The organism is Knoellia sp. AC549 (genome assembly GCF_979258975.1).
In genome coordinates this window covers 1,709,298-1,766,153 of the sequence record NZ_OZ409890.1, presented here as the reverse complement: position 1 = coordinate 1,766,153, position 56,856 = coordinate 1,709,298, and the positions used below count along the sequence as shown (strand labels likewise).

The 56,856-nt window shown below is 70.3% G+C and carries 53 protein-coding genes, 2 tRNA genes and 1 pseudogene (1 of these 56 cut by a window edge); 33 read left to right on the top strand and 23 right to left on the bottom strand.

Features of this window, described 5'->3' with window-relative positions; all coding sequences use genetic code 11:
• Positions 1-76 precede the first annotated feature (76 nt).
• The 5 genes from rsmG to rpmH all read right to left on the bottom strand — a co-directional run bounded on the left by rsmG (position 77) and on the right by rpmH (position 3,398).
• Entirely contained in the window at positions 77-778 is a 702-nt protein-coding gene (gene rsmG / locus ACZZ98_RS08510) for a 16S rRNA (guanine(527)-N(7))-methyltransferase RsmG (protein ID WP_463515830.1), read from the bottom strand.
• A complete protein-coding gene (locus ACZZ98_RS08505) occupies positions 775-1,431 on the bottom strand; it encodes a Jag family protein (protein WP_463515829.1) in 657 nt (218 codons plus the stop codon). Before ACZZ98_RS08505 ends, rsmG begins: the two co-directional genes overlap by 4 nt.
• A gap of 92 nt (positions 1,432-1,523) precedes the next feature.
• Positions 1,524-2,531 carry a membrane protein insertase YidC gene (gene yidC, locus ACZZ98_RS08500; RefSeq protein ID WP_463515828.1) on the bottom strand — a complete coding sequence of 336 codons (1,008 nt, stop codon included), beginning with the start codon at positions 2,529-2,531 and terminating at the stop codon, positions 1,524-1,526.
• 65 nt (positions 2,532-2,596) lie between these two features.
• Positions 2,597-3,253, bottom strand: coding sequence for a membrane protein insertion efficiency factor YidD (gene yidD, locus ACZZ98_RS08495; protein ID WP_463515827.1), 657 nt, complete (start codon positions 3,251-3,253; stop codon positions 2,597-2,599).
• Between the two features lie 7 nt (positions 3,254-3,260).
• On the bottom strand, positions 3,261-3,398 hold the full coding sequence (rpmH, locus tag ACZZ98_RS08490; protein WP_040884819.1) for a 50S ribosomal protein L34: 138 nt from the start codon (positions 3,396-3,398) through the stop codon (positions 3,261-3,263).
• A 400-nt stretch (positions 3,399-3,798) separates the two neighbouring features.
• On the opposite strand from rpmH, the gene dnaA reads away from it, so the two are divergent.
• From dnaA to ACZZ98_RS08445, 9 genes are all read left to right on the top strand, one after another.
• Positions 3,799-5,340 (top strand): chromosomal replication initiator protein DnaA, encoded by a 1,542-nt coding sequence (dnaA, locus tag ACZZ98_RS08485; protein ID WP_463515826.1) that lies wholly within the window; start codon positions 3,799-3,801, stop codon positions 5,338-5,340.
• Between the two features lie 692 nt (positions 5,341-6,032).
• Positions 6,033-7,166: a DNA polymerase III subunit beta gene (dnaN, locus tag ACZZ98_RS08480; RefSeq protein ID WP_380086462.1), complete on the top strand. Its 1,134-nt coding sequence runs from the start codon at positions 6,033-6,035 to the stop codon at positions 7,164-7,166.
• 128 nt (positions 7,167-7,294) lie between these two features.
• Positions 7,295-8,455 carry a phosphogluconate dehydrogenase (NAD(+)-dependent, decarboxylating) gene (gene gnd / locus ACZZ98_RS08475; protein ID WP_463515825.1) on the top strand — a complete coding sequence of 387 codons (1,161 nt, stop codon included), beginning with the start codon at positions 7,295-7,297 and terminating at the stop codon, positions 8,453-8,455.
• Between the two features lie 10 nt (positions 8,456-8,465).
• The gene (recF, locus tag ACZZ98_RS08470; RefSeq protein WP_463515824.1) at positions 8,466-9,662 is read left to right on the top strand and encodes a DNA replication/repair protein RecF; all 1,197 of its coding nucleotides are present in this window, start codon (positions 8,466-8,468) and stop codon (positions 9,660-9,662) included.
• 88 nt (positions 9,663-9,750) lie between these two features.
• A complete protein-coding gene (locus ACZZ98_RS08465; RefSeq protein ID WP_463515823.1) occupies positions 9,751-10,236 on the top strand; it encodes a DciA family protein in 486 nt (161 codons plus the stop codon).
• A gap of 130 nt (positions 10,237-10,366) precedes the next feature.
• On the top strand, positions 10,367-11,830 hold the full coding sequence (locus ACZZ98_RS08460) for a protealysin inhibitor emfourin (protein WP_463515822.1): 1,464 nt from the start codon (positions 10,367-10,369) through the stop codon (positions 11,828-11,830).
• Between the two features lie 228 nt (positions 11,831-12,058).
• Entirely contained in the window at positions 12,059-12,988 is a 930-nt protein-coding gene (locus ACZZ98_RS08455) for an alpha/beta hydrolase (protein WP_463515821.1), read from the top strand.
• Positions 12,885-14,870, top strand: coding sequence for an ATP-binding cassette domain-containing protein (locus tag ACZZ98_RS08450; RefSeq protein ID WP_463515820.1), 1,986 nt, complete (start codon positions 12,885-12,887; stop codon positions 14,868-14,870). The genes ACZZ98_RS08455 and ACZZ98_RS08450 overlap by 104 nt, the downstream gene beginning before the upstream one ends.
• A gap of 39 nt (positions 14,871-14,909) precedes the next feature.
• Positions 14,910-15,734, top strand: coding sequence for an ABC transporter permease (locus ACZZ98_RS08445; RefSeq protein ID WP_463515819.1), 825 nt, complete (start codon positions 14,910-14,912; stop codon positions 15,732-15,734).
• Here ACZZ98_RS08445 and ACZZ98_RS08440 read toward each other — a convergent pair.
• Both ACZZ98_RS08440 and ACZZ98_RS08435 read right to left on the bottom strand, forming a co-directional pair.
• On the bottom strand, positions 15,727-16,086 hold the full coding sequence (locus tag ACZZ98_RS08440; RefSeq protein WP_463515818.1) for a hypothetical protein: 360 nt from the start codon (positions 16,084-16,086) through the stop codon (positions 15,727-15,729). The two genes, ACZZ98_RS08445 and ACZZ98_RS08440, sit on opposite strands and share 8 nt — an antisense overlap.
• Positions 16,007-18,325: a non-ribosomal peptide synthetase gene (locus tag ACZZ98_RS08435; protein ID WP_463515817.1), complete on the bottom strand. Its 2,319-nt coding sequence runs from the start codon at positions 18,323-18,325 to the stop codon at positions 16,007-16,009. The genes ACZZ98_RS08440 and ACZZ98_RS08435 overlap by 80 nt, the downstream gene beginning before the upstream one ends.
• Before the next feature lie 84 nt (positions 18,326-18,409).
• Between ACZZ98_RS08435 and ACZZ98_RS08430 the strand changes: the two genes are divergently transcribed.
• The 6 genes from ACZZ98_RS08430 to ACZZ98_RS08405 all read left to right on the top strand — a co-directional run bounded on the left by ACZZ98_RS08430 (position 18,410) and on the right by ACZZ98_RS08405 (position 25,261).
• Positions 18,410-19,453 (top strand): extracellular solute-binding protein, encoded by a 1,044-nt coding sequence (locus ACZZ98_RS08430; RefSeq protein WP_463515816.1) that lies wholly within the window; start codon positions 18,410-18,412, stop codon positions 19,451-19,453.
• Between the two features lie 40 nt (positions 19,454-19,493).
• Positions 19,494-21,200: an ABC transporter permease gene (locus tag ACZZ98_RS08425; RefSeq protein WP_463515815.1), complete on the top strand. Its 1,707-nt coding sequence runs from the start codon at positions 19,494-19,496 to the stop codon at positions 21,198-21,200.
• Positions 21,197-22,417, top strand: a complete 1,221-nt coding sequence (locus ACZZ98_RS08420) for an ABC transporter ATP-binding protein (RefSeq protein WP_463515814.1) — start codon at positions 21,197-21,199, stop codon at positions 22,415-22,417. The genes ACZZ98_RS08425 and ACZZ98_RS08420 overlap by 4 nt, the downstream gene beginning before the upstream one ends.
• A gap of 175 nt (positions 22,418-22,592) precedes the next feature.
• Positions 22,593-23,606: a methionine ABC transporter ATP-binding protein gene (locus ACZZ98_RS08415; protein WP_463515813.1), complete on the top strand. Its 1,014-nt coding sequence runs from the start codon at positions 22,593-22,595 to the stop codon at positions 23,604-23,606.
• Positions 23,603-24,286 (top strand): methionine ABC transporter permease, encoded by a 684-nt coding sequence (locus ACZZ98_RS08410; protein WP_463515812.1) that lies wholly within the window; start codon positions 23,603-23,605, stop codon positions 24,284-24,286. Before ACZZ98_RS08415 ends, ACZZ98_RS08410 begins: the two co-directional genes overlap by 4 nt.
• A 123-nt stretch (positions 24,287-24,409) precedes the next feature.
• Positions 24,410-25,261 (top strand): MetQ/NlpA family ABC transporter substrate-binding protein, encoded by an 852-nt coding sequence (locus tag ACZZ98_RS08405; protein WP_463515811.1) that lies wholly within the window; start codon positions 24,410-24,412, stop codon positions 25,259-25,261.
• A gap of 27 nt (positions 25,262-25,288) precedes the next feature.
• Here the strand turns inward: ACZZ98_RS08405 and ACZZ98_RS08400 are convergent, their stop codons facing one another.
• Complete coding sequence (locus ACZZ98_RS08400; RefSeq protein WP_463515810.1) at positions 25,289-26,074, bottom strand: metallophosphoesterase family protein; 786 nt, start codon at positions 26,072-26,074, stop codon at positions 25,289-25,291.
• 42 nt (positions 26,075-26,116) lie between these two features.
• On the opposite strand from ACZZ98_RS08400, the gene ACZZ98_RS08395 reads away from it, so the two are divergent.
• Positions 26,117-26,590: an acyl-CoA thioesterase gene (locus tag ACZZ98_RS08395; protein WP_463515809.1), complete on the top strand. Its 474-nt coding sequence runs from the start codon at positions 26,117-26,119 to the stop codon at positions 26,588-26,590.
• Here ACZZ98_RS08395 and ACZZ98_RS08390 read toward each other — a convergent pair whose 3' ends face one another.
• Entirely contained in the window at positions 26,591-27,037 is a 447-nt protein-coding gene (locus ACZZ98_RS08390; protein ID WP_463515808.1) for a hypothetical protein, read from the bottom strand.
• Between ACZZ98_RS08390 and ACZZ98_RS08385 the strand changes: the two genes are divergently transcribed.
• The 8 genes from ACZZ98_RS08385 to ACZZ98_RS08350 all read left to right on the top strand — a co-directional run bounded on the left by ACZZ98_RS08385 (position 27,036) and on the right by ACZZ98_RS08350 (position 34,250).
• A complete protein-coding gene (locus ACZZ98_RS08385; protein WP_463515807.1) occupies positions 27,036-27,434 on the top strand; it encodes a hypothetical protein in 399 nt (132 codons plus the stop codon). The two genes, ACZZ98_RS08390 and ACZZ98_RS08385, sit on opposite strands and share 2 nt — an antisense overlap.
• A 430-nt stretch (positions 27,435-27,864) precedes the next feature.
• Entirely contained in the window at positions 27,865-29,889 is a 2,025-nt protein-coding gene (gene gyrB, locus ACZZ98_RS08380; RefSeq protein ID WP_463517747.1) for a DNA topoisomerase (ATP-hydrolyzing) subunit B, read from the top strand.
• Between the two features lie 272 nt (positions 29,890-30,161).
• On the top strand, positions 30,162-32,918 hold the full coding sequence (gene gyrA, locus ACZZ98_RS08375; protein ID WP_463515806.1) for a DNA gyrase subunit A: 2,757 nt from the start codon (positions 30,162-30,164) through the stop codon (positions 32,916-32,918).
• Entirely contained in the window at positions 32,915-33,424 is a 510-nt protein-coding gene (locus tag ACZZ98_RS08370; RefSeq protein ID WP_463515805.1) for a DUF3566 domain-containing protein, read from the top strand. Before gyrA ends, ACZZ98_RS08370 begins: the two co-directional genes overlap by 4 nt.
• A gap of 130 nt (positions 33,425-33,554) precedes the next feature.
• Positions 33,555-33,631, top strand: a tRNA-Ile gene (locus tag ACZZ98_RS08365).
• A gap of 33 nt (positions 33,632-33,664) precedes the next feature.
• Entirely contained in the window at positions 33,665-33,808 is a 144-nt protein-coding gene (locus tag ACZZ98_RS08360; protein ID WP_380086437.1) for a DLW-39 family protein, read from the top strand.
• A gap of 14 nt (positions 33,809-33,822) precedes the next feature.
• Positions 33,823-33,898 (top strand) — tRNA-Ala (locus ACZZ98_RS08355).
• Positions 33,899-34,010: 112 nt separating this feature from the next.
• Complete coding sequence (locus ACZZ98_RS08350) at positions 34,011-34,250, top strand: hypothetical protein (RefSeq protein WP_463515804.1); 240 nt, start codon at positions 34,011-34,013, stop codon at positions 34,248-34,250.
• Here ACZZ98_RS08350 and ACZZ98_RS08345 read toward each other — a convergent pair.
• From ACZZ98_RS08345 to ACZZ98_RS08335, 3 genes are all read right to left on the bottom strand, one after another.
• Positions 34,247-35,569 (bottom strand): glycoside hydrolase domain-containing protein, encoded by a 1,323-nt coding sequence (locus ACZZ98_RS08345; protein ID WP_463515803.1) that lies wholly within the window; start codon positions 35,567-35,569, stop codon positions 34,247-34,249. The genes ACZZ98_RS08350 and ACZZ98_RS08345 overlap by 4 nt on opposite strands.
• 151 nt (positions 35,570-35,720) lie before the next feature.
• Positions 35,721-36,104: a PPOX class F420-dependent oxidoreductase gene (locus ACZZ98_RS08340; RefSeq protein ID WP_463517746.1), complete on the bottom strand. Its 384-nt coding sequence runs from the start codon at positions 36,102-36,104 to the stop codon at positions 35,721-35,723.
• Between the two features lie 42 nt (positions 36,105-36,146).
• Positions 36,147-36,761 (bottom strand): LysE/ArgO family amino acid transporter, encoded by a 615-nt coding sequence (locus ACZZ98_RS08335; protein ID WP_463515802.1) that lies wholly within the window; start codon positions 36,759-36,761, stop codon positions 36,147-36,149.
• An 87-nt stretch (positions 36,762-36,848) separates the two neighbouring features.
• Here ACZZ98_RS08335 and ACZZ98_RS08330 point away from each other — a divergent pair, with 87 nt between their 5' ends.
• Entirely contained in the window at positions 36,849-37,709 is an 861-nt protein-coding gene (locus ACZZ98_RS08330) for a LysR family transcriptional regulator ArgP (protein ID WP_463515801.1), read from the top strand.
• A 125-nt stretch (positions 37,710-37,834) separates the two neighbouring features.
• The gene (locus tag ACZZ98_RS08325) at positions 37,835-38,554 is read left to right on the top strand and encodes a VOC family protein (RefSeq protein ID WP_463515800.1); all 720 of its coding nucleotides are present in this window, start codon (positions 37,835-37,837) and stop codon (positions 38,552-38,554) included.
• Positions 38,555-38,560: 6 nt separating this feature from the next.
• Here ACZZ98_RS08325 and ACZZ98_RS08320 read toward each other — a convergent pair whose 3' ends face one another.
• The 3 genes from ACZZ98_RS08320 to ACZZ98_RS08310 form a co-directional block, all read right to left on the bottom strand.
• The gene (locus ACZZ98_RS08320) at positions 38,561-41,593 is read right to left on the bottom strand and encodes a carboxypeptidase regulatory-like domain-containing protein (RefSeq protein WP_463515799.1); all 3,033 of its coding nucleotides are present in this window, start codon (positions 41,591-41,593) and stop codon (positions 38,561-38,563) included.
• Positions 41,594-41,729: 136 nt separating this feature from the next.
• Positions 41,730-42,848: a PLP-dependent cysteine synthase family protein gene (locus tag ACZZ98_RS08315; RefSeq protein ID WP_463515798.1), complete on the bottom strand. Its 1,119-nt coding sequence runs from the start codon at positions 42,846-42,848 to the stop codon at positions 41,730-41,732.
• Between the two features lie 107 nt (positions 42,849-42,955).
• Positions 42,956-43,903: a hypothetical protein gene (locus ACZZ98_RS08310; RefSeq protein WP_463515797.1), complete on the bottom strand. Its 948-nt coding sequence runs from the start codon at positions 43,901-43,903 to the stop codon at positions 42,956-42,958.
• Between the two features lie 173 nt (positions 43,904-44,076).
• Here ACZZ98_RS08310 and ACZZ98_RS08305 point away from each other — a divergent pair, with 173 nt between their 5' ends.
• Together ACZZ98_RS08305 and ACZZ98_RS08300 are read left to right on the top strand one after the other, a co-directional pair.
• Positions 44,077-44,595, top strand: coding sequence for a peptidylprolyl isomerase (locus ACZZ98_RS08305; RefSeq protein ID WP_380086425.1), 519 nt, complete (start codon positions 44,077-44,079; stop codon positions 44,593-44,595).
• A 133-nt stretch (positions 44,596-44,728) separates the two neighbouring features.
• The gene (locus tag ACZZ98_RS08300) at positions 44,729-45,658 is read left to right on the top strand and encodes a rhomboid family intramembrane serine protease (RefSeq protein ID WP_463515796.1); all 930 of its coding nucleotides are present in this window, start codon (positions 44,729-44,731) and stop codon (positions 45,656-45,658) included.
• 257 nt (positions 45,659-45,915) lie between these two features.
• On the opposite strand, the gene ACZZ98_RS08295 is transcribed toward ACZZ98_RS08300, so the two are convergent.
• Complete coding sequence (locus tag ACZZ98_RS08295) at positions 45,916-46,170, bottom strand: cell division protein CrgA (RefSeq protein WP_463515795.1); 255 nt, start codon at positions 46,168-46,170, stop codon at positions 45,916-45,918.
• Positions 46,171-46,238: 68 nt separating this feature from the next.
• Here ACZZ98_RS08295 and ACZZ98_RS08290 point away from each other — a divergent pair, with 68 nt between their 5' ends.
• From ACZZ98_RS08290 to ACZZ98_RS08275, 4 genes are read left to right on the top strand one after another with little or no spacing between them, the layout of a single operon-like run.
• On the top strand, positions 46,239-46,988 hold the full coding sequence (locus tag ACZZ98_RS08290; RefSeq protein ID WP_463515794.1) for a DUF881 domain-containing protein: 750 nt from the start codon (positions 46,239-46,241) through the stop codon (positions 46,986-46,988).
• Positions 46,985-47,740, top strand: a complete 756-nt coding sequence (locus tag ACZZ98_RS08285) for a class E sortase (protein WP_463515793.1) — start codon at positions 46,985-46,987, stop codon at positions 47,738-47,740. The genes ACZZ98_RS08290 and ACZZ98_RS08285 overlap by 4 nt, the downstream gene beginning before the upstream one ends.
• The gene (locus tag ACZZ98_RS08280) at positions 47,740-47,946 is read left to right on the top strand and encodes a hypothetical protein (protein WP_463515792.1); all 207 of its coding nucleotides are present in this window, start codon (positions 47,740-47,742) and stop codon (positions 47,944-47,946) included. Before ACZZ98_RS08285 ends, ACZZ98_RS08280 begins: the two co-directional genes overlap by 1 nt.
• Complete coding sequence (locus ACZZ98_RS08275) at positions 47,943-48,608, top strand: aminodeoxychorismate/anthranilate synthase component II (protein ID WP_463515791.1); 666 nt, start codon at positions 47,943-47,945, stop codon at positions 48,606-48,608. The genes ACZZ98_RS08280 and ACZZ98_RS08275 overlap by 4 nt, the downstream gene beginning before the upstream one ends.
• Positions 48,609-48,756: 148 nt before the next feature.
• Here ACZZ98_RS08275 and ACZZ98_RS08270 read toward each other — a convergent pair whose 3' ends face one another.
• The 7 genes and pseudogenes from ACZZ98_RS08270 to ACZZ98_RS08240 form a co-directional block, all read right to left on the bottom strand.
• Entirely contained in the window at positions 48,757-49,923 is a 1,167-nt protein-coding gene (locus ACZZ98_RS08270) for a PASTA domain-containing protein (protein WP_463515790.1), read from the bottom strand.
• A 97-nt stretch (positions 49,924-50,020) separates the two neighbouring features.
• Positions 50,021-50,602, bottom strand: a pseudogene (locus ACZZ98_RS08265) (protein kinase domain-containing protein); the annotation flags it as partial.
• A 73-nt stretch (positions 50,603-50,675) separates the two neighbouring features.
• The gene (locus tag ACZZ98_RS08260) at positions 50,676-52,133 is read right to left on the bottom strand and encodes a peptidoglycan D,D-transpeptidase FtsI family protein (RefSeq protein ID WP_463515789.1); all 1,458 of its coding nucleotides are present in this window, start codon (positions 52,131-52,133) and stop codon (positions 50,676-50,678) included.
• Positions 52,130-53,512 (bottom strand): FtsW/RodA/SpoVE family cell cycle protein, encoded by a 1,383-nt coding sequence (locus tag ACZZ98_RS08255; protein WP_463515788.1) that lies wholly within the window; start codon positions 53,510-53,512, stop codon positions 52,130-52,132. The genes ACZZ98_RS08260 and ACZZ98_RS08255 overlap by 4 nt, the downstream gene beginning before the upstream one ends.
• Complete coding sequence (locus tag ACZZ98_RS08250; RefSeq protein WP_463515787.1) at positions 53,509-54,936, bottom strand: PP2C family protein-serine/threonine phosphatase; 1,428 nt, start codon at positions 54,934-54,936, stop codon at positions 53,509-53,511. Before ACZZ98_RS08250 ends, ACZZ98_RS08255 begins: the two co-directional genes overlap by 4 nt.
• 3 nt (positions 54,937-54,939) lie before the next feature.
• Positions 54,940-55,494, bottom strand: coding sequence for an FHA domain-containing protein FhaB/FipA (locus ACZZ98_RS08245; RefSeq protein ID WP_463515786.1), 555 nt, complete (start codon positions 55,492-55,494; stop codon positions 54,940-54,942).
• 20 nt (positions 55,495-55,514) lie between these two features.
• Complete coding sequence (locus tag ACZZ98_RS08240) at positions 55,515-56,441, bottom strand: FhaA domain-containing protein (RefSeq protein ID WP_463515785.1); 927 nt, start codon at positions 56,439-56,441, stop codon at positions 55,515-55,517.
• Between the two features lie 189 nt (positions 56,442-56,630).
• Here ACZZ98_RS08240 and ACZZ98_RS08235 point away from each other — a divergent pair, with 189 nt between their 5' ends.
• Positions 56,631-56,856: the beginning of an NYN domain-containing protein gene (locus ACZZ98_RS08235; protein WP_463515784.1), read on the top strand. The gene runs 1,010 nt beyond the window's last position; 226 of the gene's 1,236 nt are visible here — the first part of the coding sequence; its start codon is at positions 56,631-56,633; its stop codon lies off the right edge, out of view.

Genomic DNA, 56,856 nt, shown 5'->3' with positions numbered 1-56,856 from the left:
CCCCAAGGACGCAAAAGAAAGCGGCCCCGGTCAGAAGAGAACCGGAGCCGCAACAAAGAAGGGTCAGCGCTTCTTCTTACCCTCGGTGACGCGGGTTTTGGGCTGGAAGGTCAGATCCAGCGTCAGGGTGGGTTCGTCGAGGACGGCGGATCCGTGGGAGGTGATGGCGTCGGCCACGAGGCCGAGCTTGTTCGAGCTCGCGCCGGTCGGCGTCCAGCTCCTCCTGGGCGGAGCGGCCCTTCATGGCGACGACGGTCCCGCGACCGTCGAGGAGGGGCACGCACCACCTGGCCAGCTTGGCGATGCGGGCAACGGCCCGGGCGGTGACCCAAGGCGCAGCGAGGACGCCGGCGAACTCCTCGGCGCGGCCACGGTGCACCGTGACGTTGTCGAGTCCGAGCTCACTGATTGTGGAGGTGAGCCAGTCCGTGCGGCGCTGCATCGGCTCGACGAGGTGGATGTCGAGGTCAGGGCGGGCCAGGGCCAGGGCGACCCCGGGCAGGCCAGCGCCGGAGCCGACGTCGATGAGCTTGGCGCTGTGGGGGAAGGCGTCCTCGATGACGGCGCAGTTGAGGACGTGCCGCTCCCAGAGTCGGGGGACCTCACGCGGTCCGATGAGGCCGTGCGTCACGCCGGTGTCGGCGAGGATCTCGACGAATTGGGCGGCGGACGGCATACGGTCGGCAAAAACCGCAGCCGCACCTGAAGGTGCGGCTGTGGGGATGGCGCTGGTGGTGTCGCCGTGGGCGGTCACCGTTTCACGTGAAACATCGCTCACGCGGGCAGGACCACGACGTGACGTCGGGGCTCGACGCCCTCGGACTCGGAGGAGAGGCCGGCTGACAGGACCTCGTCGTGGACGACCTTGCGCTCGAACGCGGTCATCGGGTCAAGGGCGACCTGCTCGCCCGACTCCTTGACCGACGCGATGGCCACCTTGGCGACCTCCACGAGCTCGGCGCGGCGACCGGCGCGGTGGCCGGCGACGTCGAGCATGAGGCGGCTGCGGTGGCCGGTGGCCGACTGCACCGCCAAGCGGGTGAGCTCCTGCAACGCGTCGAGGACCTTGGCGTTGTCACCGACGAGGCGCCTGGGGACGCGGCCCTCCTCGGAGTCGACGATCGCCACGGCCGCACGGTCCCCGTCGATGTCGACGTCGAGGTCACCGTCGAGGTCGCAGATGTCGAGGAGGTTCTCGAGGAAGTCAGCAGCGACCTCCCCCTCCTTCTCGAGGTCGGCGGGCGCCTCCTTGGCCGCGGCGGTGTCGGTGGTGTCGTCCACAGCGTCCTCGCCGCCGAGGTCCGCATCCGGCGCGCTGTCAACCTCGCCGTCGCCGGTGGCGTCACCGATCGCCGGTGTGTCCGTGGCCGTGGTGGCGGCCTCGTCCACAGCGGTGGCTTCGGCAGTCTCCTGGTCGGTCAGTTCACTCATCTGGTCGTTCCTCTCGTGGCGGCAGACGTCTGGGTCCGCTGATCCGGCGCCGCATCGTCGCAGGTCAGAGCCCTGATACGGCAGTTGTGGTCTCAAGCGTTGGTCTGGGGCTTCTTCTCGGCAACCGGGCCGGCGCCACTCTTCTTCTTGGCGCGCTTCTTGCCCTTGGGCTGGACCCGCTGGCGGGTCCGTTCGGCTGCCGCCTCGGCCTCGGCAGCCTCTGCGGCCTTCCGCTCGGCCTCACCGGGGATCGGCTTCCCGCGCTTGGCGAGCCGTTCGTGCAGGGCCTTCTCGGCGGCGGAGCCCGGCGCCGGCATCTTCCGGATGACGTAGAACTGCTGGACCATCGACCAGACGTTGGTGGTGAACCAGTAGAGGAGGACACCGATCGGGAAGTTGATGCCGGAGACCGCGAAGACGATCGGCATGACGTACATGATCAGCTTCTGCTGCTTCGCGAACGGGTTGTCGAGCGCGGATGCCGGCATGTTCTTGGTCATCAGCTGACGCTGCGTCAGGAACGTCGTGGCTGACATGAGGATGATGAGGATGACCGTGACGACGTAGGTCGCCGTGTTGTTGGCGCCGAGGAAGGTGTCGGAGAGCTGGGCACCGAAGATCGTCGCCCGCTCGGCCTGACCAGCGACCTCCTGGGTGATCGGCCCGATCTTCTCCTGATCACCGGCGCCGATCTCGTCGAGACCGTTGAGCACGCGGAAGAGGCCGAAGAAGAAGGGCGACTGCACGAGGATCGGGAGGCACGAGGAGAACGGGTTGGTGCCCTCCTTGCGATAGAGCCCCATCGTCTCCTGAGTCATCGCTTGACGGGACTCAGGGTCGTTCTTGCCCTTGTACTTCTTCTGGATCTTCTGCAGCTCGGGCTGGATCAGCTGCATCTTGCGGGAGGCGTTGATCTGCTTGACGAACAGCGGGATCATCGCGGCGCGCATGACCAGGACCAGACCGACGATGGACAGGCCCCACGCCAGGCCGGACGCCGGGTCGAGGCCGATCGTCGTGAGCGCTTGGTGGAAGCCGTACATGATCCATGCGACGAGAAGCTCGATCGGGTGGATCAGGCTGTTGAAGAAGTCTCCCATGCTGTCCTTTGGTCAGTCCGGCGTCTCTGCCGGGATCGGCCCACACGGTGGTGCGGATGTGTGGGTCAGGTGGTGGTCTCGTGGGGGATGTGGCGCGCGATGAGCTCGCCGTCATCCGGTTCTCCGGGCAGTGCTGGCACGTGGTCGACCCCGCCAGCAGACCAAGGGTGACATCTGCCCAACCGCCGGAGCGTGAGCCAGGTTCCCCGGAACAGGCCGTGGCGGCCCAGGGCGGTCACGGCATACGCCGAGCAGGAGGGGTAGTAGCGGCAGGTGGCCGGCAGCATGGGTGAGATGACGAGCTGGTAGGCGCGCACGAGCCAGACGAGCGGCTTGGCAGCGACCTGACCCAGTGTCACTGGGTGACCTCGAGTCGACGAATTGCCTTGTGCAGCAACGATTTCAGCGCTTCCGAGAAGCTCAGCGAACGTGGCCTGCGCGGAGGCCGGCTGAGCCCGGACGACGATGTCGACACCCGCCGGTATGCCGGCCAGCTCGCTGGCCATCGCGGCGCGGAGTCGACGCTTGGTCCGGTTGCGCACGACCGCGTTGCCCACGGCCTTCGACACGACGAAACCGACCCGCGGCGGAAGTCCCGCACGAGAGCCGGTCACGTTGGCGTGCACCACGAGGATCCTCGATCCCGCTCGCATCGCACCAGGGGCACGGATGGCCGACGCGAAGTCCGACCGCTGACGCAGTCGGTGCGGCGCCGGCAGCACCGAAGCCTCAGGCGGAGAGTTCGGAGCGGCCCTTGCGGCGACGGGCACCGAGGATGGCGCGACCCGCACGGGTGCGCATGCGCAGACGGAAGCCGTGGGTCTTGGACCGACGACGGGTGTTGGGCTGGAACGTACGCTTGCTCACGGGAAATCTTCTCTCACGGGACGGACCCATACGGACAAAAACCGCATGGTTTGGGGCTGTCTGGGTCGTGCTGGCTCAGAGGCTGTGGGCAGGCGTCAACGGCCGCCACAACAGGCCTGTCAAAGGTACGTGAGGGCGGCATACCGGGTCAAACTCGCCGAGGGGAAGCGCTCCGGGCAGAGAACCGCCTATGCTCTCACCTCACGGTGTTCCCGTTGACACGACACGCGGGGCGTTCCGCGCACCCGATGGTTCGGGACCACGTTTCGGCTTGCCGCAGGGCCACCCCCTTGTTAGCGTCACCCGGCATACCCACAGTCTGTGGAAAACTCTGTGGACATCCTCGTTCCACGCACAAGTGACACTGAAAGGTCTGGGTGATCAGGTGCCGGATGTCGGGATGGACCAGATCTGGCGCACCACCCTCGACGCGCTCGACTCTGACGGAATCCCTGTCCAGCAGCGCGCCTTCCTCTCGCTCGCCAAGCTCGTGGGCCTGCTCGACGAGACCGCCCTCATCGCCGTCCCCAACGACTTCACCAAGGACATCGTCGAGACCCGGCTGCGCGAGCGGGTCACCGAGACCTTGAGCAGCCAGCTCGGCCACGACGTGCGCCTCGCCGTGACGGTCGACCAGTCGCTCGCGGACGTGCCGACCCAGCTCCCGCCCCACGACGCCGGGGCGGAGAGCGACGACCAGGTCCCGCGCACCACGACGAGCGGGACCGAGCCCGGGCCGAGCGACGGCGACGGGCGCCGGGCCAAGCGACGGGCCGAGCTCGACGGCATCGCCCTGGTGGAGGACGACGAGGACGACGACGACGGCCGCCACGACGGCTCGGTCGCGAGGAGGCGATCACCCGGTGCACTGCGCCCCCGCCCGGGAGCCGCCGTCCCCGAGCAGGTCGAGCTGACCCGGCTCAACCCGAAGTACACCTTCGACACCTTCGTCATCGGGGCCTCCAACCGCTTCGCCAACGCGGCCGCCCTCGCCGTCGCGGAGACGCCGGCCAAGGCCTACAACCCGCTCTTCATCTATGGCGAGTCCGGCCTGGGCAAGACGCACCTGCTCCACGCGATCGGCCACTACGCCCGCAACCTCTTCCCGCACGTCAAGGTGCGCTACGTGAACTCCGAGGAGTTCACCAACGACTTCATCAACAGCATCCGCGACGACAAGGCCGCGAACTTCCAGCGCCGATACCGCGACGTCGACGTGCTCCTCATCGACGACATCCAGTTCCTCCAGGGCAAGGTGCAGACGCAGGAGGAGTTCTTCCACACGTTCAACACCCTCCACAACGCCAACAAGCAGGTCGTCATCACGAGCGACCTGCCGCCCAAGCTGCTCAGCGGCTTCGAGGAGCGGATGCGCAGTCGGTTCGAGTGGGGCCTCATGACCGACGTGCAGCCTCCCGACCTCGAGACCCGGATCGCCATCCTGCGCAAGAAGGCCGCCCAGGAGAGGCTGAGCGTCCCCGACGACGTGCTCGAGTTCATCGCCTCGCGCATCACCACGAACATCCGTGAGCTCGAGGGAGCCCTCATCCGGGTCACGGCCTTCGCCAGCCTCAACCGTCAGCCGGTCGACATCTCCCTGGCCGAGATCGTGCTCAAGGACCTCATCCCGCACGACTCCGCCAACCAGATCACGAGCGCGACGATCATGGCGCAGACGGCCGCCTACTTCGGTCTCACGCTCGAGGACCTGCAGGGGCAGTCACGCTCCCGGGTGCTCGTCACGGCCCGCCAGATCGCGATGTACCTGTGTCGTGAGCTCACCGACCTCTCGCTGCCCAAGATCGGGCAGCAGTTCGGCGGCCGTGACCACACGACCGTCATGCACGCGGACAAGAAGATCCGCCAGCTCATGGCCGAGCGGCGCGCGATCTACAACCAGGTCACCGAGCTGACGAACCGGATCAAGCAACAGACCCGCTGACGGTTCCGTCCGGTTGTCCACAGATCTTCTCTGTGGACTCCTCCGGTTTCCGGGCCTTGTCGAGACCTCCTCGTGTCCTCAACCTTTCGTCGTCCACAGGTCTATGCACAGCTGTGGGCACCTCGTCACCCGTTCGACACCTTGGCCCGCCCGTTGAGGTCCCACCAGTGACCATCCACGGGCTGTGGAGAACTCTGTGGAGAAGGCCCCTGTGGACAACCTGGGGACTCCCCGACACGGCGCGTCATCCCCAGGTCCTGTGGACAACTGTGGACAACCGCCTGATCGGGGTGGACGAGAGGTGTCGGCCCCGTGGACGGGACCGGACGCCGCCGTGGCCGTCAACAGGCATGACGCGTGGCTCCACACCCCGTCCACCGGTCATCCACCGGACCGGCGAGTCCCTGACCTGCAGTGACACCGTGTTGTCCACAGGATCCACACCTCCTACAACTCTGACGAGATCCCCCTATCAATTGTCCTGCCCCGAGCACCTGCCTGTGGAACCCCCATCCAAGAGGCCGCTCACAACGGGACGAAGGGTCGGCTGATGACAACTTCCGGCTCGGGTGTCCCCGCCCTCCTCTGTGCACTAATGTCATCTTTCCCGCATGCCCGCACCCTCCGGGGTGCCCGCGGTCCAAGACGTTGTCGTGCCTGCTCCACCCCACACACAGTTAGGTCGGTATGCCGTGAAGTTCCGCGTCGAGCGTGAAGTCCTGGCCGAGGCAGTCACCTGGGTCGCCCGCGGACTCCCTGCCCGCCCTCCGGTGCCCGTCCTGGCCGGCATCCTCATCGAGGCGAACGACGAGGGCACCGTGACGCTCTCCGCCTTCGACTACGAGGTGTCCGCCCGCCTGACCGTCGCGGCCGAGGTCAGCGAGTCCGGGACCGTGCTCGTGCTGGGGCGCCTGCTCGCCGACATCTCACGCAACCTCCCCAACAAGCCGGTCGATGTCGAGGTCCAGGGCTCCAAGGTCCAGGTCGTCTGCGGCTCGAGCCGCTTCAGCCTGCTCCAGATGCCCTCGGACGACTACCCGACGCTGCCCACGTCGCCCGAACCCAGTGGCTCGATCGACGGCCAGCTCTTCACCCAGGCGGTCAGCCAGGTGTCCGTGGCCGCCGACCGCGGCGACACGCTCCCGATCCTCACCGGTGTCCGCGTCGAGATCGAGGGCGACAAGATGACGCTCCTCGCCACCGACCGCTACCGCCTGGCGATGCGCGAGCTCACCTGGAACCCGACGGACAGCGCCGCGAGCCACATCGTGCTCGTGCCCGCGCGCACCCTCGCCGACACGGCCCGGTCGCTGGGCGCCTCCGGCTCGATCGACGTCGCCCTCGGCTCGGCCGCCGGTGGCGACGGGCTCGTCGGCTTCGAGGCCGGCTCCCGGCGCACGACCACGCGCCTGCTCGACGGCGAGTACCCCAAGGTCAGCTCGATCTTCCCGACGAGCTCCGACACCGAGTCGGTCATCAACACGGCCGAGCTCGTCGAAGCGGTCAAGCGGGTCGCGCTCGTCGCCGAGCGCAACACCCCCGTGCGGCTGCGCTTCACCGAGGGCCAGGTCGCGATCGAGGCCGGCACCGGCGAGGACGCCCAGGCGAGCGAGGCCGTCGAGGCCACGCTCACCGGCCCTGACGTCGAGGTCGCGTTCAACCCCGGCTTCCTCCTGGACGGCCTCGGCGCCGTCGGCACCGAGTTCAGCCGGCTCTCGTTCACGCAGCCGTCGCGCCCCGCGGTCCTCAGCGGTCAGGCCGAGGCCGACGGCGAGGCCGACACCAGCTATCGCTACGTCATCATGCCGGTGCGCTTCGCGAGCTGACCGGCGTAGCCTGACGCACAGCCGTCACCACAGGCCTGGGTATGCCGCTCACTGAGGTGAGCACCCGGCATACCTTTGATTTCAAAGATTTTCAGGACCAGGACGTCGCTCATCTGAAGGGGTAGTCAATGCAACTGGGACTCATCGGGCTCGGCAAGATGGGCGGCAACATGCGCGAGCGCATCCGCCGCGCCGGCCACGAGGTCGTGGGCTTCGACCACAACCCCGAGGTGTCGGACGTCCGGACGCTTGCCGCGCTGGTCAAGAAGCTCGACGCTCCCCGCGTCGTCTGGGTGATGGTGCCGCACGGCGACCCGACCCGCGAGACCGTCGCCAAGCTCGGCGACCTGCTCGACAAGGGCGACCTCGTGATCGACGGCGGCAACAGCCGCTTCACCGATGACATCGAGAACGAGAAGCTGCTCAAGACCAAGGGCATCGGCTACCTCGACTGCGGTGTCTCGGGTGGCATCTGGGGCCTGGAGAACGGCTACGGGCTCATGGTCGGTGGCACGAAGGCCAACGTCGCCAAGGCGATGCCGATCTTCGACGCGCTGCGGCCCGAGGGTCCGCGTGACGAGGGCTTCGTCCACGCCGGCGACATCGGCGCGGGCCACTACGTCAAGATGGTGCACAACGGCATCGAGTACGGCCTCATGCACGCCTACGCCGAGGGCTACGAGCTCCTTGCCAAGAAGGACATCGTCAAGGACGTCCCCGGCTCGTTCAAGGCCTGGAGCCGTGGGACGGTCGTCCGCTCCTGGCTGCTCGACCTCATGGTCAAGGCGCTCGAGGAGAACCCCGGCCTCGACGACGTCTCCGACTACACCGCGGACTCCGGTGAGGGTCGCTGGACCGTCGAGGAGGGCATCGCCAATGCCGTGCCGATGCCGGTCATCTCGGCCTCGCTCTTCGCGCGCTTCGCCTCGCGCCAGGACCACTCGCCGACGATGCAGGCCGTCGCGGCACTGCGCGGCGAGTTCGGTGGCCACCAGGTGATGACGATCGCCGAGGGCGAGAAGCTGCGCTCCGAGGCCGCTGCGGGTCCGAAGTCGGCGACCGCCGCCCAGGCCAAGGCCGCCCGCAAGGAGAAGCCGACCAAGAGCGCCGCCAAGGCCGCCGCTCAGGGGCGCAAGGCCGCGGCCGCCGGCCCCTCGTCCGGTTCGGGCTCGACCGGTGGCTCCGCTCCGACGTCCGGCACCGGCTCCACCCGGACGGGCGCGGCGAAGACGGGCGCGTCGAAGACGGGCTCGACGCGGAAGAGCGCCAAGAGCGCCACGAAGTCCTGAGCGACCAGGGGTGTATGTCCGGCACCTGACCGTCGGCGACTTCCGGAGCTATCCGAGCGCCGAGGTCCCGCTCGAGCCGGGCATCACCACGTTCGTCGGGCTCAACGGGCAGGGCAAGACCAACCTCGTCGAGGCGATCGGCTACCTCGCGTCACTGTCGTCGCACCGGGTCGCGAACGACGCGCCGCTCGTCAGGTTCGGTGCGGCCCAGGCGATCATCCGGGGCGCCGTCGTCCGGGACGGCCGCGAGGCGATGGTCGAGCTCGAGATCACCCCCGGCCGGGCCAACCGGGCGCGGCTCAACAAGTCGCCCCTGACCCGTCCGCGGGACGTGCTGGGTCAGGTGCGGACGGTGCTCTTCGCCCCCGAGGACCTGTCCCTGGTCAAGGGCGACCCTTCCGAGCGGCGACGTTTCCTCGACGACCTGCTCGTCGCGCGCCAGCCGCGGTGGGCCGGCGCTCGGGGCGACTACGACCGGATCCTCAAGCAGCGCAACGCCCTGCTGAAGTCGGCGGCGCCCGTCCTGCGGGGTCGGAGCAAGCAGCGACGGCCGGTCGAGGGGGTGGACGCACTCTCCGAGCGAGAGGCGGCCCTGCACACCCTCGACGTGTGGAACGCCCAGCTCGCCCAGGTGGCTGCCCCCCTGCTCTATGCCCGGCTGCGGCTGCTGCGCGACCTGGCGCCGCTGCTCGGCAAGGCCTACGACGAGGTGAGCGCCGGGCAGTCGGACGCCAAGGTGAGCTACAAGGCGTCGCTGCGTGAGGAGTTCGCGGCGCGGATCGCTGCTGGTGAGGTGCCCGAGCTCGAGGAGCTGCACGCCGAGCTGCTCGCGTCGTTCGCCGAGGTCCGCAGCCAGGAGATCGAGCGTGGCGTGACCTTGGTCGGTCCTCATCGCGACGACGTCGTGCTCACCCTCGGTGAGCTGCCGGCCAAGGGCTATGCCAGCCACGGCGAGAGCTGGAGCTTCGCGCTGGGACTCAAGCTGGCGGCATACCACCTGCTTCGTCATGACCTCGGGGACGACCCGGTCCTCATCCTCGACGACGTCTTCGCCGAGCTCGACTCGGGCCGGCGCGAGCGGCTGGCGGCGATGGTCGCCGACTGCGAGCAGGTGCTCATCACTGCCGCTGTCGAGGCGGACGTCCCGTCCGAACTACGAGGACGCACGTATGCCGTGTCGCTCGGTGAGGTGACCGCCCGTGAGTGACGACGCGAATCCGACTGCGGGACAGAGCGATTCGGACCTGCCTGCGGGCGACGACGCAGACGTTTCACGTGAAACCCCGGAGGACTTCATGAGTGCGCCGGCGGATGCGCTCTCGCGGGCACGGGCGGCGGCACGGTCCCGGGGACTGCGTCCGGGGGTCAAGCCGAAGCGGCGGTTCAAGGACGTGCCCGACGGGATGGGTGGTCGCAAGGGCGGGCGGGACCCGATGCTGCTCGGGGACGAGCTCGATGCGTTCGTGACCGAGCGCGGGTGGAAGGTCGACGTCGCGGTCGGCGCCGTCATCGGGCGGTGGTCCACGATCGTCGGCGAAGAGGTGGCGCAGCACTGTCAACCGGTCGAGTTCGTCGACTCGGTGCTGACCGTCCGCTGCGAGTCGACGGCGTGGGCGACGAACCTGCGCCTCATGTCGAGCACGCTCATGGGCAGCCTGGCGCGTGAGGTCGGCGAGGGCACGGTGACCGAGATCAAGGTCGTCGGGCCGAGCGCACCGTCGTGGTCGAAGGGGATGCGTCGGGTCCAGGACGGCCGCGGCCCCCGCGACACCTACGGCTGAACGACGCGTGATGGTTCGGTCCTGCTGAAGGCGTGACCCGTCACGCCTTCCCCAGGACCAGGATGGCCCTGCGGCGATCGGGCGGCTTCGCGGGGGTGCGGGTGTCGGAGGCGGGGGTGAGGATGGGGGCATGACGACGAACCCGGCCCCGCACTCCTGCTCGATCGTGCCGCCCTACCTGCTCGAGGCGCTCGCGACGTCGGGCGAGCCGCACCTCGCTGAGCGGGCCCGCGAGACGCTGCGCATCGACCAGCTCCGTTATGAGCGGCACGCCCGAGAGCACGCCCTGCGTGACACCGGTCGGCGGGTCAGCCGCACGGCCACCAGGGCGACGACCGATGCACCCAACCGACTGATCCACGACGCCGAGAACGGCACCACCCTGCCCGGCACCCAGGTGCGCGCCGAGGGTGAGCCGGCGACCGACGACGTCGCGGTCACCGAGGCCTATGACGGGCTGGGCGCGACCTGGGAGCTGTGGCACGCGGCATACGGCCGCAACTCGCTGGACGACAAGGGCCTCGGGCTCGTCGCCACGGTGCACTACAGCACCAACTACGACAACGCGTTCTGGGACGGGTCGCAGATGGTCTTCGGCGACGGGGACGGCGAGATCTTCCTCGGTTTCACCCGCAGCCTCGACGTCATCGGCCACGAGCTCGCGCACGGCGTCACCCAGTACACCTCCGGCCTCGTCTACCAGGACCAGGCCGGTGCCCTCAACGAGCACGTCTCCGACGTCTTCGGCATCCTGGTCAAGCAGCGCCTCCTCGGACAGAGCGCCGAGGAGTCCGACTGGGTCATCGGCGCCGAGCTGCTCGCGCCGGGGGTCAACGGTGTCGGGCTGAGGTCGATGAAGGCGCCCGGCACGGCCTACGACGACCCGCGCCTGGGCAAGGACCCGCAGCCCGGTCACATGGACGACTTCGTCGTCACCGACGAGGACAGCGGCGGCGTGCACATCAACTCCGGCATCCCCAACCGGGCGTTCCACCTCGTCGCGACGGCCCTCGGTGGCAACGCCTGGGAGGCTCCCGGCGCGATCTGGTATGCCGTGATCACCGGTGACATCAAGGCCGACTGTGACTTCGCGACCTTCGCCGCGCTCACCGAGGCGGCCGCCGTCGACGCGCACGGCGCGGACTCCCCGGAGGCTGACGCGGTGCGCAACGCCTGGCGTGAGGTGGGCGTCACCGGCGGGGCCGGGACGGACCCTGCCCCGGCCCCCGCACCCACCCCGGAGCCGGAGCCCACCCCGGAGCTGGAGCCGACTCCAGAGCCGGGGCCGACACCCGCGCCCGCGCCCGGGACCGAGCCGCAGGAGGTGCAGGTCCGCCGCACGGGCGGCTTCGCCGGGCTCGTGCGTGAGCGGACGGTGGTCCTCGACGAGCTCCCCGCGCCGGATGCCTCCGCTTGGCGCACCCTGCTCGCCGGGCCCAATCCCGAGCTGCAGTCCTTCGCCGGCGGACCGGCGCAACCCGACCGCTTCTGCTACGGCGTGACGTGTGAGGTGCCGCCGCTCGACGTGACGATCCAGGAGCCGTCTCTGCCCGATCCCGTGCGCGAGCTCTTCGACAGGACGCTTGATCTCTGAAGAGCACAGACCTCTGAACCGCCCAGATCTTTGAGCGGCACAGATCTCTGAGCCGCACAGATCTCTGAGCCGCACCGTCCTCTGAGCTGCACCGTCCTCTGAGCTGCACGGTCCCTGAGCCGAGCCACCAGCCGGGCGCGGGCGGAACCACAGCGGGGACCGAACCGTTCCTCCGGTGTGCGGCAGGCGCTGAACGACTCAGTGGGCTCCGTCGGGAGAGGATGAGCCATGCAGCGGTCCGCTCGTCCACGTCCTCGTCGAGTCGTCGTGGCCGCAGCCGTGCTCGCCCTCACCGGGATCGTCGTGCTCGCCGGCACCGCGCAGGCCGCGCCCCCGACCAACCAGCGCGCTGCCGAGAACAGTCCTTCGGTGACGACGAGCGACCAGTTCGTCGACGTCGGGGCCGAGAGCGACGGCAGTCCGGTCCGGCTCGACACCCGGCTCTACCTCCCGGCCGGTGACGGCCCCCATCCGGCGGTCCTGCTCGCTCACGGCTTCGGCGGCAGCAAGGACAGCGTCGATGGTGAGGCGAAGCGCTACGCCGCCGACGGTCACGTCGTCCTCACCTTCACGGCCCGTGGCTTCGGCCGGTCGGGTGGCCGCATCCACCTGAACTCACCGGACCACGAGATCGCCGACGGCACCGCCCTCCTCGACCTCCTCGCTGCACGACCCGAAGTGGTGAGCGATGGCGCCAAGGACCCGCGAGTCGCCGTCGCGGGAGGGTCCTACGGCGGGGCCTTCGCCCTCATGCTCGCCGGGGCGGACCGGCGCGTCGACGCCACCGTCGCCGCGATCACCTGGCACGACCTCGGCGCCGCTCTCTTCCCCCAGGCCGCGTCGGGCAGCACCACCCCCGGCCCCTACAAGCAGCTTCTGGGGCACCCGCTTCTTCACCGCGAGCCTCGGCCCCGTCGGCGGCAGCCCCGCGGGCGCAGGGCCGACCTTGCCGACCGCGCCATCCGCACCGCCCAGTGGGTCGACCGGCACCCCCGCCGACGCACTCTGCGGCCGCTTCGACCTCAGGCTCTGCGCCGAGCTCCAGGCAGCGGCGGTGAACGGCCGGCCGAGTCCCGGGCTCGCTGCGACCCTGCGCCGCAACAGCCCTCGCGGCACGATCGAGCGGGTCACCGCGCCCACGCTCCTCGTGCAGGGTGAGGAAGACACCCTCTTCGGGCTCGACCAGGCCGACGCCAACGCCGCCGGTCTCGCCAGGGCCGGCACCCGCCACGCCGTGCGCTGGACCGACGGCGGGCACGACGGCGCCGCCTCGAACCCCGGCCTCGACGAGGACGCCGCTGCGACCTGGCTGCGCACCTATCTCGAGGGCAGCCGGACCGACCCGCTCCCCGTGCCCGCCTTCACCTACTCGCTGCCGGTCCCCCGGCGCAGTGACGCCGCGCCCGTCGCGACCCTCGACCGCTACCCCGGCCTGAGCGGTGGCACCCAGCAGCTCGCGATGCGCGCCCCGGCCAGCCCGGCCGTCCTCCTCACCCCGCCGGGCGGCCAGCCGAACTCGATGACGTCCATCCCGGGACTCGGCTCACTGGAGCTGCCGACCTACCGGCTCGCGGCCCTGCCGGGCATGTCGGTCGCGTTCGACAGTCCCACCCTGTCGCGCTCGCTCACCGTGGTTGGCTCGCCGACCGTGCGGCTCCAGGTGTCGTCCACGGGCCCCGAGGCCACGATGTTCGTCTCGCTCTGGCGGGTCGAGGGCTCCGACGCGGTCCAGCAGCGGGCGCTCACGGCGCCGGTCCGGGTGGCTCTCACCCCCGGCCGGCCGACGGACGTGACCGTCAACCTGCCCGCGTCGGTCTGGTCCATGGCGGCCGGCAGCCAGTGGCGCGTGCTCGTCACCTCGACGGACAGCGCGTTCACCGTCCCCCGAGAGGCTCGCGCCGACCGCGTCACCCTGGCCGCCGCCACCCTCACCGTCCCGACGGCGTCGGGCGCGATCCTCGCCGCCACCACGGAGCGCGACACCGAGTCCCTCGCGCTCGCCGGCGGCATCGTCGCGCTCCTCGCAGCGATCACGACGTCGGCGCTGCTGCGCCGGCGCCGTCGGCAGCGTGAGGTCGTCCGCGAGGACTACGCCGACGTCCCCCTCGTCGTCGACAGCCTGGTCAAGACGTATGCCGACGGGCACCGTGCCGTCGACGACGTGTCCTGGCGGGCCGAACGCGGCCAGGTCGTCGGGCTGCTCGGCCCCAACGGAGCGGGCAAGACGACGACGATGCGGATGATGCTCGGCCTCATCAGCCCCGACTCAGGGTCGGTCCACGTCCTGGGTCGGCCGGTCCACCCGGGCTCAGAGGTGCTCGGCCGGGTCGGTGCCCTCGTCGAGGGTCCGGGCTTCCTTCCGCACCTCACCGGTCGCGAGAACCTCACGGCCTACTGGGCGGCGACCGGCCGCCCCGCTGAGGAGGCCGGCATCGACGAAGCCCTCGACGTCGCGGCGCTCGGCGGCGCCCTGGACCGACCGGTCCGCACCTATAGCCACGGCATGAAGCAGCGGCTGGGCATCGCTCAGGCCATGCTCGGCAAACCGGAGCTGCTCTTCCTCGACGAGCCGACCAACGGGCTCGACCCGCCCCAGATCGCGGCGATGCGCCCGATCCTGCAGTCGTATGCCGCCACCGGACGCACGGTCGTCGTCTCGAGCCACCTGCTCGCCGAGGTCGAGCTGACCTGCAGCCACGTCGTCGTCATGCACGCCGGCCGGGTCGTCACCGCGGGGCCGGTCGCCGACCTGCTCGCCAGCGACGACACGACCGTCTTCGAGCTCGGGTCGGTCGAGTCCCTGGAACCGGCACGCGCGGCGCTTGCGGGAGCGGACGGCATACGCTCGCTCGACACGGTCGACGACCCCTCAAGGCCCACGCTCACCGTGGTCGCCGACCGGCCCCGAGAAGCTCGTCGTCCGCGACGTCGTCGCCTCGGGAGCCGATGTCGTCGGGGTCGGCAGCCGGCGCCACCTGGAGGAGGTCTTCCTCGGAGTCATCGCGGCCTCGCAGCCGGGTTCCGACGACGACACCCCTGACGCCTCGCTCATCGAGCGCCTCCGCCAGGTGCGGGCACGATGAGCCGGCCACTGTCCTGGCGGTCCGAGCTCCGTCGCCAGCTCGGTCGCCGCCGCACCCTCTGGGTCATCGGCATCGTGGCCGTCCTGCCGCTCATCCTCGTCGCAGCGTTCTCGCTCGACGACGACCCGGGCCGAGAGAACGACACCACGGTCCGGCTCGTCGACCTCGCGACGAGCGGCGGCCCGAACTTCACCGTCTTCACCTTCGTCGTCTCCGCCGAGCTCCTGCTCTTCGGGGTGGCCGCGCTCTTCGCCGGCGACCCCGTCCCCGCCGAGGCGTCGTGGGCATCGCTGCGCTACCTGCTCACCGCTCCGGTCACGCGAGCGCGGCTGCTCACGAGCAAGCTCGTCGTCGGCTTCCTCAGCACGGCGGCCCTCGTCGTCGTGCTGCCGGCGTGGACCCTCCTCGTCGGCACCCTCGTCTATGGGAGCGAGCCGTTCACCATCCTCGGTGGCGGCGAGATGGCGTGGGGCGAGTGGGCCCCGCGCATGGTCATCGCGGTGGGCTTCGTCCTGCTGTCGATCGCGCCCGTCGGCGCCTTCTCGTTCTGGGTCGGGGTCCGCAGCCAGACCCCGCTCGCTGCGGTCGGCGGCGCGCTCCTCCTGCTCATCGTCTCCGGCATCCTCGACTCGATCGACGCCCTCGGTGACTGGCGCAAGGCGCTGCCGGCGCACTACTCGCGGGCCTGGCTCGACCTGCTCGTCTCCGGCCCGGTGGACTGGGTCGACCTGCGCCACGGCGCCCTGTGGTCGGTCCTCTACACGGTGCTCTTCGTCGCGCTCGGCTACCGACGGTTCCGCCGCCAGGACATCCTCAGCTGAGGACGCGGCGAGCCCGCCCGCCGACCCACCGGGCGACGGGCTCGATGATCGGCGACGCCCCCCGCCAGGCGATGTAGCCCGTGACCAGCGACACGGCGGCGCCGAGCGCCGAGTAGCCCACGCGACCCATCACCTCGAAGTGCACGAGGTAGATGAACAGCGAGGCCGACGCGAGGGGGACGAGCACCGGGACGGCGAACGCCGGCACCCGCAGGGAGCGCACCCACAGCAGCGTGAGCAGCCCTGCGGCCACGGCCAGCTCGCGCATCGGGTCACCGAAGAACCCCGGAACGACGACGGCGATGTATGCCGTGAGCAGCCATCGCTGCCACCGTGCGTCCGCGCGGGCCATGGCCCACCCCAGCGCGAAGAGCCAGAGCACCATGGCGGCGCGACCGTTGACGTGGTGCGAACCGACGCCGACGAGCCCGAACCGGAACACCAGTCCGGCCACCGCCAGACCCAGAGGAACCGCGAAGGGCCGGGCCCGTTCGAGCCGGTCGAGTGCGGGCACGCAGAGCGCCACCGTGAGAGCGGCCAGCAGGTGCACGAGCGCCTCGACGAACCAGTAGCGCCACTGGATGTGGCCGGTCCCCCCGCCCACCGAGGTCATCAGGGCGGCGTTCCACCAGGTGAACCGGTCGTCGATGAGCACGATGACGCCGATCCACACCGCGCTGGGCAGGGCGATGCGGGTGGTCGACTCGAGGAGGTGGGCGACCCTGTCCGACCGGTCGGCACCCGAGAAGCTGGAACCGCGCGAACGCGTAGCCCGCCACGGCGAGGAGCACATGGGCGCCACCTCGGATCTCCAGGACCCCGGCATGCGTGAGGACGATGAGTGCGATGGCGAGGCCGCGGAGCACGACCGAGGTCTCGAGCACCCGCCAGCGCAGCCATCCGGGGGTGCGTCGGTCCTGGGCGAGGTCCGCGGGCGGGGTGCCGTGCTCGGCGGCGAGGTCGGCGATGGTCCGGACGTGCCAGGAGTGCGGCAGCGTCCCCAGCAGACCCTCGAGCCGCACCGACATCTCGACGTAGGACAACGAGTCCCCGCGCAGGCTGACGAAGGAGTCGCCCACGGCGGCGTCGGGCCGGTCGAGCAGCTCGGCATACAACCGCCGCACCTCCTCCGAACCCACCGACTTCGTGCCCCATTGGGCCCGTTCCGAGGACGGTGCAGCTGCGCCGGATCCGGCCCGATGGGGCACGAAGTCGGCAGTCAGTCGTTCGGTGAGGGCCGGCCGGTCGACCTTGCCCGACCTGGTGCGCGGGACCTCGTCGACCGTGGCGACGACGACGGAGGCACGCGGGACGGCATACCGCTCACTGACGTCTCGCCGGACGCTCTCGATGGCGGAGCCGTCGGAGCCCGCGAGCGCCACGAGGAGCCGGTCGCCGCCGTCCATGACGTGGGCCGGGTGGCCGTCCGCGGCGAGGTCGGCCTCGACCCGGTCGAGGTCGATCCGCAGTCCGCAGACCTTGGCCAGCCGACTGAGGCGCCCGACGATCTCGACAAGCCCGTCCGGGGTGAACCGGGCGAGGTCACCCGTGGGGAGCGTGCTGGGCCCGGGCCCGTCGGCGAGGTCGGCCGCTGACGAGGCGTAGCCCATCATCACGTTGCCGCCCTCGTAGACCAGCTCGCCGACCCCGGCCGCCACGCCGTCGACGGGTGCGAGGCTGAAGTGGCCACCGCGCACGGCGACGCCGATGCTCGACGGGTTCGATGCGGCGAGATGCGGTGGGAGAGTGGCCATCCGGGCCGTGGCCTCGGTCTGGCCATACATCACGGCGAGCTCGAAGCCGCGCTGCGTCCCGAGCTCCGCCCATCGCCGGACCGCGGCGGGCTCCATCCGCCCGCCCGCCTGGGTGAGCAGGCGCAGGCGCGGCAGGTCCATCGCCGCGAAGCCCACGGCGTCGAGCAGGTCGTAGGTGTAGGGCACTCCCGCGAGCGTGGTCCCGCCTGCCTCCCGGAACGCGTCCCAGAAGCACGCGTCGACGACGGACAGGTCGGTGAGCAGGACGCTGGCCCCCACCGAGAGGTGGCTCAGCAGGACCGAGAGGCCGTAGCAGTACTGCAGCGGCAGGGTCGTCGCCGCCACGTCGTCGGGCCGCAGCGCCAGCGCGTCGGCGATCTGGCCCGCGTTGCAGTCGAGGTTGTGGGTGCTCAGCCGCACCAGCTTGGGAGAGCCGGTGCTGCCGGACGTCGACAGCAGCAGGGCGAGGTCCGGGTGGAGGGCATGGGCCGTGCCCGGGCGCCTCGCCTCGAGCCGAGGGCCACGCGCCACGACGTCCGGGTCCCAGGCGTCGACGAGCCGCGACTCTCCCGGCGCGGTGAGGATGACGGGGTGCCCGCCGGCGAGGGCGGCGAGGAGCGTCACGACGGTCTCGAGGTCGTTGCCGGCCTCGAGCAGCACGAGGCGGGGAGCCTCACCGAGCGCCAGGCGACGGTCGTCGACACGGTCGGAGAGGGCGGCATACGTCATCGTCTGCAGGCCCGCAGGGCCCATCCAGCCCAGGGCCGAGGCGTCGCCGAAGGACCGCAGCCGCCCGACGAGGGCGACCCGGTGCTGGGAGCGGGCAACGGCGGTCACAACCGACGATGATAAGGGGATTTGGTTTGGCTTACCTAACACCGCAAGAATGGGCTGTCAGCGTTCCACCTCTCAGGAGTCCCCGTGCCCACTCGTCGCCCGCCTCGCACCGCCCGCGCACTGGCTGCCACCGCCGCCGTCGGCCTCACGCTGCCGCTCGCCGGCTGCGGAGTGCTCGGCCTCGGCGGCAGCAACGCCGACCTCCAGATCTACTCGGCGCGCCACTACGACCTCGAGGGCGCGTTCAAGGACTTCCAGGACGAGACCGGCGTGAGCGTCGAGTTCATCTCGGGCAACGACGCCGAGCTGCTCCAGCGCATCAAGGCCGAGGGTGCCGACGGTGAGGCCGACGTCTTCATGACGGTCGACGCCGGGGCGCTGTGGAACGCCGGCGAGGAGGGCGTCCTCAAGCCCATCGAGTCCGCCGCACTCACCGAGGCCGTCCCCGCCGACCTGCGCGACAGCGGCAACCAGTGGTTCGGGCTCGCGATGCGCGCCCGCACGACGATGTACAACCCCGACAAGGTCAAGCCCGCGGACTTCGACCCCAAGGACACGTATGCCGGCCTGGCCGACCCGAAGTGGAAGGGTCGCCTGTGCATGCGCGACTCCACGTCGGCCTACACCCAGAGCCTCGTCGCCAGCCTGGTCGGCCTCAAGGGCGCCGACGCCACGCTCGCGACCGTCAAGGGCTGGGTCGCCAACGGCGTCGACATCAAGTCCAACGACGTCGAGCTGCTCAAGGCGATCGACGCGGGCACGTGTGACGTCGGCATCACGAACCACTACTACCTCGCCCGCGAGCTCGAGAAGAAGCCCGACCTCAAGGTCAAGCCGTTCTGGGCCTCGCAGGGCGACGCGGGCACGCACGTCAACATCTCCGGCGCGGGCGTCGTCAAGACCTCCGACAACGCGGCCCAGGCGCAGCAGCTCGTCGAGTGGCTGGCGACCAAGGGCCAGAGCGCCTTCGTCGACGGCAACCACGAGTACCCCGTCAACGAGTCCGTCGAGCCCGAGCCGGTCATCGCGAAGTTCGGCGAGTTCAAGCGCATGCCGCTGTCGGCGCAGGCCTACGGGTCGCAGAACGCCGAGGCCGTCAAGATCCTGTCCGAGGCCGGCTACAAGTGACCCTGACGGGCCCGGCTGGCGAGACGGCTCGCGAGCCGTCGTGAGTCCCGAGAGCCGCATCGCCCCGGCTCCGGAGCGCACGCCCGGCTCCCGAGCCGGGTTGCGCGCCCCCCGCCTTCCCGGCGCGGGCCGGCCCCGCTGGTCAGCGGTCGTCGTCGTCATCGCCCTGGTGGTGTCGGTGCCCGTCGTGTCGGTGCTGGTCGCAGCGCTGGGTGCCGGGCGCCCGGCCCTGCCGAGCGACCTGGCGGAGATGCTCCTGACGACCGTGCTGCTCCTGGCGGCGGTGGGTCTGGGCACCGCGGTCCTCGGCGTGGGTCTCGCCTGGCTCGTCACGGCCTACGACTTCCCCGGGCGGCGGCTCTTCTCGTGGCTGCTCGTCCTGCCGCTGGCGATGCCTGCCTACGTGCTGGGCTTCCTCTTCCTGTCCACGTTCGGCCCGGCCGGGGGGCCAGCGCGGCTGTCCCGGGGGGTCTTTGGCGACTCGCGTGTCGTCGAGCTCCTCTCGGGTGTCCTCGGGGCACCGGTCGTCCTCACCCTCACGCTCTATCCCTACGTCTACCTCCTCGCGCGGGCATCGTTCCGCGGCCAGGGCCAGGCGACCTGGGACGCAGCCCGCATGCTCGGCGCCTCGCCGTGGCGGGCCTTCCGCCAGGTGCTGCTCCCCCTGGCCCGTCCCGCCCTCGCCGGTGGCCTCGCCGTCGTCATGATGGAGACGCTCACCGACTTCGCGACGGTGCAGTACTTCGGGGTTCGCACCGTCTCGGTCGGCGTCTACCTCACCTGGAAGGGCACGTTCGACTTCGCGTCGGCGGCCCAGCTGTCGGTGCTCGTCCTCGCCTTCGCCGTCATGGTCCTCACGGTCGAGCGGATCCTGCGCGGCGGCGCCCGCTACGACTCCCGCGGCGGGCACCGGCCCCCCGCGGCGCCGCACGTGCTCACCGGCGCCCGTCGGTGGTGGGCCTTCGCCGCCGCCGGTTCGGTCCTCGCAGCCGGCTTCCTCCTGCCCGTGGCCAGGCTCCTGTGGTGGGCCGTCACCGCGACGCTCGCCGACTCGTCAGCCCTCTCGACCGGACGCTTCGCCACCAACCTCACCAACAGCGCCGTCATGGCCGGGCTCGCCGCCCTCGCCTGCGTCACCCTCGCGCTGCTGCTCACCCACGGGGTGCGGATGACCGGCGGTCGTCTCGCCCGGGGTGCCGCGCAGCTCACGACCTTCGGGTATGCCGTGCCTGGCGCCGTCATCGGTATCGGCGTCCTCGTCGCCTTCGCTGCTCTCGACGGGTGGCTCGAGGCTCTCGGGGTGCCGGGCGGGACCGGGCTCGTCGTGACGGGTTCGGTTCTCGGCATTCTGGCGAGCTACGTCGTGAGGTTCCTCGCCCCGGCATACCAAGCGGTCGATGCGAGCTTCACGACGATCTCGCCGTCGGTGACCAACTCGGCCTTCTCGCTGGGCGCCAGCCCGATGCGGGTGCTGCGTCGGGTCCACCTGCCGCTGTCCCGGTCGGGCATCGCCGTCGCCCTCGTGCTCGTGGCCGTCGATGCCGTCAAGGAGCTGCCGCTGGTGCTGCTCCTGCGTCCGTTCGGGTTCACCACCGTGTCGGTGTGGGTCTATGAGCTGGCCAACGAGAACTTCTGGGAGCAGGCCGCGCTGCCCGCGCTGCTCATCGTCGGTCTCGCGATCGTGCCGGTGTGGTTCCTCGTCCGGCAGGTGCGGCTCGCCGAGCCCCACAGGCAGGTGACCTCATGACCTCGGCCCTCGAGCTCGCCGGCCTCTCCAAGTCCTATGGCGCCACGTCGGCCGTGCGTGCTCTGGACCTTCGCATCGAGCAGGGCGAGATCCTGGCGCTCATCGGTCCCTCGGGATGTGGCAAGTCGACGCTGCTCCGCCTCGTCGCCGGGCTGGAGCGCCCCGATGCCGGCACCGTCCGGGTCGGTGGTGAGGTCGTCGCCGGGTCCGCCTGGGTGCCGCCCGAGCGTCGCCGCGTGGGTCTGGTCTTCCAGGAGCACGCACTCTTCCCCCACCTGCGGGTCAGCGACAACATCCGCTTCGGCCTCGACGGCCAGGCCCGTCCGGAGCAGGACGCCCGCGTCGCGGAGGTGCTGGAGCTCGTCCATCTCGCTCACGTCGCGGACCGCTATCCCCACGAGCTCTCGGGGGGCGAGCAGCAGCGGGTCGCGCTGGCACGTGCCCTCGCGCCCCGCCCCGAGGTCGTGCTGCTCGACGAGCCCTTCTCGTCGCTCGACGAGTCGCTGCGGGCGCGGGTGCGCACCGACACCGTCGACGTGCTCCGCGCCACCGGCACCACCGCCGTCCTCGTCACCCACGACCAGACAGAGGCGCTCACGGTGGGCGACCGGATCGGCGTGATGCGCGAGGGCGTCGTCGAGCAGCTCGGCTCCCCCGTCGAGGTCTTCGAGCGGCCGGTGAGCCGCTTCGTCGCGTCGTTCATGGGCGACGCCGACTTCCTGCCGGCCTCGCTCGGCGCCGACGGGCTCGTGTGCGAGCTCGGTGTGGTCTCACCACGGACCGACATCGCCGTGGCCGAGGTCGTGCTCCGGCCGCACGAGGTCGCCCTCGTCCCCGTTGCGACCGCGGATGGGGTCGCTGGAGCCAGCACCTCCCCAGACGCAACGGGTGGGGGTGAAGGTGCGGGCGCCTTGGCGGTGGGGCCCCGGGCGGTGGTGACGCGCGTCGAGTACCACGGGGCGTTCGTCCTGCACACCGTGCGACTGGCCTCGGGCGGCACGGTGCGCTCCTGGCAGCCGCACTCGGTGCGCCTGGGGGTGGGCACCGAGGTCGAGGTCTCGCTCGTGCGCGGCATCGTCCCGAGCCTGCTCGACGGTGAGCGCACCCTCAACGACTCGCCCGCCCCCGTCGCCGCCCCCGTTGCCGGCCCCACTCCCAGCCACGTCCGCACGCCCGCTCCCACTTCCGGCTTCCCCCGCACCGCCGACCCCGGCTGACTCCTCCCTCGCCCCGAACCCAAGCGCGGTGGGTGCCAGCCGCGCTCGACGTGAGCAGCCGCGCACCCATGAGCGCGCGGCGCGTCAGGGTCTGCGTGGCGCGCGCCACCCGCGCACAAACCCCCCACACCTACGCGATTTGGTTATCACTTGAATAACTTGGCATTATGAGCGCGTGGTTGACGACTTCTCTGCTCAGGCGGCCCTGGCCGTGCGCGATCTCACCAAGGTCTTCGACGCTCGCGGCGCGACGGTCAAGGCCCTCGACGGGGTCTCGCTCACCGTCCCCCGCGGCGAGATCCACGGCATCGTCGGACGGTCCGGCGCCGGCAAGTCGACCCTGATCCGCTGCCTCACCGGACTCGAGCGCCCCACGTCGGGCGAGGTGGTCGTCGCCGGCGAGGACATCACGACCCTGCGTGGCGAGGAGCTGCGAGCGGCCCGCCGCCGGTTCGGTGTCGTCTACCAGCACGCCAACCTCCTCGACTCCCGCACCGCCGCCGACAACGTGGCCCTCCCCCTCGAGATCGCCGGCTGGGACAAGCCCCGGCGCGACGCCCGGGTCGCCGAGCTCCTCGACCTCGTCGGTCTCGCCGACCGCGCCCAGAACCACCCGGGCCAGCTCTCGGGCGGCCAGCAGCAGCGCGTCGGCATCGCCCGGGCGCTCGCCGCGGGCCCCGAGATCCTGCTCTGCGACGAGCCCACCTCGGCCCTCGACGCCAGCACGACCGGCTCGATCCTGGCCCTGCTCCGTGAGCTCCGCGACCGGCTCGGCATCACCGTCGTCATCATCACCCACGAGCCCTCGGTCGTCCGCGAGATCTGCGACGCCGTGACCCTCCTCGGTGATGGCGCCGTGGTGGAGCAGGGACGTCTGGGCGACGTCATCGCCGACCCGACCACCCGGCTGCACCGCGAGCTGATCCCCCTCGTCGAACCCGCTCCGGGCGGGCTCGCGCGCCTCCAGGTCGCCCTCGGACATCCCGAGTCCACGGTCGGCACCATCGACGGGATCATCGCCCTCCTGCGCAACGAGGGCATCGAGTCCGATGTCGCCGCGGCCACGGTCGAGACGATCGCCGGCCGTCGGGTCGGCCGGCTGCTCGTCGAGCTTGCCGACGCCTCGACCACCGAGCACGCCCGTGAGCTCCTCGAGTCCGCCCGCCTCCACCCCGAGGTGGCCGCATGACCTTCGAGACCGACCCCACCTGGCTCGACAACCCCGTCATCACCGACGGCCTGCCGACCGCTCTCTGGGAGACCCTGGCGATGACCCTCGGCTCGGCGCTCATCACGGCCGTGCTCGGCGTCGTCGTCGGCGTGCTCCTCCACAACAGCTCCCCGGGCGGCATCGCCCCGAAGCCCGGCCTCAACCGCGTGCTCGGTGCCATCGTCAACGTCGGGCGCTCTCTGCCCTTCCTCATCCTGATGATCTCGATCATCCCGATCACCCGCTTCATCGCGGGGACGACCGTCGGCTGGCGGGCCATGATCGTGCCGCTCACCGTAGGGGCCGTCCCCTTCTTCGCGCGCCTGGTCGAGACGTCGCTGCGTGAGGTGTCCTCCGGCAAGGTCGAGGCCGCCACGATCATGGGCGCGACCCGCTGGGACGTCACCCGCAAGGTGCTCCTCCCCGAGGCACTGCCCGGCATCGTCGCCGGCCTCACGACGACGGTCATCGCCCTCATCGGCTACAGCGCCATGGCCGGCGCCGTCGGTGGTGGAGGGCTCGGCGCGACGGCCATGTCCTATGGCTACAACCGATTCCAGACCGACGTCATGATCGCCGCCGTCGTCCTGCTCGTCGTCGTCGTCCAGCTCGTCCAGGTCGTCGGCGACCGCGTGGCCCGCACCGTCGACCACCGCTGAGCGGTCCCTGAACCACGGCGGCGTATGCCGCCCGCTCCCGACAACGTCGTCGGCCCACCTGATCCGCCGCCCACGCGGCATACCCACGTCGGTCACCGACCGGCATACCGGAAGGAAGTCCCCATGTCCTCGCTCCGCCGTCCCGCGCTCCTCGCCGGCATCTCCCTGTTCGCCGTCTCGAGCCTCGCGGCCTGTGGTGCCGGAGGCGGCGACTCCAGCGGACCCGAGGCCGACGACAAGGGCATCACCACGCTCGTCGTCGGTGCGTCCCCGACGCCACACGCCAAGATCCTCGAGTTCGTCGACAAGGAGCTCGCGCCCAAGGCCGGTCTCGACCTCGACATCAAGTCCTTCGACGACTACGTCCAGCCCAACGTGCAGCTCGCCGAGGGCACCCTCGACGCGAACTTCTACCAGCACCTGCCCTACTACGAGGCGCAGGTGAAGGACCGCGGCTACAAGTTCGCGCACTACGAGGGTGTCCACATCGAGCCGTTCGCGCTGTACTCCAAGAAGGTCAAGGACGTCGCGGCCCTGCCTGCCGGCGCCCAGGTCGGCATCAACAACGACCCGTCCAACCAGGGCCGCGCGCTCGAGCTCCTCGCCGAGGCCGGTGTCATCACCCTCAAGGAGGGCAAGGACGCCACCAACGCGACGATCTACGACGTCGACCAGAACGCCAAGAAGCTGAAGTTCGTCGAGACCGACCCGGCTCAGCTCGTGCGCTCGCTCGACGACCTCGACGTCGCCGTCATCAACGGCAACTACGCCCTCGAGGCCAACCTGTCGCCGTCCAAGGACGCGATCCTCGTCGAGGAGGCGGAGGGCAACCCCTACGCCAACTTCCTCGCCGTGCAGGAGTCGGACAAGGACAACGCGTCGCTCAAGAAGCTGGACGAGCTGCTCCACTCGCCCGAGGTCAAGGCCTTCATCGAGAAGACCTGGTCCGACGGCTCGGTGCTCCCCGCCGCCTGATCGCGGGTCGACGTCGCCGGTCGCCGACTATCGCTCGTGATAGCCGGTGGCCGGCTCCCCGGCACGCCACTGGTCGAGCGCCCCGCGGTAGACGCCGTGGCGGAGCTCCAGCTCGTAGGCGTCGAGCTGCGGCATACCCATCTCCCGGGCCGCCGCCAGCTCGGCCTCGACGTCGTAGGGCACCCGGACGTAGGCCACCGACCATGGCGCCGGCTCCTCGCTGTCGAGCTCGCCCTCGAGGATGCAGTACATCGGCGTGGGGTCGCCCATGCAGTTGCCGACGCTGCCGGTGTTGAAGACGGTGCGGCCCTGGGTCTGGCACTCGTACATCGGGTCATGGGTGTCCGCGTAGCCGATCAGGTCAGGCAAGGGCCCGTCACCCGTGGCAGGGGTGTTGCGGAACAGTCCCTCGAACTCGCTCTGCGTCCGCACGTAGTGGACGCGGCGATGCACCGTGTCCTCGCTGGCGTGGAAGAGCCGGACTCGACGCCCACTCAGCCAGAAGTCGTGGCTGAAGGGGAGCGCCCGCAGCCACTCACCCTGCCCGGGTGCGAGCTGGCCGAGCCAGAACTGCATCGCCGCGTCGTCGTAGTCCCGGTGCGGATCGGGCAGGAAGTCGTCCCAGTTGCCGAGCAGGTTGACCTCGCACCGCTGCTGTGACAGCTCGACCACCTCGCGCCCCCGGGGCCCCTTGCCGACGTAGTCGCCGAGGTTGGCGATGCGCTCGATCCCGCGGCGCTCGATGTCGTCGAGCACGGCCTGGTATGCCGTGAGGTTGCCGTGCACGTCCGACAGCAGCGCCATGCGATCCATGAGTCGCATCCTCGCACCGAGGGCCGAACTAGGCTCGGCCCCATGACGTCGGACGCCGGAACCCCTGGAAGCACCGCAGATCCACGAACGCTGCGACGGGCGGACTTCCCGGAGGTCCAGCGGGTCTCGACGCGCTGGTCCGACAACGACATGTACGGCCACCTGAACAACGCCGTCTACTACGAGCTCTTCGACTCCGTCCTCAACGCCTGGCTCATCCGCGAGACCGGCATCGACGAGACGACGTCGCAGTCGATGGGGGTCGTCGCCGAGTCGTCGTGCCGCTTCTACTCCGAGCTCGCCTACCCCCAGCCGATCGACGTCGGCGTCCGGGTCGAGCGCGTCGGCACCAAGAGCGTCACCTTCGCCTTCGGCCTCTTCGCCGAGGGCCGCGACGACATCGCCGCGCACGGTCTGTGGGCGCAGGTCTATGTCGACCGGACCGACCGGCATACGGTCGCGTTGCCGGACGTCGTCCGCGAGGTCGTCGAGCGCAACCGCGCCGCACAGGGGTGATCAGAGCCCGACGCGGACCCCGGGCTCCCAAGTCACATCAGTCACTCCCGTTACAGTTGTCGCCATGACGCCTCGGGGAAACCTCCTGTCCGCACGCCTCACGCGCGCTGCGGCGCCGCTGCTCCTGGCCGCCCTGGCCCTGACCGCGTGCTCGGACGACGAACCCACGGCCGCCCCCACGGCCTCGACGTCCAGCGAGACCTCGCCGTCGGCCTCTGCGAGCACGAGCGAGACCGAGTCGGAGACCCCGACGCCCACCCCGACGCCCACCACGACGTCGCCGAGCGCCACGCCCACCGTCACGGCGTCACCCTCGGCCACGCGGACGGCGACGCCCCCGCCCTCCGCGACGCCCACCAGGACCACTGCCGCGCCGACGACCAAGCCGCCCGCCCCCGAGCCCACCTGCTCCGCCGCCAGGGCGGGGGCGACGAGGACGACGGGCATGTCCGCCGCGGCCGCGGCCAAGGCGAGGAAGATCCACAGCGCGGCCAAGGCCTGTGACGCCAAGACACTGGTCGCCCTCGCCCAGGCGGACTCGACCGGGCTGGCCGGCGAGAGGGCGCCCTCGGCGATCTTCACGTCGAGCACGCCGCAGAACTTCGTCGCGCTCGCGACCCTGCTCGCGATGGAGCCGACCGAGACCTTCGACGGGACGATCCAGCCCAAGGTCTTCTCGGAGCGCTTTGCCCAGGACGAGGCCGAGTGGGACAAGGTCGTGGCCTCCGGACTGCTGACCCAGTCGGCCGCGGACCGGATGCGCACGAACGACGGTGGCTACACCGGCTACCGCGTCGGCATCGCCGGCGACGGCACCTGGACCTTCTTCACCACCGGTCGCTGACCCCACTGACCCCACCTTTCCCGCCTGAAGTGGGTTTCTCTCACCTCGCCTGACCGCCGCGGTGAGGCGAGGTGAGAGCTTCCCTCAGGAGGTGCTGGGAGAAGGCTCCAAAACCTGCCCCAGAGGGCCGGAGAGGGGTGGGGGGCGTATGCCGGGTCGTCGCCACCCATGAAAACCTGAGAAAAGTGGCTTCCCGGGCCTGCACTGGCTCGCGCTGACGGTGCTGACAGGTAAACTTCAGGGTGAACGTCGCGCCCAGGGCCCTTTCCCGCCCCGGGCGCGCGGCATGAGCCAGACCAGCTGAAGGAGCACCGTGCCCAGCACGCCCGACGACAACAGCATCGAGACGCAGGACACCACCGCAGCAGCGGTGCCGGACCCGTCCCCGAGCGCCGCGGCGGAGGCGCCCGCTGCATCCCCCGCCACCCCGGTGGAGGGCGCGCTGACGACACCGACCGGCAACACCTCCAGGGTCGCCGACGACGCGACCTACGACGCGTCCGCCATCCAGGTCCTCGAGGGCCTCGAGGCGGTTCGCAAGCGTCCGGGCATGTACATCGGGTCCACCGGTGAGCGCGGCCTGCACCACCTCGTCTGGGAGATCGTCGACAACGCGGTCGACGAGTCGCTCGCCGGCCACGCCGACACGATCGACGTCACCCTCCTCGCCGACGGCGGTGTCCGCGTCAAGGACAACGGCCGAGGCATCCCGACGGGCATGAACGACGCCTACGGCGTCTCCACGGTCGAGCTCGTCCTGACCCAGCTGCACGCGGGTGGCAAGTTCGGCGGCGGCGGCTACAAGGTCTCCGGTGGTCTCCACGGCGTCGGCTCCTCCGTCGTCAACGCGCTCGCCACCCGGCTCATCGCCGAGGTCCGGCAGCTCGGGCACGTGTGGCGGATCGAGTTCGACCACGGTGAGCGCCTCGCCCCCCTCGACCAGGTCGGCGAGAGCGACGACCACGGCACGACGATCACCTACTGGGCCGACGACCAGATCTTCGAGACCGTCGCCTACGACTACGAGACGATCCGGGCCCGCTTCCAGCAGTACGCGTTCCTCAACAAGGGCCTGACGATCAACCTGCGCGACGAGCGGGTCCAGCAGAGCGCCGAGGACGAGGCCGAGACGGTCGACGCGAGCGAGAGCCAGAAGCGCGAGGTCAGCTACTGCTATCCCGGCGGCCTCATCGACTACGTCACCCACCTCGTGCAGAGCAAGAAGTCCGACCCGGTCCACCCCGACATCATCAGCATCGAGGTCGAGGACGCCGCCCGCGAGCTCAACCTCGAGCTCGCGATGCAGTGGACCACCGCCTACAGCGAGTCGGTCCACACCTACGCCAACACGGTCAACACCCACGAGGGTGGCACCCACGAGGAGGGCTTCCGCGCCGCGCTGACGAAGATGATCAACGACTTCGCGCGCAAGCAGAACCAGCTCAAGGACAAGGACGAGAACCTCACCGGCGACGACGTCCGCGAGGGCCTGACCGCCGTCATCAGCGTCAAGCTCGGCGAGCCCCAGTTCGAGGGCCAGACCAAGACCAAGCTCGGCAACTCCGAGGTCAAGGGCTTCGTCCAGCGGGCCATGACCGACTCGTTCGGTGACTGGCTCGAGCGCCACCCCAACGAGGGCAGGGAGATCGTCCGCAAGGCGATCCAGGCCCAGACCGCCCGGCTCGCCGCGCGCAAGGCCCGCGAGGCCACCCGCAAGCGCGTCCTCGAGTCCGGCGGCCTCCCCGGCAAGCTGCGCGACTGCCAGGCCAAGGACCCCGCGGTCTCCGAGGTCTACATCGTCGAGGGTGACTCCGCCGGCGGTTCGGCCGTGCGCGGCCGCAACCCGCACAACCAGGCGATCCTCCCGATCCGCGGCAAGATCCTCAACGTCGAGCGCGCCCGCCTCGACAAGGCCCTCGCCAACCAGGAGGTCCAGGCGCTGATCTCGGCCTTCGGCACCGGCATCGGCGAGGACTTCAACATCGACAAGGCCCGATATCACAAGATCGTGATCATGGCCGACGCCGACGTCGACGGCATGCACATCCGCACGCTGCTCCTGACGTTGCTCTTCCGCTTCATGAAGCCGCTCATCGAGGCCGGCTACGTCTACCTCGCGCAGCCCCCGCTCTACCGCATCAAGTGGAGCAACTCCGCCCACGAGTTCGCCTTTACCGACCGCGAGCGCGACGCCCTCGTCGCCGAGGGTCAGAGCAAGGGCCGGCGCATGCCCAAGGACAACGGCATCCAGCGCTACAAGGGTCTTGGCGAGATGGACTACCAGGAGCTGTGGGAGACCACGATGGACCCCGACCACCGGGTCCTGCTGCAGATCACCCTCGACGACGCCGCCGCTGCCGATGAGATCTTCTCGGTGCTCATGGGTGAGGACGTCGAGTCACGGCGGTCGTTCATCCAACGCAACGCTCGCGACGTGCGTTTTCTCGACATCTGATGGGTATGCCGGTGTGCTGGGTCGCGGACGAACATCCCGTTCGCCGCAGTCCCATCCGCGCTGCGCGCGCTGGCCGCGCTCCGCGCTCCCGCCAGGCCCAGCCAGCGGCGAACGGGACGTTCGTCCGCTCCTGGGCACAGCACCTCCCAAGCGCTGTTGCCTTGAACGGCACGTCGGCCCACTCCCGGGCCACAGCGGCACTCGCCTTCTGCACGAACTGAACTTTGCGGCATACAGCTGCTTCTGAATTGCACTGAGAGACAAGGGAACTGATGGCTGACGACATCGACAGCACGGACGAGCTTGACGTCGAGGACACGGGCGAGCAGGGCTCGGTCGCGCCTGACCGGTCTCCGGGGGAGACGGACCGGGTCGAGCCGATCGACCTCAATACTGAGATGCAGCGCAGCTACATCGAGTACGCGATGTCGGTCATCGTGTCGCGGGCGCTCCCGGATGTGCGGGACGGCATGAAGCCCGTGCACCGCCGCGTCATCTATGCGATGTACGACGGTGGCTACCGCCCCGACCGCGGGTTCAACAAGTGCAGCCGCGTCGTCGGTGACGTCATGGGTCAGTACCACCCGCACGGTGATGGCGCGATCTATGACGCGTTGGTGCGGTTGGTCCAGGACTGGTCGCTGCGCTACCCGCTGGTGCAGGGGCAGGGCAACTTCGGCAGCCCCGGTGACGACCCGGCCGCTGCTCCGCGATACACCGAGTGCCGCATGGCGCCGCTGTCGATGGAGCTCGTGCGCGACATCGACAAGAAGACCGTCGACTTCGCTCCGAACTACGACGGCAAGACGCTGGAGCCGACGGTGCTGCCGGCGCGCTTCCCCAACCTGCTCGTCAACGGTTCGTCGGGCATCGCCGTCGGGATGGCCACGCAGATCCCGCCGCACAACCTGCGTGAGGTCTCGGACGCCGCCCTGTGGGTGCTCGAGCACCCCGAGGTGAGCCGCGAAGAGATGCTCGACGCGGTCATGTCGCGCATCCAGGGCCCGGACTTCCCCACCGGCGCGCTCATCATGGGCCGCAAGGGCATCGAGGACGCCTACCGCACGGGCCGCGGCTCGATCATCATGCGGGCCGTCGTCGAGGTCGAGGAGATCCAGGGCCGGCAGTGCCTCGTCATAACCGAGCTGCCCTACCAGGTCAACCCTGACAGCCTCGCGCAGAAGATCGCCGAGCACGTCAAGGACGGCCGCCTGCACGGCATCGCCGACATCCGCGACGAGACCTCCGGCCGCACCGGTCAGCGCCTCGTCATCGTGCTGCGCCGTGACGCGGTCGCCAAGGTCGTGCTCAACAACCTCTTCAAGCACACCCAGCTGCAGTCCAACTACAGCGCCAACATGCTCGCGCTCGTCGACGGTGTGCCGCGCACGCTGCCGATCGACGCCTTCATCCGGCACTGGGTCGACCACCAGATCGACGTCATCCAGCGCCGAACGGCATACCTCCTCAAGGAGGCCGAGGACCGCATCCACATCCTGCGGGGTCTGCTCAAGGCTCTCGACCTGCTGGACGAGGTCATCGCCCTCATCCGCCGCAGCCCCACGGCCGAGGCGGCCCGCGACGGCCTCATCGAGCTCCTCGAGATCGACGAGATCCAGGCCCGCGCGATCCTCGAGCTGCAGCTCCGCCGTCTGGCCGCCCTCGAGCGCCAGAAGATCATCGACGAGCACGACGCGATCCAGCGCGAGATCGAGGACTACCAGGACATCCTGGCCAAGCCGGAGCGCCAGCGGACCATCGTGTCCGAGGAGCTCGCCGAGATCGTGGCGAAGTACGGCGACGAGCGTCGCTCGATCATCCACGGTTTCGACGGCGACATGTCGATGGAGGACCTCATCCCCGAGGAGGACGTCGTCGTGACGATCACCCGGGGTGGCTACGCCAAGCGCACCAAGGTCGACGCCTACCGGTCGCAGAAGCGCGGCGGCAAGGGCGTCAAGGGCGCGCAGCTGCGTGGCGAGGACGTCGTGGCGCACTTCTTCACGACCACCTCGCACCACTGGCTGCTCTTCTTCACCAACCTCGGCCGGGTCTACCGCGCCAAGGCCTACGAGCTGCCCGACGCCAGCCGCGACGCCAAGGGCCAGCACGTCGCCAACATCATGGCGTTCCAGCCCGACGAGCACATCGCCCAGGTCCTGGCGCTGCGCAACTACAGCGACTCGCCCTACCTCGTGCTCGCCACGAAGAACGGGCTGGTCAAGAAGACCCGGCTCGCGGAGTACGACTCCCCGCGCACTGGCGGCCTCATCGCCGTCAACCTGCGCGACGGCGACGAGCTCGTCGGAGCCGGGCTGACCTCGTCGGCCGACGACCTGCTGCTCGTGTCGAAGAAGGGCCAGTCGGTCCGCTTCCACGCCGACGACGCGACGCTGCGACCGATGGGTCGCTCGACGTCGGGCGTCACCGGCATGAAGTTCCGCGGCGACGACTCGCTGCTGTCGATGTCGGTCATCGAGGACGGCACCGACCCTGACGTCTTCGTGGTCTTCGAGTCCGGCCTGGCCAAGCGCTCGCAGGCCTCGCAGTGGAACGTCAAGGGTCGCGCGATCCTCGGTGTCACGGTCGCCAAGCAGTCCGAGAAGGGTGGCGACCTCGTCGGTGCCCTCACCGTCTCCGAGGACGACGAGGTCATGGTCGTCTTCGAGCGCGGCAACATCGTGCGCTCGCGCGTCGACGAGGTCAGGCTCACCGGCCGCAACACCGGCGGTGTCTGGTTCGCGAAGCCGGGCAAGAACGATGCGATCGTCGGAGTGGCCCGCAACGCCGAGAAGGTTGTCGAGGAGGAGGTCGCCGAGGCCGACGCCGAGGGTGTCTCCCCGGTCGACGGCACGCCGGTGGACACCGACCCCGACAGCGACCTGGACACCGATCTCGACATGTCCGCGGACACAGGCGGCGAGCGTGACCGCGACGTGGCCGATGGCGTACCGTCGTTGGACAAGAGCACCGACGGCGACGACAACGACGCTGCCGGTGACGCAGAGGGCGACGGAGGCGACGAGTGAGCACGGCAGACCAGGCAGGCACCTCGATGCGATCGGTGTCGGGTTCTTCGCCTGAGGCCTCGCGTCCGCTTCCACGCACGGAGCGCGACGGCCGGGTGGCCAACGGGTCCTCGGCCGCCCCACCGCAGGCTGCCCGCGCGACCGGTCGCCGCGTGCGACTCACCGTCTCCCGCGTCGACCCCTGGTCGGCGATGAAGATGTCGTTCCTGCTGTCCGTGGCGCTCGGCATCGCCGGCGTCGTCATGGTCTCCGTGCTGTGGATGATCCTCGCCGGCATGGGGGTCTTCGACCAGGTCAACGGCCTCGTCGGCCAGATCATCCAGGACGGCGAGAACACCTTCGACATCATGGACTTCCTCGGCTTCGGCCGCGTCGTCTCGCTCGCGATCGTCGTCGGCGTCATCGACGTCATCCTCATGACGGCGCTCGCGACCCTCGCGGCCTTCCTCTACAACGTGTCGAGCAGCCTCGTCGGCGGCCTTCAGCTGACCCTCACCGACGACTGACCCCACCACGAACATCCGGTATGCCGCCCGCTCCCGTGAGCGGGCGGCATACCGTTTTGTGGGTAGGTGCGGGGGTGGGGTAACCTCGTCTCTCGCGCCGCCGTGACGGGGGCGCCGCCGGATTGGCGACGGGCCTATAGCTCAGACGGTTAGAGCGCTTCCCTGATAAGGAAGAGGCCAGAGGTTCAAGTCCTCTTAGGCCCACCATCCGATCCTCGACCAAGCCAGGTGGTTACTGCCGTGAAGAAGATCCTCTTCGTCGCCCTGTCCGCGCTCACCGCCGGCCTCGTCAAGAAGAAGCTCGACGCGCAGGGCGCCGACCAGCGGCTGTGGGCCGAGGCGACGGACGACCGCCCCGCGGTCACCCCCACCGCAGGAAGCTGACACCAACTCAACACGGGGACTTAGCTCAGCTGGTAGAGCACCGCCTTTGCAAGGCGGGGGTCAGGGGTTCGAACCCCCTAGTCTCCACCACGTGATCGACAGGCCCTTCCCGGCATCAGGGAAGGGTTGTTCTTTTGGGGCTCCCTCACGTGCCACCGTTTCAGTGCGCTCGAACTAGGGTCGAAGCTGAGAGGCTGCGCGCATGGGGAACTTCTTTGACACGTCGGCTCTGGTGACCGCGACGGTGCGGGGGCGCGCCGTCACGTGCGGCTACTGCGACAACCCGACGTTCGGGACGCGCCGGATCAAGCTCAACACCTCGGGGGCAGAGTTCTTCGGATTCGCTTGGGCCAACAAGGAGAGCCTCGCCCTGATCTGCGACGAGTGCGGCGGGATCCACGAGTTCCTTGACGGTGTCGTCGAGACCACCTCTGCCTCCTAGGGGCAGCGGGGGACGGGGGCGCTGTAGGTCGTGTTGGAGGCGTTCGCGACGTAGTAGTCGCTGAGCCAGCGGCCGTCGACGAGCTGGTTCCAGACGCTGGTCGTGCCGACCTTCGTCCCTGCCTTCTGGCAGGCCACGTAGGCCAGGCCGCCGCCCTGGATAGTGCCGTTCACGGCATACGCCGTCCCGGGACCTGAGCGCGTGTTGACCGCTGTCGAGATGCTGAGCTGCCCCGGATAGCTGCAGATGGGCAACCCGGCACTGAAGCCGGTCTGGGAGGAAGTCGACACATACCGGTCGGTGACGAAGCCACCGCTCGTGATCCGGTCCCACACAGGCGTGCTGCCAACGACCTGACCGCGGGACTGACACACCACCGAGACCGTGGCGTTCGGGGCCAGGGTGCCGACGATCGGGTAGGCGCTCGAGGGACCACTGCGGACGTTGAGGGTGGACGTGCTCGTGACGCGATAGTTCTTGGCGACGGTGGCGACCGGCCCCTTGATGATGTCGCTGTCGATGTTCATCGTCACGCCGCCCCACGTCTCGTTGTGGTCGCCGCGGTACTGCTTGGAGCGCTGCCACTCGGCCCACAGGCTGTTGCTCGCCGTGGGCCAGTTGGTGACCGTGGCGACGTTGTCCCACCGCGCCATCCAGACCGCGTCCGGCCGGGCGTACGACGTCCAGTTGTAGCCGTAGGCGAGGTCACGCAGCCCGGAGTCCTGGTGCACGTAGACGCCGGCGAGGAAGCCAGCCCGGTGCAGGGCACGCGTCCACTCCGAGACATAGGTCCGGACGGCCGGGGTGCACCCGGCAGCTGCGCGGTCGTAGTGCTCGACGTCGGCATACAGCGCGCTGCCCGCACGCAGTCCCAGGGCGCGCGCCTTGGCCACCGCGTCGTTGCCGTCAGCCGCTCCACGCGCGGCGGCGCCGCTCGCGGCATACCGATAGGGCTTGCTCCCGAAGACGCAGAACGGCTGATCGCCGAAGTACGTCGGGACGAGCGACCACCCAGCGGCCGCAGTGCTCTGGACCCACGAGGCCGTGAGGTTGGGCTGCGCGCAGCCACGGTTGCGACCGCCGAAGTAGATGTTGACGCCCGTGTAGGGCGACCTCCCGCGCCAGGCGGCCAGGGCGCTCAGCGACGGGGCGGTGCAGGTGTCGAAGAAGTAACCCTGCAGACGGGTGGCCGAGGCTGCGCTCGGGTAGCTGACGGGAGTGCTGGGCTCGGCGATGGCAGGCGCAGGGACGACGATGCCGAGCGCCAAAGCCCCCAGAGCCGCGACCACTCCTGCGATGACACGACGTGGATAGGACATGGTCCACCTCCTGCGCGGAGCCGGACGGGCGCACGGCCCACACACACCAGATGATCCGCCTTCGCGACGCACTGCGGAAGGCCCACTCGTCAGTGGGCCAGTGACACTTTCGGGTCAGGGGTGACCAGTGCCGTCACCCGGCGCTCAGCGGTCAGACGTTGCCGAGGATGCGGTCGACGGCGACCTCGATGACGACCCGAGCCGGGTTGACCCGCGGCTGCCGGTAGCGGACGGCATAGCGCGTCACAGCATCGAGCACCGACTCCGGGTCGTCGAGCACGCGAGCCGCACCCTCGAACGACAACCACCGTCGCCCGTCCACCTGGCAGATCGCGACCCGGCCCGCCCGCGCGGCGTTGCGCGCCTTCTGGGAGCTGCCGCTCGTGATGACGCGAGCGACGTGCGCGACGGGATCCCAGGTGAAGCCCACCGGCACGACGTGCGGGCTGCCGTCCCGACGCAGCGTCGTCAACGTCGCGAGGTGCCGGTCCTGCAGGAAGGTGAGGGCGTCGTCGGAGAGGTCGCTCGGGTGCATGGCCACGCCGAGGAGTCTGGCACGCGAACCGACCAGCAACCCTCAGAAGCCGGAGCGCAGCAGCATCGCCGCGAGCGCGAACATCACCAGCCCGATGACGAGGTCGAGCACCTGCCACGTGCGCGGCCGAGCGAACCAGCGCGAGGCGAGGCGGGCGGCATACCCCAGGCCGGTGAACCACAGCAGACTCGCGACGCAGGCACCCAGGCCGAACCACCACTTCCCGGTCGGTCCGTGGCTCGTGCTGAGGTTGCCCAGCATGAGCACCGTGTCGAGGTACACGTGCGGGTTGAGCCAGGTCAGCGCAAGGGCGGTCCCCACGACGGAGGACTTTGCGGCGGGCAGGCCGGCGGTGAGCGCCTTCGGGCGCCGCGCCGCGAGGAGGGATCGCACACCGAACCAGACGAGGTATGCCGCACCGCCGACGGTGACGATGCGAAGGACCGTGGGGTGCCCCTCGACGACCGCCCCCACCCCGACCACTCCAGCGACGATGAGGGCGACGTCGCTGACGGCGCAGATGGCGACGACGACGCCGACGTGCTGGCGGGCCACTCCCTGACGCAGGACGAACGCGTTCTGGGCTCCGATGGCGATGATGAGCGAGAGGCCGGACAGCATGCCGGCGAGGACGGTGGTGAGGATCGTGGTGTTCATCGTCCTCGACGCTAGGGCCCGACGTGCGTGAAGACCAGCGAAGATTTCTTGGCATCCCTGAGTTTTGCTTCATCTAGGATTGAGAGCGTGCACACCGAACAGCTCCGCGCCCTCCTGGCCGTCGTCGACGGCGGGACCTTCGAGGCGGCCGCCCGACAGCTGCACGTCACTCCCTCGGCGGTGAGCCAGCGGATCAAGGCGCTCGAGCAGTCGATGGGTCAGGTGGTCGTGCGGCGTGGGCTGCCGTGCGAGCCGACGACCGCGGGTGAGGTGCTCGTCCGGCTGGCCCGCCAGCAGCACCTGCTCGAGCAGGAGGCGCGGGCCGCTCTCGACGAGTCCGCCGCGCCGCGCGAGCTGCCCGTCGCCGTCAACGCGGACTCGCTGGCGAGCTGGTTCCGGCCGATCCTGGCCGAGGTCGCCGGGTGGGACGGCGTCGTGCTGAGGCTCCACGTCGAGGATGAGGGCCACAGCCACGAGCTCCTCCGTGCCGGCACCGTGCTGGGTGCCGTCACCTCGAACCCCAGCCCGGTGCAGGGGTGTTCGGTCGAACGGATCGGGGCGATGCGCTACCTCCCCGTGGCCACGCCTACCCTGCGCGCCCGGTTCGCGACGGGCCGGGGCATTGACTGGGATCGGATGCCGGTGCTCGAGTTCAACGACCACGACGACCTCCAGCGGCGGGTCCTGCGTCGCCACGGAGTCGAGGTCGACCCACCGACGCACCGCATCCCGTCGTCGGAGGCGTTCGCCGAGGGTGTCCGTGCGGGTCTGGGCTGGGGAGCGCTGCCCCTGGTGCAGTGCGCTGCGGACCTCGAGAGCGGAAGCCTGGTCCGGCTGAGCGCTCGCGACCACGTGGACGTGCCGCTCCACTGGCAGTCCTGGCGCCTGCGCTCGCCGCTGGTCGAGCGGCTCACCGAGGCGATCAGCCGCCACGCCCCCTCTCGGTGAAACTCGCGCTCGCCCGAAAACACCTTGATCCGTATGCCGCACGCGACCTAGCGTGGATCGCCTCACCGGCCGACCGGCGGGAGCACCCCACCAGGGTCGGTGAGCCTGCAGAGCGGAGCTCCCCGATGACCTCTCACCTCCTCGCCGTCACCTTCGAGGCGAGCGACCCGGCTGTGCTTGCGCAGTTCTGGCGCGGGGTCCTGGGTCGAGTGATGACCGTCGATCAGGAAGGAGGCATCGTCCTGCCGCCGCGCGACGACCCCGGCTTCGCGGTCCGGTTCGTGCCGTCGACCAAGCCACGTGTCGGCCCCAACCGGATCCACTTCGACCTCACGAGCTCGTCCGACGAGGACATGCAGTCGACCATCGCCCGGGCACTGGAGCTCGGTGGCTCCCACCTCGATGTCGGCCAGCTGCCCGAGGAGGGTCACGCGGTGCTCGCCGACCCCGAGGGCAACGAGTTCTGCGTCATCCCGCCCGGCAACACCTTCCTCGCCGACACCGATGTCATCGGCGCCGTCAACTGCGAGGGCACGCAGGCCCTCGGCTACTTCTGGGGCGAGGCGCTGACGTGGCCTCTCGTCTGGGACCAGGACGAGGAGACCGCGATCCAGTCACCCCGGGGCGGCTCCAAGATCACGTGGAGCGGACCCCCCGTCGCCCCGCAAACCGGCAAGGATCGGCTTCACCTCGAGGTCGCCACGTCCGATGACGCAGACCACGAGGCCGAGGTCGAGCGCCTCGTCGCCCTCGGTGCCTCACGCGTCGACAACGGTCACGGCGACGTCAGCTGGGTCGTGCTGGCCGATCCCGACGGCAACGAGTTCCGCGTTCACGCCCCTTGATGAGGCTCAGAGGATGGTCGCCGTCGCGACGGAGATCCGGCCCGCCGTCATGTAGCCGGTCTTGGAGCCGGTGACTCGCACCGTGAGGGTCTTGCCCTGGTCGGTGGTCGTCAGCTTGTAGGTGCTGGCCGTGGCGCCCGAGATGGCGACGCCCGCGCGGTACCACTGGTAGGCGAAGGTGACCGGTGCCGGTCCCCAGGTGCCGGGCGTGGCGGTGAGGGTGTAGCCGACCCGCGTCGTCCCGGTGATCGTCGGGACGGCCGAGGTCAGCGCACCCAGCACCGCGGTGGTCGCAGCGGACATCTTGGCCACCGCGGTGTAGCCGGCCTTCGAGCCGACGACCCGCACCGTGAGGGTCTTGCCCTGGTCGGTGGCGGTGAGCTTGTAGGTGCTCGCCGTGGCGCCCGAGATCGCGACACCCGCGCGGTACCACTGGTAGGTGAGCGTCACCGGTGCCGGTCCCCAGGTGCCGGGCGTGGCGGTGAGCGTGTAGCCGACGGTCTTGGTCCCGGTGATGGTCGGCGTTGGCGCGATGAGCGTGCCGGCGGCGATCACGGCCGTGGCCGCGGAGGTCCTGGCGACCGAGGTGTGGCCGGACTTCGTCCCCGTCACGGTGACCGTGATCGTCTTGCCCGTGTCGGTGCCGGTGAGCACGTAGCTGCTCGCCGTGGCCCCGGTGATGGCGACGCCGGCCCGGCGCCACTGGTAGGCGAGGGTGACCGGGGCCGGACCCCAGGTGCCGGGGTTGGCCGTGAGCCGGTAGCCGGCCTTGGCCGTGCCGGTGATCGTGGGCGTCGGCGCGGTGAGTGCCGCCAGGACCGTGGAGGTCGCCACCGAGGTCTTCGCCACGGCGGTGTAGCCGGTCTTGGAGCCGACGACGCGGACGGTGAGCGTCTTGCCGAGGTCGGTGCTGGTCAGCTTCCAGGTGCTCGCGGTGGCGCCCGAGATCGCGACACCCGCGCGGTACCACTGGTAGGCCAGCGTCACCGGTGCCGGGCCCCAGGTGCCCGGGACGGCCGTGAGGGTGGAGCCGACGGTCGGAGACCCGCTGATCGTCGGTGTCGGCGCCGTGAGGGTGCCGGCCGCGACGACTGCCGTCGCCGCTGAGGTCCTGGCCGTCGTGGTGTAGCCCGACTTGGTGCCGGTCACGGTGACGGTGAGCGTCTTGCCCGTGTCTGCGCCGGTGAGCGCGAAGGTGCTGGCCGTCGCCCCGGCGATGGCGACGCCGGCCCGCTTCCACTGGTAGGCCAGGGTGACGGGAGCCGGTCCCCACGTGCCGGGGTTGGCCGTGAGCGTGGAGCCCGCCTTCGCCGTCCCGGTGATCGTCGGCGTCGGAGCCGTGAGCGTGCCCTGGCTGCCTCCGACCGTCGCGACATAGGTCGTGTCGTCGTTGCCGGCATCGGTGCGGAGGTAGTAGCGCACGCTGACCGCCTTGCCGACCATGGCCGCGGTCACCGTCAGGGTCTTGTCCCAGCCCACGGTCGCGCCGTCGACGCGCCACTCGTAGGAGTCGTAGTCGATGGCAGCACCACTGCTCGGGGTGCCGTGGTTGGCAGTGAGCACCTGGCCCGTGGCGACCGTCCCGTCGATCCGCAGGGGTGAGGTCAGGACGACACCCGAGCCCACGGCATACCCGATGCTCCACATCGTCGCCGGCGCGTAGCCGGCGAGGGTTCCCGTCACGCGGACGGAGACCGACTTGCCCTGGTGCGCAGTGGTCGGGGTGAAGCTGGCGCCCGTGGCACCCGCGATCGGGGTGAAGGCGTAGTCGGTGGAGGCCTCGCGAACGCCCCACTGGTAGGCGAGCTGCACGCCGGCCGGGCCCCATGCACCCGGGTGGACCGTCAACGGCGATCCGACCCGGGCGGCTCCGTTGACCCACGGGTCGCTCGCGGTGAGGGACTTGCCGACGACGGGCAGGACGACGCGCATCGTGCGCTGCTCGGGCGTCGCCGGCTGGGTGAAGATCGTCGCGGTGGTGCTGTCGGCCGCGTTGTCCCAGCAGCGCGAGCCGTAGCGGAGGTCACGCGCGGGTGCCTCCGGACCGTAGTAGTCGTCGGAGAAGCAGATCTTGTAGCGGCCGCCCACCGCGGTCCTCCAGAAGAACTGGCCCTTGGCGTCGGTCTGGCGAGGTCCGTACTGCGGGGTGTCCCACTGACCGGTCTCCGTGTTGTGGGTGTAGACCGTCCAGCTGAGCCCCTGGATGGGAGCGCCCGCGGTGTCCACGGCCTCCGCGGTGAAGCCGGTCTGCGGCGCGAGCTGGAAGTTGGCGGTCGTGACCGTGGGTCCCTCGGGCAGGATCGGTGCGGGATCCGGGTATGCCGGCGTGCTCGTGGTCGTGCCGTTCCAGTACTCGGGGGCCCAGTAGTGCTTGTCCCAGTCCTCGCGAGCGGTGATCTGCGCCTGGCCCGGGATGACCTTGGCGAGCGTGTAGGCGCCGGTGGCGTCGGTCAGGGTGGTCACGACCGAGCCACCGTTGACCGGTGAGGACTCGACGATGAGGCCGGCGATCGGTGCGCCCGTCGGGCCGGTGACCTTGCCCGTGACGGTCGCCCATCGCGGGAGCCGGATGTTGGCGGTGACCGGAGTCGTCGAGCTCACCACGATGGTCTTGGCGGCCCCATGGCCGTTGGCCTGGTCGTAGTACTGGCTCGCGTAGGTGTTGCTGCAGGTCGTGCCGGAGTGGCAGTTGGCAAAGAGCGTGTACTCACCGGCCTGGGTGACGTCGATCGTGAAGCGCCCCGCCGCGTCGGTCGTCCCGTAGTGGTTGCGCGAGTCGGACCAGTCGACGGGCTCGGCGTAGAGGTAGGCGTCGGCGAGCGGGACCACGCGTCCGGTCGCATCGAGGCCGGTGACGATGCCGGTGATGGCGTAGCCGGAGGCTGCCTGGGCCTGCGCCTGTCCCTCTCCCGCGGTTGCTGCCTGGGCCGGGGAGGCCGCAGCCAGGGCGAGGGTGGCACCGAGGACGGTGGCGAGCGCGAGGACGAGAAGCTGGCGCATGCGGCGCACGGGCGAGTCAGCGAGGACGGTCGAGGACACGGACGACTCCTGGAGGTGGGGCGGGCAGGAGGGAGTCCCCACAACAGCCGTGACCCCCACGGGGGGAATCGTAGCGGCTGGGGAAGGCGCAGATCTCGGCCTTGGCAAAGCCCGGTGCCCCGGCCCGCCGGCAGACTCAGCCGACCCAGGTCCCGTCGTCCCACGCGGAGGCGAGCACGGCGGCATACGGCGCCAGGTCGTGACCCTTCTCGGCGACCCACTCGTCGTTGTTGTACGTGTCCTCGTAGCGGTCACCGCGGTCGCACACCAGCGACACGATCGAGCCGGTCTCGCCCGCCGCCTGCATCTCGGCCGCGAGCCGGAGCGAGCCGTAGATGTTGGTGCCCGTCGACGGCCCGGCGTGGATACCGGTGCGCTCACGCAGGAACCGCATCGCCGCGATCGAGGCGCAGTCGGGGACCCCGAGCATCCGGTCGACGACCAGCGGCAGGAACGAGGGCTCCAACCGCGCCCGTCCGATGCCCTCGATGCGCGACGGCGCCAACCGCGCCTCACCGTCGCCCTGCCACGCGGGCAGGAACGCCGAACGCTCCGGGTCGACGACGCAGACGCGGGTGTCGAGCGCCTGGTAGCGGACGTAGCGCCCGATCGTCGCCGACGTCCCACCCGTGCCCGCGCCGACGACGATCCAGGTCGGCACGGGATGCTCCTCCATCGCCATCTGCTCGAAGATCGACTCGGCGATGTTGTTGTTGCCGCGCCAGTCCGTCGCCCGCTCCGCGTTGCTGAACTGGTCGAGATAGACGCCGCCGGCGGCGTCGGCCAGCCGGCGAGCCTCGTCATAGACCGTCGTCGGGTCCTCGACGAGGTGGCACGTGCCGCCCTCGCGCTCGATGAGCTTGATCTTGGCCGGCGAGGTCGAGGAGGCCATGACCGCGACGAACGGCACCCCCAGCATCCGCGCGAAGTGCGCCTCACTCACTGCTGTCGACCCGGACGAGGCCTCGACGACCGTGGTGCGCGGCCCGATGATCCCGTTGCACAGCCCGTAGAGGAAGAGCGAGCGCGCCAGCCGGTGCTTGAGCGACCCCGTCGGGTGAGTCGACTCGTCCTTGAGATAGAGGTCGACCCTGTGGCACCCGGGCAGGTGCACCTTGATGAGGTGGGTGTCGGACGTGCGGGTCGCGTCGGCGCGCAGCCGTCGGATCGCCTCACGCACCCACGCGCGGTCGGGCTCCGTCCGCATGCCCGTGTCGACGAGTGGTGAGGCGACTGGCAGGGACGGCGATGACATGGCGCTCAACCTATCCGCCGCGCGCTGGGGGCGAACAACCAACAACGAGAGGCGGTATGCCGGGTGGTCACCCGGCATACCGCCTCTCGTCGTGCGATCCGAAGGGATCAGGTGTTGCTGTCGTTGCGGCCCTCGTCGAGGTGGGGCGTCGAGAGGTCGGAGCTCTCGGACGTGCCCGACGTGGACGGGGCGGAGCCGTCGGCCCAGTCGCCGGCGCTCGACCAGGCGTCGCCCTCGGTCGCGGTCTCGGTCGTGGGCTCGCCACCGAAGTCGCTGGCCTCGGCGACCTCGGCCTCGTCGGCGAGCTCGTCAGACTTGGCGGCGGCCGCTCCCTTGGCCTCGGCAGCCTTGTCACTCACGGCGTCCTTGGCCTCGGTGGCCTTGTCCTTGACGGCGGAGCCCGCGGCAGCGGCCTTCTCCTTGGCGGCGGCGGCGAGGTCGGTCACCTTGTCACCGACGGAGGCGCCGTTGGACGCGGCCGGCCCACCCACGGTCGAGGCGCGGCCACCCGCAGGCGGGGTGTAGGCGCCGGCGGTCGCCCACGGGTCCTTCTTCTCGCTCGACTTCTTCCAGGCGAAGAAGGCGGCACCGGCGGCGAGCAGGCCGAGGAGGATGGCTCCCTTGCCGCCACGGCGCTGGGGCTTGGCGACGGCGTCGCCCTTGAGCACGTGGTAGGCGTCGGGCGCGCGGTCGGCGGCCTCGGCGGCGGCGCCCTTGGCGGCAGCCGCACCGGCGATGACGGTCGCGAGCGCGGACGCCAGCTTGGGCACGACGTCCTCGACGAAGGTGTCCCGGGCGTCCTGGACCTTGGGGGCGAGGTTGTCGGCCGCCTCGTGGACCTTGGGCACGGCTTGGTCGGCGTAGCCGCGGGCGGTCTCGCGAGCGCTCTCGACGCGCGGTGCCGCCTTGTCCTTGAGGTCGGCCGCGCGGGCCCGGAGGTCGGCGGCGGTGGACTGGGCGGACGACGTGGCGTCCGAGGCGGTGGAGGCAGCGGTCTCGACGCGAGCGGCCACGGCTTCGCGCGCCTGCTCGGTCTTGCTCTTGGTGCGGAACACAGCGTTCTCCTATCGATGGCGATTGAACGACTACTGCCATCAAACACTGTTTCCACTGGTCATGACAGCGGGGGTACCCCCTCAGACCACATCCCCGGTATGCCGTCCGCCCGCCTCCGCGGGCCCCTCACCTCGGCGTTTGCACACCCACCGAGCACCCATAGAGTGGAGGCATGAAGGCATCTCTGAAGACCAACCACGGCACCATCAACCTGAACCTCTTCGCGGACCAGGCCCCCAAGACGGTCAAGACCATCACGGGCCTTGCGACGGGCGAGCTCGAGTTCAAGGACGACGCGGGCCGCACCAACCCCGAGCGCTTCTACGACGGCCTGATCTTCCACCGGATCATCCCCGGCTTCATGATCCAGGGCGGCGACCCGCTCGGCAAGGGCTTCGGTGGCCCCGGCTTCGCGTTCGACGACGAGATCCACCCGGAGCTCCAGTTCGACCGCCCCTACCTCCTCGCCATGGCCAACGCCGGCAAGCAGATGGGCAAGGGCACCAACGGCTCGCAGTTCTTCATCACCGTCACGCCGACCCCGCACCTCAACGGCAAGCACACCATCTTCGGTGAGGTCGCCGACCAGGAGAGCCGCGACGTCGTCGACAAGATCGCGGCCGTCCAGACCGGTGGCCAGGACAAGCCCAAGGACGACGTCGTCATCGAGAGCTTCGACATCGAGGCCTGAGCCCGGCGAGCTCTGCACACCTGGTTCGACTTTGTGCCCCAGTGGGACACGCTGACGGAGGCCTTCGGCCGACGGATCGTGTCCCACTGGGGCACACAGTCGTCTTACAGGGCGCGCCTCTAGACTCGGGCCGGTGAGCGAGCCCACGGCATACGGTCAGTCCAGCACGCCGGAAGAGGTGCCGGTCTGCCCGCGCCACCCCGACCGGGTGTCCTACGTGCGGTGCCAGCGCTGCGGCCGGCCGGTGTGCCCGGAGTGCCAGCGCCCCGCAGCCGTCGGGGTGCAGTGCGTCGACTGTGTGCGTGAGGGCGCGAAGTCGATCCGTCAGGGGCGCACGATCTTCGGCGGTGACGTCGCCGCCATCGGTGGCCGTCCCCTCGTCACGATGACGATCATCGGCATCTGCGTGGCGGTCTTCCTCGCCCAGCTGGCGAGGCCGGGCCTGACCGACGAGGTGGCGTTCGCCCCCTACCTCGGTGACACCGAGCCGTGGCGCTTCCTCACCTCGGCGTTCGCGCACAGTCCGCAGATGATCCTGCACATCGCCTTCAACATGTATGCGCTGTGGATCATGGGGCAGTACCTCGAGCCGATGCTCGGCCGGGCCCGGTTCGCCGCGCTCTACCTCATCACCGCGTTCGGTGGGTCGGTCGTCTACCTGCTCCTGGCCTTCCCCCACACGGTCGACGAGCTCAACCAGCGCGACTTCGGTGCGTGGGAGACGGCGGCGGTGGGTGCGTCGGGTGCGGTGTTCGGGCTCTTCGGAGCCTTCCTCATCCTGCAGCGTCGGCTGGGCCGGTCGGCGGCGACGATGTACGCGACTATCGGCATCAACGCCGTGATCGGGTTCGTCGTGCCGGGCATCGCGTGGCAGGCGCACCTCGGCGGGTTCCTCGTGGGCGTGGCGTGCGCGGCCGTCTTCGCCTACCTGGGCAAGCGACCTGAGGTCGGCGGGACGCAGCGCGCCAGCTTCGGCATCCACTGGATCGGGCTCGCCGCCATCACGGCGGTCCTCGTCGTGCTCACGGTGGCCAAGTACGCCCTGACCTCCTCCCCCATCTGAGGCCGACTTATTGCGAGTTCGGGTCACGCCGATCGGGCCGTAGGCCCTCCGTGCGTGACCCGAACTCGCAATAAGTCGGGGTGGGGCGCTGGATTACATCGGTGTCATTCATCCACATTGGGGACAAACCCTGTGGACAACTCGAGGTTGTCCACAGAATCGTCCACACGGCATACCCGATGTCGTGTGGACAGCGAACGGCCCCCGACCACGAGGGTCAGGGGCCGTGCAGCGTTGCGGGGGCTGTAGAGCAGCTGTCAGCGCCAGCGCGTCGTCATGAGGAAGCCGGCCATCATGAACGCGAACCCGGCGCCGAGGTTCCAGCGGCCGATCTCGGGCAGGGGGTACTCCTTGGCGCCCGAGATGTAGTAGGTGACGACCCAGACGAGCCCGATGAGCATCAGTGCGAGCATGAGAGGCACGAACCAGCGCGGGTTGGGCTTGTTGACCCGGCCCTGCGCCGTGCGGGGCGGGGTGTAGGCGGGCTTGGAACGACCCTTGGACTCTGGCACGGACTGTCTCCTTGGCGTGTGGTGTCGTGGCCTAGCGTAGAGCCTGAACTTCGAAGAGGGAGGACCCCATGGTGCGGCGCAAGGCGTTCCTCACGACGCGACCCGGTCCGTGGTCGATCGCCGTGCCGATCGTCGCCGTGCTCGCGGGCGTCCTCTTCGCCACCAGCGGCTCGGCCGCGCAGGGCCGCAGCCTGCGCTCCGACGCCGCCGGACTGCCCGACATCATCCGCGAGCAGACCCAGGACAACGCCCGGATGACCGGCGACCTCGAGCAGCTCACCCTCGAGGTCGACCAGCTCACCCGCGACGGAGCCCCGGGCAACGCCGCCATCGAGAAGCTCGAGCGCGAGGCCGACGCGCTGGGGCTCGCCGCCGGACGCACCGCCCTCCAGGGGCCGGGCGTCGAGGTCCAGCTCGACGACTCCGACCTCAGCTCCGACCGGCTCCCGCCCGGCCGCACCGTCGACGACATCGTCGTGCACCAGCAGGACGTGCAGGCCGTCGTCAACGCGTTCTGGGCCGGTGGCGCCGAGGCGATGATGATCCAGGACCAGCGGATCATCGCGACGAGCGCCGTGCGCTGCGTCGGCAACACCCTCATCCTCCAGGGCCGCGTCTACTCCCCGCCCTACCGCATCCGCGCCATCGGTGATCCCGACCGGCTGCGCGACATCCTCGGGCAGTCCCCCGAGATCCAGATCTACCAGGAGTACGTCAAGGCCGTCGGGCTCGGCTACGAGGTGATCACGCACGACCGGCTGGAGTTCCCGGCATACGCGGGGTCGATCACGCCGGAGTACGCCACGGTGGCGAGGTGACCCGACACCGCCGCCGCCAGCACCGGCGCCGCGGCGGGGTGGCCGGGGCAGCCGGAATCGCCGAGGTCGTCGGCGAGCTGCTCATGACGCTCGGCGCCCTCGTGCTCCTCTTCGTCGTCTGGCAGCTGTGGTGGACCGACGTCGAGTCGGACCGGGCCCACGCGGCCACGGTGACGTCCCTGTCGCGCGCATTCGGCGACGCATCCGGGGGCGGCGGCAGCGCACCGGACGCCACCGACGCCACGACGGACGGGGCTGATGTGCCCGCGGGTGCCTTCGCCATCGTGCGGGTGCCGCGCTTCGGTGCCGACTACGCCCGTCCGCTCGTCGAGGGCACGAGCGCCGCAGAGCTCGCCGAGGGCCTCGGCCACTACGCCGGCACCGCCGGACCGGGCGAGATCGGCAACTTCGCCGTCGCAGGTCACCGGACGACCTATGGCAAGCCGCTCGCCGAGATCGACCGGCTGCAGCAGGGTGACCGGGTCGTCGTCGAGACGCGCCAGGGCTGGACCGTCTATGCCGTCACGAGCCACGAGATCGTCCGCCCGTCGCAGTCCGAGGTCATCGCGCCCGTGCCTGGCGACCGCACCGCGAAGCCGACCAGGGCGGTGCTCACCCTCACCGCGTGCCACCCGAGGTTCAGTGCGAAGTTCCGCTGGGTCACCCACGCGGGCCTCGTCGAGACCCGCACCCGCGCGCAGGGTCCTCCGTCGCTCGCCGTGTCGACGGCTGCGGCGAACGGAGGAACCTGATGTATGCCGCCCTCTGGCGTGCGCTGCCCGGTCCCGTCGTGCTCAGGGCCGTGCTGCTGATCGCACTGCTAGCGGCCGTCGTGGCCGCCTGCTTCGAGTGGCTCTTCCCGCTGGTCGCATCGTGGCTGCCCTACGACGAGACCACCGTCGGCACGGATACTGGTGGCTCGGCACTCCTGCCCTTCCCGACCCCGGAGCCCTCGTGACGACCTCGCCCCGCCGCATCCTCGTGATCGACAACTACGACTCGTTCGTGTTCACGATCGTCGGCTATCTCGAGCAGCTCGGCGCCGAGTGCACCGTCGTCCGCAACGACGCCATCGCCGCCGCTGACGGTGCCGACTTCGACGGGGTGCTCGTCTCCCCCGGCCCGGGGACACCCGAGCAGGCGGGTGTCTCGATGGCGATGATCGAGGCCTGTGGTGAGCGGTCGCAGCCGATGCTCGGGGTCTGCCTCGGACACCAGGCGCTCGGTGTCGTCGCCGGCGGCACCGTGGGGCGCGCACCCGAGCTGCTCCACGGCAAGACGTCGCTGGTCCACCACTCCGGGGTCGGTGTCCTGGAGGGGCTGTCGACGCCCTTCACGGCCACCCGCTACCACTCGCTGACCATCGACCCCCCGACGCTGCCCGACTCGCTCGTCGGCACCGGTCACACCGAGAGCGGCATCATCATGGCGGTCCAGCACCGCGAGCTGCCGCTGCACGGCGTCCAGTTCCACCCCGAGTCGGTCCTCACCCAGGGTGGCCACCGGCTGCTCGCCAACTGGCTCGCAGTGTGTGGCGACCCGGAGGCGGTCGAGCGCTCGCAGGGGCTCAGCCCGCTCGTCCACGACGGCGCCGACGTCGCAGCCAAGGTCACCGGCTGACCCCAGCCACAAGGCGCTACCCCCGACTCGTCCCGCTCCAAGGCGCTCAGCACACATCCCATCCGTGGGAATCGGGGGAATTGGGTGAGAAACCCACGGGGACGGTGGTTCGGGTTCGGTGGAGCGGCCGGGTGCCCGAAGGCCGGGGTCAGGGACTGGGCGGGATGGTGGGGGTGTTCGACGGGACCGTCGGTGAGGGTGAGGGTGAGGGCGAGGCGGTGGGAGAAGGCGTGGCCGACGGGGTGGGCGTGGGCGTCGGGGTGGGGCTGGGCGTCGGGGTCGGGGTCGGCGGTGGTGGAGGGGGCGGCGGCTCCTTTTGGGCGACCACGATCGTCACCTCGGAGCCGGCCGCGACCTTCTCGTTCGTCTCGGGATCCTGGTCGATGACCGTGCCCTCCTTGGCCCGCGAGGTCTGCTCGTACTCGGTCCTGGGCTTGAGCCCGATCGCGAGCAGAGCCGCCGACGCCGCGTCCTGGCTCATGGTCGTCAGCTTGGGCACCTTGACCAGACCGGTGGACACGTTGAGGTTGACGGGCTCACCCGGCTGCAGCGACCGGCCAGCCGCCGGGTCGGACGAGATGACTCGGTCCTTCGGCTGGTCGTCGGTGTCCACCCTGACGGTCCGTCCGACAGTGAGCTTGGCCCTCGTGAGGGCGGCGGTGGCCTCGGCCACGGTCAGGCCGGCGAGCTGAGGGACCGCGACGGCGTTGGGTCCGGTCGAGATGACGAGCCGGACCGTGGTCTCTGCCGCGTCGACGCGCTCGCCGGGCTTGGGATCCTGTGAGATGACTGAACCCGCCGGGATGGTGTCGTTCTTCTGGCTGGTCTCGGTGAAGCGCAGCCCGACGTCGGCTAGCTCCTCGACCGCCGTCGCGCGCGGCTGGTTCGTCACGACGGGCACCGTCACCTTGCTGGCCTCCTCGCGCATCTCGAGGTACTGCTGGGCACCGAAGGCGAGCAGGGCCAACGCAGCGATGATGGCGATCGTGAGCAGGACGTAGGTCGCTCCACGCCGCTTCTGCCGCTCCTCCCGGTCGACCGCTGCCGGGAAGGTCGACGTCGTCGGCCCGGCCACCGGCACGGGTGCCACGTCCCTGGGACGGGTGGTCGCGGCATACACCTCGGTGGGTTCGGACGTGGTGATGGCAGCGGGCCCGGCGGTGAGCGCGGCGAGCGAGGCCAGGGCCGCGGCACTGACCGGGCGTCCGAGGCGTGCGGACTGGAGGTCGTTGCGGAAGGATCCGGCGTCCTGGTAGCGCTTCTCCCGGTCCTTGGCGAGCGAGTGCAGGACGACGGCGTCGAGGTCCTCGCTCACGGAGCTTCTCGCGTGCCGACGGGGCCACCGGCTGCTCACCGACGTGCTGGTAGGCGATGGACACGGGGCTGTCGCCGACGAACGGCGGGCGTCCGACGAGGAGCTCGTAGAGCATGCAGCCGGCCGAGTAGAGGTCGGAGCGGGCGTCGACGTTCTGGCCCTGCGCCTGCTCGGGCGAGAGGTACTGCGCGGTGCCAATGACGGCCTGCGTCTGCGTCATGGTCGCGGCGGTGTCGGCGATGGCCCGGGCGATCCCGAAGTCCATGACCTTGATGGTGCCGTCCTTGGCGATCATGACGTTGGCCGGCTTGATGTCGCGGTGGACGATGCCCATGCGGTGGCTGTAGGCGAGCGCGTCGAGGACCCCTTCGGTGACCCGGGAGGCCTCCTCGGTGGGGATCTTGTCGCGCTCGGTGAGGACCTCGCGCAGGGTGCGCCCCTGGACGTACTCCATGACCATGTAGGGCACGGCGACCTTGGCGCCGTTGGACTCGACGGAGTGGTCCTCCCCGGAGTCGTAGACGGCGACGATCGAGGCGTGGTTGAGCCCGGCGGAGGACTGCGCCTCACGACGGAACCGCTTGATGAACGACTGGTCGCGCGCGAGGTCGCTGCGCAGCATCTTGATGGCGACCTGACGTCCCAGGCGGGTGTCATGGCCCAGGTGCACGTCGGCCATGCCGCCCCGGCCGATCAGCTCCCCCACCTCGTAGCGGCCCCCCAGCAGCAGGGGATCCTCGCTCATCGGTGCCTCACTTCTTCAGCCCTGCTTCGATCATGGCCTTGGCGATGGGGCCTCCCACGGCGCCACCGCCACGGGCCTCGCTGTCGGGGTCGCCGCCGTTCTCGATGACGACGGCCACCGCGATCTGCGGGTCGTCCGCAGGCGCGAACCCGGTGAACCAGGCGTGGGCTCGCTGCACCCGGTCGGTCTCGGCGGTCCCGGTCTTGCCGGCCACGCGCACGCCGTCGATCTGGGCCGGCTGGCCGCTACCGTTCTCGACGACCGCCTCCATCATCTCGGTGAGCTGGGTGGCGACCTCGGGGGTGACGGCCTCGGAGAGCTGCTCGGGCTCGGCGCGCTCGATGACGCTGAGGTCGCTCGACAGCACCGACTTCACGAGGTGTGGGCGCATGACGACACCCGCGTTGGCGACGCCGGCGCTGAACATCGCGACCTGCAGCGGCGTGACGCGCACGTCGTACTGACCGACCGCCGACTGGGCCAGCTGGGCCTGGTTGAGCTCGGCGGGGACGCTGCTCGGCGTGACTCGCATGGGGATCGAGATCTGGTCTCCCACACCGAACTTCGCGGCCTGGTCGCGCAACGCGTCGGCGCCGAGCTCCATGCCGAGGTGGCCGAACGCGGCGTTGCACGAGATCTCCATCGCGTGCAGGAACGTCGTCTTGTCGTCGTCACCGCAGGCGCGCCGGCCGATGTTGGGCAGGCCGACGGTCGTCTGCGGGAGGTCGAGCACGGCCGGGCCGGGCAGCACGGTCTCGGGCGAGAACCGGCCGCTCGACAGGGCTGCCGCGGCTGTGACGATCTTGAAGACCGACCCGGGCGGATAGAGGTCGCCGCCGATGGCGCGGTTGACCAGCGGCTTGTCCTTGTCGGCATTGAGAGCCTTGTATGCCGTGTCGACCTTGCCGAGGTCGTGACCCGAGAGGGTGGCCGGGTTGAACCCGGGGTTGCTCACCATCGCGAGGATCTCACCGGTCGAGGGGTTGACCGCGACGGCGGCCCCCTTGCGTCCGTCGAGGGCGGTGATCGCGGCCTGCTGGACCCGGGAGTCGATGGTGAGCTCGAGGCTGGCGCCGGTCGTCCGGCGGCCGGTGAAGAAGTCGGAGACCCGACGGAAGGCGAGCTTGTCGCTCCGGCCAGACAGGAGGCTGTTCTCGGCCTGCTCGAGGCCGCTGCCGGCGCCGTAGAAGGAGTAGTAGCCGGTGATGTGCGCGTACTGCGAGCCGCCGGGGTAGGTGCGCAGCCACTTGTACTCGTTGTCGACCGGCACCGACTTCGCGATGGCGGTGTCGCCGACGAGGATCTGGCCGCGCTCGCGGGCATAGCTGCTGAGCAGGGTGCGGCGGTTGTCGGGTCGGGCGTTGAGGTCCTTGGCGTAGACGAACTGGATCATGGTCGTCGACACGAGGAGGGAGGCGAAGAGGAAGGCGACGACGAAGGAGAGGCGGCGGATCGGGGAGTTCATCGCACCTTCACCACCTGGGTCTGCTCGCTGGCCACAGGGTTGGGGCCTTCCGGGTCGGGGACGGGACGGCGGGCGTGGTCGCTGATCCGCAGGAGGAGCGCGACCAGGGTCCAGTTCGCGAGGAGCGAGGAGCCGCCCTGGGAGAGGAACGGCATGGTCAGGCCGGTGAGGGGGATGACGCGGGTGACGCCACCGACGACGACGAAGCACTGCAGGGCGACCGAGAAGGCGAGGCCGGAGGCGAGGAGCTTGCCAAAGCCGTCGCGGGCGCCGATGGCGGTGCGCAGGCCGCGCTCGACGAGGAGCACGTAGAGCAGGAGCAGGGCGAAGAGGCCCACGAGGCCGATCTCCTCGCCGAAGCTGGGGACGATGAAGTCGCTCTCGGCGAAGTAGGTGAGCTCGGGCCGGCCGCGCCCGAGGCCGGTGCCGAACATGCCGCCGGACGCCATGCCCATCAGCCCCCGCGCCAGCTGGTCGGAGGTGTCGAGGGCCTCACGGCTGAACGTGTCGAGCCAGAGCAGGACGCGCCGCTGCACGTGGCTGAAGAGCATGTTGGCGATCCAGCAGCCGACGCCGAAGAGCAGCAGGCCGATGGCGACCCAGGACGTGCGCTCGGTCGCGACGTAGAGCATGGCGACGAAGAGGCCGAAGAAGAGGAGGGAGGAGCCGAGGTCCTTCTCGAGGACGAGGACTCCGACCGAGAGCATCCAGGCCACGAGGATCGGGCCGAGGTCGCGGGCCCGGGGCAGGGTGAGGCCGAGGATGCGGCGACCGGCGACGGACAGCGCGTCGCGGGTCTGGACGAGGTAGCCGGCGAAGAAGACCGCCAGCACGACCTTGGCGACCTCACCGGGCTGGAACGAGAACGGGCCGAGCTGGATCCAGATGCGGGACCCGTAGTTCTCGACTCCCAGCCCGGGCACGAGCGGCAGCACGAGGAGCCCGAAACCGAGGGCGCCGGCGAGGTAGGTGTAGCGGCGCAGGATGCGGTGGTCGCGCAGGATGATGAGGGCGGCGATCGCCAGGCCGGCGGCCAGCGCGCTCCACATGAGCTGGCGCAGGGCCATCCCCTCGGCGAGGTCCTTGCCGCGGGCCAGGTCCAGCCGGTTGATCATGACGAGCCCGAGCCCGTTGAGCAGCGTGGCGATGGGCAGGATGAGCGGGTCGGCGTAGGGCGCGCGCCACCGCATCACGAGGTGGAAGACCGCGGTGATGATGAGGAAGCCGGAGCCGACGGCGACGAGGCTCGGAGGGATGGCGCCCTCGACCGCCACGCCCACGTTGATGTAGGCGAGCGCGACGATGCCGACCGCGAAGACGAGGAGGCCGAGCTCGACGTTGCGGCCCTTGCGGGAGGCGAGGGAGGAGACGGTGGTCATGCGTTGGGACTGGTGCTGGGTGTGGATGAGGGGGCGGGCGGGAGCGTGGGCGGAGAGGGGGCCACGGTGGGCGAGCCGGTGGGTGACGCGGTGGGGGACCCGGTGGCCGTCCCCGTGGGCGTCCCGGTGGGTGTCGGTGTCGGGGTGGGCGTCGGGGTCGTCCAGGTCGAGGGCACGGTCGCGCAGGAGCGGCCCTGGGTCTTGGCGTAGCGGCACGCCTGGGCCTGCACCTCGAGGTTGCGCACGAGCGAGGCCGCGCCGGAGCGGTTCGGCATGCTGATGCCGCGCCCGAGCTGGCCCCGATAGAAGTCGGGGAGGTCGTCGAGGGCGATGGTGCTCGTCGTCTCGGGCTGGGACAGCTCGATGGGGCCGAGGGTCTGGTCGACCCCCTTGAACACCGCGACGCGTCCGTCGTTGACGCCGACATAGAACTGGGCCTGCGACCAGGCCCACGCGGCATACCCACCACCGACGAGCAGGACCAGGGCGAGGAAGGAGACGCCGGCGGCACGAAGGATCGTCGCGGTGCGGCCACGCGGGCCCTCGTCGGCGAGCTCGACCTCGTCGCCTGCACCGCTCGCCTCGTGGGAGAGGGCTGCGGCCTTGGCGGCGGGCGTGACGGGGATGGGCCTGGTGTGTCGGCGGATCGCTGCTGCGGCCCCGACGATCTGGGGGCTGTCGCTCGGCACCGGGCCCTTGGTGAGGTCCACGACGTCACCGATGACGACGGTGACGTTGTCGGGAGCGCCGGCCCGCAGCGCGAGCTGGACGAGTCGCTCGGCGCAGTCGCCGGGCTTGCGCTCGGTCGTGAGGACCTCGTCGATCGTGTCGCGCGTGACGTAGTCGGAGAGCCCGTCCGAGCAGATGAGGTAGCGGTCGCCGACGATCGCCTGGCGCACGACGACGTCCGGCTCCTCGCCCTCGGCGCCGGTGAGGACGCGGGTCACGAGGGAGCGCTGCGGGTGGGTCGACGCCTCGTCGGGGGTGAGGCGGCCCTCGTCCACGAGCGACTGGACGAAGCTGTGGTCCTTGGTGATCTGGCTGACCTCACCGCCACGCACGACGTACGCGCGCGAGTCACCGATGTGGGCGAGGACGAGCTTGTCCCGGGCTCGCAGGATGGCGATGAGGGTCGTGCCCATGCCGTCGAGGTCAGGATCGTCCTGGGTCAGCTGGCCGAGCTCGGCGTTGGCCGAGGTGATGCGTCGGAGCAGCGCCTGGGTCGCGTCCACGCCGGAGAAGGACTCTCCGTCGAGCCCGACGAGGGCCCCGAGGATCGCCGAGGACGCCACGTCGCCGCCGGCGTGACCGCCCATGCCGTCGGCCATCGCGAGCAGGTGCGGGCCGGCATACCCGCTGTCCTCGTTGTTGGTTCGCACCATCCCGACATCGGAGCGGGCGGCGAAGTGGAAGGCGATCGCCACGGGCTACCTCCGCAGCTCGACGACGGTCGTGCCGAACCTGATCTCGGTCCCGGCCGTCACCGGAGTCGGTGTGGTGAGGCGCTGCTGGCCGATGAAGGTGCCGTTGGTCGAGCCGAGGTCCTCGACCACCCAGCCGTCGGGACCGAGGTAGATGCGGGCGTGCCGGCCGGAGGCGAAGTCGTCCTCGAGGACGAGGGCGCACTCGGGGGCGCGACCGACGAGGGTTCCGGACTCACGCAGCGGCAGGCTCGTGCCGGCGAGGGGTCCGCTCGTGACGCGCAGGTGGTTGGGGGCAACGGCAGCGGGACGGGTGCTGAAGCGGCGACCGGCCGGACGACGCGAGGGTGGGCGGACCGGGCGCTGCTCCGCGGGCACCGCCGCCGGACTGGCGCCCCGGGCGGCGGGGCGCGGTGTGGGGGTGCGGCCGCTCGAGGACCGTCGCGGGGTGACCTGGGTGCCGTAGAGGTCCCCGCGCAGGACACCGACGACGGCGACGACGAAGGCCCAGAGGGCGACGAGGAGGCCGAGGCGCATGAGGGTGATGGTGAGTTCGCTCATTTAGGTGGTGCTCACTCCTGTCACTTTCGGCCGGCGCGGTAGGTGACGGAGGTGCGGCCGACGGTGATGCGGTCGCCGTCCTCGAGGTGGGTGGTCGTGATGCGCTCACCACCGACAAAGGTCCCGTTCGTCGACCCGAGGTCACGGATGGTGGCGACGGTGTGCGGTCCGTCCTGCGTCACGCGGATCTCGCTGTGCCGACGGGAGATCCCCGGGTCGTCGAGGATGATGTCGGCGATGTCGTCCCTGCCGAGGACCGTGATCGCCCCCATGAGCGGGTAGCGCTCGCCGTCGACGTCGAGCCAAGGGCGGTCGGCCGGGTTGGTGCGCCGCTTCCGGGCAGGCGGCTTCGCCGGTTGGTATGCCGCCGTCTCACCGAGCTCGTCGTCCGGTTCGTGACGTGGCCGGACCGGCTCGCGAGGTGGCCGGGCCGCTGGGGCGGGTGCCGCGACGGGAGGTGCGGCGGGAGGTGCGGCTGCAGTGGCGGGGAACTCGCCGGCATACCCGTCGTCGTCCTGGCGGCGGGGCGGTCGGCGAACGGGCTGGTGCTGGCCGGTCGTGCCGGTGGCGCGGGGGCGCTTGGCCGTGCTGGGGCGGATGCGGAAGACACCCGTCTCGAGGTCGACGTCCTCGTCGAAGAGGATGTCGATGGGTCCGCCCGGCTGGTAGTGCTGGCTGTCGGCGTGCTCCTCGGCGGCGGCGATGAGCTCGTTCTCGAGCTCTTGGCCGTGGTCGGTGAGGCGCTCGAAGTCGGTCTCGCTCAGCTCGATCGTGAAGACGTTGGGGACGACGCTGCGGGATCGACCTGAGCTGGCGGCGCGGTCGTCCATGGCGCGACGGATGGCGCTCGCGATCTCGACCGGCTGCACCTCGGCGCGGAACGCCTTGGCGAAGACACCGTTGACGGCGCGTTCGAGCTTGCCCTCCATGCGGTCGAACAGGCCCATGGCGCGCCTCCTTTGGTGATGGGTCGGTGCTGCGGTCGGTGCTGTGGTCGGTCGTGGGTCAGTCGTCAGTCCGGCTCGATGCTATCCGGCGGGGCTGTGGTGACTCGTGAGGCTGTCGTGATCGATACCTGAAGGGTGCAGTTTGCGAGAGCGGCACCGTGACGGGTCCTCCGGTTGAGACAGTGGGGCATGAGGTCCTACTGCGCGGTCTATGTCGACGTCGGCTACCTCCTCGCATCCGCGGCGACGCGGGTCACCGGCTCGTCGTTGCGCAGCGGCATCGAGGTCGACTACCCGGGCTTGATCGCCGGCCTCGTCGCGCAGGTCGAGGCAGACTCGGGACTGCCCCTGCTGCGGGTCAACTGGTACGACTCCGGTGCTCGCTCCGGCGGCCAGCCCGACTACCACCAGGACC

Bases quoted from the DNA above. Each gene is read 5' to 3' on its own strand.
- ACZZ98_RS08290 (WP_463515794.1), top strand. From the start codon at position 46,239: ATGGTGCGGCGCAAGGCGTTCCTCACGACGCGACCCGGTCCGTGGTCG.
- ACZZ98_RS08255 (WP_463515788.1), bottom strand. From the start codon at position 53,512: ATGACCACCGTCTCCTCCCTCGCCTCCCGCAAGGGCCGCAACGTCGAG.
- yidC (WP_463515828.1), bottom strand. From the start codon at position 2,531: ATGGGAGACTTCTTCAACAGCCTGATCCACCCGATCGAGCTTCTCGTC.
- ACZZ98_RS08335 (WP_463515802.1), bottom strand. From the start codon at position 36,761: ATGAACACCACGATCCTCACCACCGTCCTCGCCGGCATGCTGTCCGGC.
- ACZZ98_RS08315 (WP_463515798.1), bottom strand. From the start codon at position 42,848: ATGTCATCGCCGTCCCTGCCAGTCGCCTCACCACTCGTCGACACGGGC.
- ACZZ98_RS08340 (WP_463517746.1), bottom strand. From the start codon at position 36,104: ATGCACCCGAGCGACCTCTCCGACGACGCCCTCACCTTCCTGCAGGAC.
- ACZZ98_RS08410 (WP_463515812.1), top strand. From the start codon at position 23,603: ATGACCTTCGAGACCGACCCCACCTGGCTCGACAACCCCGTCATCACC.
- gyrA (WP_463515806.1), top strand. From the start codon at position 30,162: ATGGCTGACGACATCGACAGCACGGACGAGCTTGACGTCGAGGACACG.
- ACZZ98_RS08455 (WP_463515821.1), top strand. From the start codon at position 12,059: ATGCAGCGGTCCGCTCGTCCACGTCCTCGTCGAGTCGTCGTGGCCGCA.
- ACZZ98_RS08460 (WP_463515822.1), top strand. From the start codon at position 10,367: ATGACGACGAACCCGGCCCCGCACTCCTGCTCGATCGTGCCGCCCTAC.
- ACZZ98_RS08395 (WP_463515809.1), top strand. From the start codon at position 26,117: ATGACGTCGGACGCCGGAACCCCTGGAAGCACCGCAGATCCACGAACG.
- ACZZ98_RS08325 (WP_463515800.1), top strand. From the start codon at position 37,835: ATGACCTCTCACCTCCTCGCCGTCACCTTCGAGGCGAGCGACCCGGCT.
- ACZZ98_RS08345 (WP_463515803.1), bottom strand. From the start codon at position 35,569: ATGTCCTATCCACGTCGTGTCATCGCAGGAGTGGTCGCGGCTCTGGGG.
- gnd (WP_463515825.1), top strand. From the start codon at position 7,295: ATGCAACTGGGACTCATCGGGCTCGGCAAGATGGGCGGCAACATGCGC.
- ACZZ98_RS08420 (WP_463515814.1), top strand. From the start codon at position 21,197: ATGACCTCGGCCCTCGAGCTCGCCGGCCTCTCCAAGTCCTATGGCGCC.
- dnaA (WP_463515826.1), top strand. From the start codon at position 3,799: ATGGACCAGATCTGGCGCACCACCCTCGACGCGCTCGACTCTGACGGA.
- ACZZ98_RS08405 (WP_463515811.1), top strand. From the start codon at position 24,410: ATGTCCTCGCTCCGCCGTCCCGCGCTCCTCGCCGGCATCTCCCTGTTC.
- ACZZ98_RS08305 (WP_380086425.1), top strand. From the start codon at position 44,077: ATGAAGGCATCTCTGAAGACCAACCACGGCACCATCAACCTGAACCTC.
- ACZZ98_RS08505 (WP_463515829.1), bottom strand. From the start codon at position 1,431: ATGAGTGAACTGACCGACCAGGAGACTGCCGAAGCCACCGCTGTGGAC.
- ACZZ98_RS08350 (WP_463515804.1), top strand. From the start codon at position 34,011: ATGGGGAACTTCTTTGACACGTCGGCTCTGGTGACCGCGACGGTGCGG.
- ACZZ98_RS08445 (WP_463515819.1), top strand. From the start codon at position 14,910: ATGAGCCGGCCACTGTCCTGGCGGTCCGAGCTCCGTCGCCAGCTCGGT.
- ACZZ98_RS08260 (WP_463515789.1), bottom strand. From the start codon at position 52,133: ATGAACTCCCCGATCCGCCGCCTCTCCTTCGTCGTCGCCTTCCTCTTC.
- ACZZ98_RS08385 (WP_463515807.1), top strand. From the start codon at position 27,036: ATGTCCGCCGCGGCCGCGGCCAAGGCGAGGAAGATCCACAGCGCGGCC.
- ACZZ98_RS08440 (WP_463515818.1), bottom strand. From the start codon at position 16,086: ATGGCCCGCGCGGACGCACGGTGGCAGCGATGGCTGCTCACGGCATAC.
- ACZZ98_RS08390 (WP_463515808.1), bottom strand. From the start codon at position 27,037: ATGCCCGTCGTCCTCGTCGCCCCCGCCCTGGCGGCGGAGCAGGTGGGC.
- ACZZ98_RS08465 (WP_463515823.1), top strand. From the start codon at position 9,751: ATGAGTGCGCCGGCGGATGCGCTCTCGCGGGCACGGGCGGCGGCACGG.
- ACZZ98_RS08245 (WP_463515786.1), bottom strand. From the start codon at position 55,494: ATGAGCGAACTCACCATCACCCTCATGCGCCTCGGCCTCCTCGTCGCC.
- ACZZ98_RS08280 (WP_463515792.1), top strand. From the start codon at position 47,740: ATGTATGCCGCCCTCTGGCGTGCGCTGCCCGGTCCCGTCGTGCTCAGG.
- ACZZ98_RS08400 (WP_463515810.1), bottom strand. From the start codon at position 26,074: ATGGATCGCATGGCGCTGCTGTCGGACGTGCACGGCAACCTCACGGCA.
- ACZZ98_RS08240 (WP_463515785.1), bottom strand. From the start codon at position 56,441: ATGGGCCTGTTCGACCGCATGGAGGGCAAGCTCGAACGCGCCGTCAAC.